The sequence below is a fragment of the Pseudomonas sp. LP_7_YM genome, assembly GCF_004364435.1.
Lineage (GTDB): Bacteria > Pseudomonadota > Gammaproteobacteria > Pseudomonadales > Pseudomonadaceae > Aquipseudomonas.
Window position 1 is genome coordinate 114,349 of record NZ_SOCT01000004.1, and the last position, 57,671, is coordinate 172,019.

The window sequence follows — 57,671 nt, forward strand, 5'->3', positions numbered from 1 at the left end:
ATCAAAAGTAATCTGACCGAGCAGCGTATTCGTCAGTCCGTCACTGAGCAGCTCGATCAGCGTGGTCTGCGCATGGCCACGGCCGGGACCAAGGCTGACGTGCAGGTTCAGGCCTGGCTGATCGTCGAAAACCGTCAGCAGATGGTCACCACCAATTATGGCGGCGCCTGGGGTAATCCATGGGGCGGATACTGGGGCGGCCCGATCGGCACCGAGACGCGCAATGTCGACTACAAGGTCTCGACCTTGCAGATCGACATGTTCGATGGCAAGGACGGCAAGCTGGTATGGCGCGGCAGCACCGAGCAAATCGCGGACGACAGCAGCGCAAACCCGGCCGCCCGCGAACTGGCGTTGCGTCAGACAGTGCAGAAAATCCTGCAGCAGTATCCTCCCCGGTAACAGCCACAGACCTTAAGTTTCAAGCGGCGAGAACGAGTGACTCGGGCCGCTTGAAGCCAGGCTTTGCGACGGTTTCTCCGCTACCCAGATGAATCCGGCGTTTGTGCCGGCGCATTCGCAAAGCCTCGACTAGACTCCGCCAATTCTGGGTGAGTGGCGACGGCTTTGTCGAAGGAGTGCTGGATGTCTGCCCTGCTATCCCCCTGTGGCCGCCCGGACCGGCAGCGCGGTGCCATAGGACTGTTTGCCGCGCTGACCATGGCGCTGGCCCTGCTATGCACCCTGGTGGTGGTCGACAGCGGCCGACTCTTTCTGGAAAAACGTACCCTGCAGCGGGTGGCCGACATGGCCGTTCTGGAGGCTGCGAGCCTGGGCGGCAACTGCGCGGGAAACAGCACTGCCAGCACGTACGCGATACAAAGCGCTACGCGCAATGGCTTCACCGTGACCGACAATACCCGCCTGCTGACGACCCTCTGCGGCGCCCTTACCACAGGGACCGACAGCCGCCGAAGCTTTACCGCCGACGCCACCCGATCCGATGCCATTCAGGTGACCGTCAGCCATACCGTCGCACGCAGCGTTGCAGCAGGCGTTGGCGCAATGTTCGACAGCACTCCGTCCCCCTCGACCATCCAGTTGACAGCCGTTGCCGTAGCCACGCCACCCTTGCCGCCGTTGGCGCAGCTGACGATCAGGAGCACATTGACCACCATCGACAGCACCAAAGGCGATCTGTTGAATGCCCTCTGGGGTGGCCTGCTGGGCGGCACATTGAATGTCTCTCTGGCAGGATGGCAAGGCCTGACCAACGTCAACATCAACATGCTCGGCTATCTGAATCAGTTAGCGATTGATGTCGGCGTCAAGGCGGGGGATTACACATCATTGCTGGGCACCGATATCACCGTTTCGCAACTGCTCAAGACGGCAGTCAAGGTGTTGCCCCAGAGCAACCCTGCGGTTCAAGCCGCGATCACCAACCTGCTGGGGGCCAGTGCCATCGCTGGCGGTACGACAATCAAACTGCAAGGCCTGATGAACGTGCAGAACGGTCTGCCACAGGCAGCGCTGGACACCAGCCTCAATCTGTTTCAACTGGTGGAAGCCTTCGTTCAGGTGGCCAACAGCAACAGCGCCGTCACCGCGACGGTTCCCGCCAGTCTGATGGGGGTGGCGGGTGCCACCGTGCAGTTGAAAATCATTGAGCCCCCGCAGCTTACGGCGTTGGGAAACCCGATTCTGGCCAAAGCCAACCCGACCGGACCGAATCAGATTTACGTGAACACGGCGCAGGTACGGATACTGATCAGCGTTGATCTGGGTCCTGGGCTCAGTGCAACACTGACCGCGCTCAACACGACGCTGTCCACCCTGGGCCTGACCCTACTGGGGGCTGACGTGAAAATGCTGCCCAACGGGTCCACTGTCGATATCAGCCTCGACGCCGCCCAGGCCAGCAGTTACGTCACCGATTTCAGCTGCGACAGCGACGCTACCAAAACCCTCACCACCAGCACGACGACTGCGGCATTGGTCACCAAGATCGGTACCATCTCCAACAAATCGGCCTGGACGTCATCGTCAACCGCGATGAGCGTGCAGGAACTGCCGATTCTCGATATCGGTACGACCAGCTGTACGGCGGTGACGCACATCTGCCAGGCACGGGTTGCCTACGGCGGTGGTGGACTGGGTTTGTATGTCGGCGGCACCGGATCTACCGACGGCAGCGTGCTGGGCGTTACACAACGCTATGTTCATCCTCAGCCTGCCGAGATACACAAGGACCCGGCCCCTTATCAGACGTTCAAGAACGACAACCTCGTCAGCAGCCTCAACGACACGTTTGGCAGCGTCCATCTGGTCTACCACAAACCCACCAGTGTCTCGTTGCTGGCACCGGTGCTGGGCACCCTGACGTCAATATTAACGACCGTACAAACGACCCTGGCAGGGGTGATCAACAGTGTGCTGGCGCCGCTGGTAGACCCCATACTCAATCAGGTGCTGACCACCTTGGGTATCAATCTGGCAGCGGTCGATGTGGGGCCTAACCTCAGCTGCCATCCGGCTCAGGGGGTGTTGGTGATCTGAATGTATGGCGCTTGCGCCTGCGCAGGCCGTTCACTCTTGCACAATGGGCAACGCAATGCGGAAACACGCGCCCTCATTGGCATTGCTGACCGTCAACCGACCGCCCATTTGCTCGACGATGCCGTAACTGACCGACAACCCCAGCCCCGTGCCCACGCCCACAGCCTTGGTGGTGAAAAAGGGTTCAAAAATACGCTCCAGCAGACGCGGATCGATACCGCCGCCGTTGTCCTCGACCACCAGCCAGACGGTCTGCTCATCCTGCTCGGTGTGCAGAGCGATCCAAGGTTCGAAATCGCGATCCTTCTCTCTTTTGGAAAGCAGGGCATCGCGCGCGTTGACCATGAGGTTGATCAGCACCTGTTCCAACTGATCGACGTGCCCACGCACCTGCACCGGCGGCCCGGGCTCACCGATGCGCAGTGCAACCCCTTTGCCCTTCATGCCTTCGGAAAGCATGCTCAAGGTGCCGTCCACCGCATCGGTCGGGCTGAATAATTGCTGTTCGACCTCCGAACGGCGGCCAAATACCCGCATGTGGTCGACCACCCTGGCTGCACGCTGCACCTGGGAATCAATACGGTTGAGTTTGTCAGTCAGGTAGTCGACGTCGACGTCACCATTGCTCAAGCGTTTGAGCACATTGACCACCGCCATGCGCATGACATTGAGCGGCTGGTTGATCTCGTGGGCCAGGCCGGTCGCCATTTCACCGAGGGTCGCCATTTTGGCGCTTTGGTTGAGTTGCATCCGGCTGCGACGGGTTTCTGTGTTATCGCGGCCCACGGCCTGAATCTCGATCAATTTGCCGCTGTCGTCGAACACTCCCCGGTCGGCCCAGATCCACCAGGCATGCTCGCGGCCGGGCAGTTCGAGGCAGATTTCCGAGGTGCTCATCGGCGCCTGCGGGGTCAGTTGGGCGATGCGCTGCAGGAAGGTCTCTTTCTGTTCGGCGGAAAACCACCCGCTCAGGTTCATGCCCGGCAGCTGCGCAGGCGTGCACTCCAGGTAGTCAGCCAGTGGCCGGTTGCCGAAGTTGAGCACCAGATCCGGGGTGTAGCGACAGATCATCGCCGGTGAGTCTTCCACCAGGATCCGGTAGCGTTCTTCGCTTTCGCGAACGCGCTCGGTGGCCTGAGTCGCTTCCGTCACATCCAGCCACAGGCCCACTGCTTCGACCGGCATGCCGAGGTCGTCACGCAGCAAACGCGCTTCATCCAGCAGCCAGTGGTACTCGCCTTTTTTGTCGCGCAGGCGATAGCGGCAACTGACCACGCCTTCGCGGAGCAACTGGCGAGTACGTTGAAACCAGATGTCGCGATCGTCCGGATGAATATAGTGCGTGAGCTGACCGTCGCTGCAATCGGCCAGAGCCCATCCCAGCAATGGCGTCAGGCTGGCGCTGAAAAAGGTGGGTTCCAGACTGCCCTGGTCGTAGCTCAGCACATAAATCACCGCAGGCGAACTGGCGATCAGGTTATCCAATCGGGCATGGGCGGCGGCGGCCTGGGTTTCCTGATTCTTGATGTCGCTGACGTCGAGCATGAAGCCCAGGACCCGTCGGCTTTGCCCGCTGACCAATATTTGTCCCTGAATTCGCAGCCAGACCGGGGGCTGGGACGGATCGTCCTGACGCAACCTGACACAGCACAGCAGGGGGGTTGAATGTTCACGCAACTGGCCGAGGCGGCTTTCCAGCTCATGACGATCAGCGGGATGAATCAACTGCTGCCATTGCGCCAGCGGCAACACATCGCTAGTGTCCGGCAGCCCTAACGTACGGGCCAGTTGCGGCGCAACCTGTACTTTTTCACTGTCGGGCATCAGCTCCCACCAGCCAGTGCCAAGCAGGTCTTGCAACACGGCAAGGCGCTCCACATGATGACGATGCGTCTGATCGGCATACCGATAGAGGATCGGCCCCGCGAGCGCCGAGCACAGGTTCATCCACTCTCGATCACCCAACTCGGGGGCTTGCTGAGCGGCGTCGTAGAACCCGAACAGCAGCCACGCCTTGACCGAGCCCTCCTTGTGGTGGGGCAGCAGAAAACCCGCTGCGTTGCCGAAAGCACTTTGCAGGCGCACCAGCACTGTCGGTTCGGCGAAGTCGATCTGCTGAGTCCGCGTGCCGTTCAGCGTGTCAAGGTCAGTACCCAAGCGCTGATGGTCCTGCCACAGCTGTGGCGCGGTGTGCGCGTTGTAATGCGCGTAGATGCGCCATCCCGCACCGCTCGCGTCAGCAAGTGCCAGGGCAAGACAGGGTACGCGGTACTTCTGGGCCAGCTCTTCCAGCTGTTCGGCGGCCACCACCGGCAGACGATCAATGTGGCAACCCCGGACCCTCTCCGCGATCTGCCCGGCCAGACGCAGGCACTGCTGACGGCTCTGCGCGATGCTGGCTTCTTGCATCAGGTCGCCGATATCCAGCAACTGCAAAATCCAGATGCCAGCCTGGGCCTGGACCCAGCCTCGGGAGTGCAGCACCTGCCCATCGGGGCGTCTGAAATCCAGGTCGAGCATATGCCCCAGCCATTCCTCGGGCGTGCCTTCAACCACCAGCGCGCTGGCTGGCATCAAATACCCCAGTAGTCGCTGCGGCGGGGTCAGGACAGCCGCCAGCCCCAATGCGCTGCACAAGGATCTGCTGATGCCGGTTACCCGCCCTTCCTGGTCCAGATGCATGTGCCAGTCGGCCCCCGTCAAAACAGGTTCGACAAGCAGAGGGCCTGGTTCGGATTGGGCGGGTGCATCCGTGCGGCCCAGCCAGCGATTGAGGATTTCGTTTTTAAGGGGCAAGTTGAAGACTCGCTTGAGCCGAAAGGTAGGTCGGCAGATTGGGGACATTGCCGATGCCGGGCAGCGTCAACACCGGCAACACCTGCGTCAGTTTGCTTGTCGGATAATTGATACCCACCGTAAGCAGCTTGCCATCGAAAGTGACCACCGCGTCCGAAGTGACATTGAAGGCGAACGCCGACGGTATCCACGACAGTTGACTGCTCAACGCCGACGTCGCCTGCGTAGTGACCAGACTGGCGTAGCCCGCAGCGCTCGCACTGGCCGTTGGGCTGATGGCAACGCTTTGACGTACCGCTTCGGCGGTCGCGTTGTTGAACGATTGCATCATCAGCAAGGGCAGGCTGTAGGTCACTACCCCGTAGAAGATCCCGAAGAAAATCATGAATACCAGGGCGAATTCGATGGCCGCCGCGCCGCGTTGCCCGGAAGAGGAAAAATTGTGGGAAATACTGCGCATGCCGACGTCTACCCTGACAGTGCTACCGTGCTTGAGCATAGATACTTTCCGGAAAACAGGACGTTTCTTACCCAATGAATTTATTTTTCCTGCTGCTGTGGTTTGCCGTCTGCGCGGATCAAGATGCGCGCTGCAGGCGGGTTTCCAATGCATGGACGCTCGGCGCAGGGCTGATTGTGCTCGGCTACCTACTGATAAACGGTAGCAGTTGGCTGGGTGCATCCACGCCGCAGGCCGGGTGGGCGCTGTTGACGACACTGGCGCTTACCCTGCCGGGTTATGCATTGCGCAGGCTCGGCGCAGGCGACGTGAAACTGTTGGTGACACTGGCGCTGGCCAGCGACCCATTGCATATGCTGGGCACGTTCGTCGGTGCTGGCGTGGCGAGTACAGGGTGGCTGCTGGTGCGTCAAAAAGTCTGGCCCCATACCGGTCAATGGTTTAGACGTCGCTACCCCCACTTGGCATCTGACGCGTCAAGCAAACAGCCATTCGTGCCGTTTCTGTTTCTGGGGTTTTTGGCCACCGCCGCAGGGATCCACTAGTCGAATTGCCATTACGGCCTATGTACATAGCCGGAAAGTGGGACTAGGTTTATTCCTACGTCCAGACCAAAAGCTGTCCTGCCGTAGGGATGTCAGAAAAGGACAGGCACGCCTCAGGACAGATTGAACTGTAGTCACAGCAGGGAGCAGCGCTTGAACAAGCAATCGGTAGTCAAGATTCTGGTGGTCGATGATCAGCAATTCATCGTCGACGAAATCAGCGAGTTTCTGGAAGGTAATGGCTACTGCTGTGTGCCCAGCTATTCGGGTCGTGAAGCACTGGAGCGATTCCGCGATGACCTCGCCATCGCCATCGTGCTGTGCGATCTGGACATGCCTGTGCTAAACGGCATCGAACTGGTGGAAGCGATGAGGCTGCTGGCGGGCAAAAAGCGGATGTTCGAAGCCATCATGCTTACCGGCCGCGCCGAAAAACAGGACGTGATCAAGGCCCTGCGGGCAGGCATCGCCGACTATTACCAAAAACCCGTCGACTTGAACGAATTGCTCGAAGGCATACAGCGCCAGGAAGAGTCGCTGGGAGAACGGGTCAGAGAAGCGCAGCACCTGGGGCACCTCGACGACAGGCTGCAATTTCTGTCGGCCTCGATCGACGATCTGCGTCAGGATCTGGACAAGTCCTCCCAGAACGCCCAGTCGACAAGGCCGGACCGCGACGGCGAGCGCGCAATACCGGCCATCTTCGAACCGCTCTCCCCTCGCCAACTGGACGTTGCCAGGCTGGTGAGCAAGGGTCAGACCAACTATCAGATCGCCTGCGAACTGGGTATCACCGAGAACACCGTGAAGCTCTACGTGTCGCAGGTCCTGCGCCTGACCCACATGAACAACCGCACACAACTGGCCCTGGCCCTGTCACCGAACAATTCCGCTGCGCGGGGGCGGGTAACGGAGCATTAAGCGTCCGGCATCGTCCTGCAGAAGCGCTTGGCCGCGACGTGGGTGGGTCTGTTACGGACTTTGTAGCTGATCCAGCGCGTTCGCTGCCCTCGTAACCTCCAGCGTCTCCTACAGCGATTGCAGCGTGGCGAGTATCTGCTGCACCCGCCGGACTGCAGGAACGCGCTTGACGGTGAAGGCGTAAGCAAATCCTGCTTTCGTCTCAATTTGCTCCTGAGCCTCCCGATACAGTTCCGCCCTTTTTCTGCTCGAAGAACTCAGGAATCGGGTGTTGATAGTTGTTGAGCCAGCGCTGCATGCTCTGGTCGCGTTCGACGGGTGCCTGGGGCTGGGGGATGGTTGAGGCAACCTTGCCACTTGCTTGAAGTTCCAGCCAGGCTTCGGTCTGTTTCTGCGTGGCCGAAGAGGCGCCGGATTCAATGGCGACGGCCGTGTCCGTCAGCGTCAGCAGGCAGAGAGCGGTAAGTAAATGAGCTTTCATCGATGCCTCCCTGCAACCGCAGCCGGATCAGCCACTGCCGCGACCTTGTCAGCCTTGATCACCGGGGTGCCAGGCGTGCTTTTGAGTTTTTCCGCGCGGGCCTGCGCTTCGTTTACCTGATCAGGCGTTAGTCCCGTGCGTGAGACCAGTTGCGCCGCCTGGGTCCAGTCGTCCTGATAGATCAGCAAGGTGACCAGGTTCAACGCAGCCAGGGTGTCCGGTTGCTTGAGTTCAAGCGCGGTGAGGAACTGGAATCGGGCCTGCTCCAGCTTGTGCTGGCTGAGGTAAACCACCCCAAGGTCGTTGCGTATTTTCTCGTCGGTGGGCGACAGCTTCACCGCCGCCTGCAAGTACATCAATGCCGAATTGTTATCCCCTCGCGCAGCAGCCAGTTGTCCGAGGCCATGCTCGCCCTCGGCAGCACGGCAGGTGCCAAGCAGGCTTTTGTACAAAGGCGCTGCCTCGTCACTGCCCAACAGCCGCAATACCCGAGCCTTGCGCAGCCGCACTTCGGCCAGATTCGGCGGCAGACTTTCCAAATGCGCAAGGCTGGCGTGAAGGCGGCCTTCGTCGGCCATGTCCTGCGCCATGTTCAGTGCCAGCTCCTGATCGGAGGTTGGCTTGCCGCAACCGCTTCCAGTGGCTTGGGCCAGCCAGGGTACGCTGCCGTCGGTGGCGCAGCCGCTGAGCAGCACCAGTCCCAATACCGCGATGACTGCTTTCATTGCATCTCCTAGTGCGGACTCAGGGCCTTGCCAATGGCAACGAAGCCTGGTCCGGCCAACACGATCAACAGGGCTGGAAATAGAAACACCATCATCACCACCGACATCTTTGCCGAAAGCTTGGAGACGTATTCCTGCAACCGCGTCAGACGCCGGTCATCGATCAGTTGCTTGAGCCCCAGCAGCGACTTCATCGCCCCGCCGCCCTGATGAATCAATTGATTGAGAATCACACAAGTGTCGCTGAACTCGTCGACGGCCAGCACGGCGGCCATTTTGTTCAGCTCATGACCCAGCTCCAGCCCCGAATCGATACGCACCAGCATGACCCGCAGTTCCTCGGATAACACCGGTAGCAGCCGTTGACCTTCGTTGCTCAGCACGCGCAACGCCTGTTCAACCGCCATGCCGGACTCGAACAGAATGCGCAGCAGCGGAATGAATGTAGAGATCTCGACCACTATCTGCTTTTGTCGTCGAGCCGCTGCTGAAGCGAGAACACGTTTGGGCGCCAGATAGCCCAGGCCAAGTCCGAATAAAGGCGCCACGATCGGATACGTCACGTCGGTAAAGAACAGGGTCTGGCCCGCCAGGACCAGGCAGACCACGACGACGGGAACTCCCACCTGACACGCCGCAAACAGCGAGCGCTGGCTGGCCCGGCGCCAGCCGATGCGGTTGAGCAGGATCTGCGCCTCGCTGTCCAGGCTCACCGAGCGCTGCCCGAAACGGCTGTCACCGAGCAGGCGCAGCAGCGTGCCGACCCGGCTATCGCGGATGACCACGCCTTGCAGACGCGCCATCACCACGCGTTCATTGCGCCGTTGTCGAGTCACGGTCAGCAACAGGAAAAAACCGGCGGCCGCGAGCATCAGAACACCGAGCAATAAAACCATCTCAAATGCTCCTCAACATGCGCCACAATGCCAGACAGCCCAGTGTCTGCATGCCGAATGCGAACATCAGCATGGTTTTCCCATTGTCGTCACCCCACATGTGCATCAGATAGCTGGGGTTCACGATCAGAAAGTAGCCCACCATGCCCACCGGCAGCAGCGCCAACACCACGGCGGTCATACGGGTTTCGCCAGTCAGTGCGCGCAACTGGCGGGCGCCCTGTTCACGTTCACGGATCAGCCGGATCAGGTTATCCAGCAATTCGCTGGCATTGCCGCCATAGCGATGGTTGACCCGCAGCCCCATGGCGAACAACTGCAGTTCGTCGCGCTCGTACAGCTCGGCAAAATCCTTGACCGCATCCGGCAAGGCTACGCCGAGCTGCACGTTACGCTTGATCCGGGACATCGCCTCGTTGAGCGGATATCCCGCCGAGTCGATACCTTGCAGCACCGCGTCGCCCAGCGTGCGACCGGATTTCAGGCTGCGCACTGCATGGTCCAGCAGTTGCGGCAGTTGCGCGATCATGCGGCTGACGCGGCGTTGATAGCGCAAGCTGACGTAAAGCCGCAGCAGGATGACCGGCAGCACCACGCCCAGTAGCAGACCGAACCAGTCATCGAGCAGATACCCCAGGAGCATCGCCATCAACCAGATGGTCACCGCCAAGGGCAAACGCTCGGTCGGGCGGCCGAGGCCGGCGCGCAGAAAGGCCCGTTCGATGCGCGCAATGCCCGGTCGCGAAGCCACAGGTTCGGGCTGGCCCAAGGACAGCCGCGCCATGATCCGCTCGTTGGCGCCCTGATTCAGGCCGCGATAGAACAGATACGCCGACAACCCCATCAGCAACATGAAGATGAGTCCGAGAGCGATCCCCCCTTTCACCTTGAACCTCCACAGTGCATGCCTAGTAGTCCATGTGCCGAAGCTTGTCGCCTGCGGGGTTGATGGCCTCGCGCAGGAAACCGAAGCCTGAGCGGCGGTCGAGCCGGAACAGCGTGTTGGTGACGTAGACGTCTTCGCGTACCCCGACCACTTCCACTACTTCGCTGACGCAACGGCGTCCATCGGGCATGCGCGTCAGCTGAATGATCACGTCGAGCGCGGCGCAGATCATCTGGCGCAGGGTTTTCTCGGCGATCTGCCGACCGGTCAGGCCCACCAGTGTCTCGAGCCGCAATAGCGCATCCTGAGCATTGTTGGCGTGCACCGTACTCATCGACCCGTCGTGACCGGTGTTCATCGCGGTCAGCACATCGACCACTTCCACCCCGCGGATCTCGCCGAGAATGATCCGGTCCGGCCGCATCCGCAAAGCGTTGCGGATCAGATCGCTGGAACGTACTTCGCCATGCCCTTCGGCATTGGGTGGACGGGTTTCCAGTCGCACCACGTGAGGGTGTCCGAGCTGCAGCTCGGCGACGTCTTCAATGGTCACCAAGCGTTGCTGGGTATGGATCATCTGGCTCAACACGTTAAGCATGGTGGTCTTGCCGGTGCCAGTGCCGCCGCTGATAAGAATGTTGCAGCGCTTGCTCACCGCGCTTTCCAGAAACTCGTAGATGGGTTGATCAATGGTCTGCATGGCCACCAGGTCGGCACTCTTGAGCATGTCCTTGCGGAATTTACGGATCGACACACAAGGCCCGTCCAGCGCAATCGGCGGGATGATCGCGTTGACCCGGCTGCCATCGGGCAAGCGCGCATCGACCATAGGCGAGGAGGCATCCAGACGTCGGCCCAACGGCGCAAGGATCCGTTGGATCACGCGCTCGACGTGGTGTGAGTCGATGAAACGCAGGTCCGAGTGGTGCAGCACCCCGTCACGCTCGATAAACACTTTGCTGGGGCCGTTGACCAGAATCTCGGTGACACTGTTATCGCGCAGGAGCACCTCCAGCGGACCGAAACCGGTGAGCTCATCCACCAGTTCCTCAGCCAGACGCTCCATCTCGTAGCGGGAAACCGCCAGACGCAGCCGCGCCACATACTCGGCCACCTTGTCGGAGACGAACTGTGCCAGCGCCGGACGTGTGCCCTCCAGCAGGTTACGCCCGCTTTCTTCAATGGCATCGATGATGTAGCGATGCAGAACCAGCTTCAGGTCCCGCCCATCGCCGCTGCCTTCCTGCGGACGGGGTGTAACGCCAAACAGCTTTTCGCCTTTCATTTACGGGCTCCCAATAAACGCCCCAACCAGCTTTTACGGGGCTTGTCCGAGGGTTGTGAACGGACGACGATTCGCTCGCCGAGGGTGCGCAATCCGGTGCTCAGCGATTCCCGGGGCGACAACTCGAACAACGACAACCCCTGGTTTTTTGCATTCAGACGCACCTCCGGGCTCAGCGGCAGCACTGCCATCGCCGGCAGGCCGAAGGTCTTCTCCAGCGCCTCGGAATTGGGCGTGACATGGCGCATGTATTTGTCCACCAGCAACCCTCCCTGCTGCAGCTGCAGGCCTTTCTCGCGCCAGAGGTTAAGAATCGCCAAGTTGCGCCTGCACTCGATGACGTTCTGATCGACGTACCACAGCAACCGGTCGCAGTGGGCGACGAAGGTTCGCAACGACTGGCTGTCCGGTTGCCCGACCAGGTTCACCACCACATTCTGGAAGTGCTGACGCAGGGCGCTGAGCAGCATGTACAGCTCCGCCGCGCTGGTGTGCTCCAGCGACATGTCGTCGTTGCCATAGGCCAGAATACGCAGCTGACTGGGGTGCACGGCGAAGGCGCTGTCGATCAAGGTCGAGTCGAGACGGCGCAGGTGACGCAGCGCATCACCGAAATTGAACGAGGACTCAAGGTTGAGGATCGCCAGACTGTCGCCACGGGGCATGCCCAGATCCAGCAACAGCGTGCGCTGCTCTTTCTGCTGCGCCACCAACGCCAGATGCGCCGAGATCAGCGCACCATCGCCATCGCATTGAGCGCCGTAAATAACCGTCAGGCCGCCCATGTTCGGGTTGGGCGCAACCGCAGGCAGGCGTTTGCTCAGGCGTCGAACCAGCCCGGCGACTTCACTGGAACGCGACCCGTAGGCGACGAAATCCCGCGCCCCGGCGCGCATGGCGTTGAGCACCAGCTGGTTGTCCATGCCGTCACCGAGGGCCACGATTGCCAGCATCGGCTTGGCTTCCAGTGCGCCTTCGATCAACGCGCTCTGGTTCACCAGGTGGTCCCGGTCCAAGCCCACGAACACCACACTGGCGAAAGTCACGTCCACCAACGCCAGCAGTTCGTCGAGGCTGCCGGTACCCGCGCTGACCACCTGACCGAGCGGCAACAGTGCACCTTGCAGCCATTCCAGGTCGGTGGTGTTGCGCGCGATGGCCAGAAAGGTCTGGCTTAGATTGGGCCCCTGGCTCATTGCGACAACCCGCTGCGGCGATCAAAGCTGCCGTTTTCGAGGAAATACATTTTGAGGAAGCTCGGGTCGTAATTGCGCAAGCCCTCACCCGGTAGTGATGGCAGCGGCGCGTTGACCGCCATGGGCTGGACCAGATGCGGCGTAACAATCATCAGCAGTTCGCGCTCTTCACGATTGATTTGCGAGCTGCGAAACAGTGCGCCAAGGATCGGGATATCGCCCAGTCCCGGAAACTTGTCCACCGCCGCGATATTGCTGGTGTTGATCAGGCCGCTGATAACGAAGCTTTCGCCGTCGGCCAGGGACACGCTGGTGTCGGTACGGCGGACATTGAGGGCCGGCACGGTGGTGCCGCCGATGGTAACGCCCGCCGTGAAGTCCAGCTCGCTGACCTCGGGCGCAACCTTCAGGGAAATACGATTGCGCCCCACCACTGTCGGGGTCAGCGTCAGACGCACGCCGTATTCCTTGTACTCGATGGAAATGCCGTTGCCTTCGCCGTTGGGCACCGGCACCGGAAACTCGCCCCCTGCCAGAAAACTTGCGCTCTGCCCGCTCAAGGCAACCAGGCTGGGCCTTGCCAGGGTGTACGCGAAACCGCTGCTCTCCATGGCGTTGAGCATACCCAGAACCTTGCTGCCGCCCCCGCCCCAGACGATGTTGAAGGTATTGTTGTTCAACGGAATGCCCGGAAGCGTGCCGCTTACCGACCCCGGCGTCACGTTCACGCCCGGCACGGTGCCGGGCGATCCGAACAGGAAGTTGTTCGAACCCCGGCCGAAGATCGACGTGCTGGCCTCTTTGAGCTTGGTACGACTGACCTCGACGAAACGAATATCGGTCTGCACCTGGCTGGGCAACAGCGGGTCTTCGGAAGGGGGCAACAGCGGGTCGGTCATCGCCGTGCTGGCGGCGCCGCGTACGAATACCATGCTTTGCCGGGGCGACGCCGAGCAGGCGGTCCAGATCATCAGACTGGTGGTGCCCGGTCCGACGCCCGTCAGCAGGAAGGCGCTGTTGTCATCGCCGTTGACGTGCACATCGGCAATTTTCGGATCACCCACCGCCAGCCGCGTGATCCCCACCGGCGAGTGAATGTCCTGCTGCACACCCTGGCCGATTTCCATGGCAGCAGGCATCGCCGATAACGCAGAACAACCGGCGGGCGCGGCCACGGCCACGCCCTGACACAACCCGGCAGACATAAAGGTCAGTACGACACGGTTCAACACCGGTTTGGAACGGCTCATCAACTGCAATCCTTGCTCGACTCAGGGGGTTTGCGGCGCAGTCTGGTTGCCACGAATGATTTCCACCGACCGCGGGCCGTGAGGGGGCCCACCGCCGGTCCGGACAGCGACGCTCGACTGCAAGCTCAGTTGGTTGAAGTGCGTAACGTTTCGATTGGCGGTGTCCAGCTGCACCGCGATGTCACTGTCGCCTGCCCAATAGCGCTGCAGGTTCTTCTCATCGGCACTGCGCACGGCCAGGCGTAAAGGACCGGCCTGTGAGGCAAGCATCAAGCGGTTGAGGAATTGTTCCGGCACGGCGACGACGACATTGCGGGCATTGATCGCAAGCTTCATCTGCTGGGCACGATCGTCACGGCTGCCGGACTGTTCATCGGGGCCCTGATTCTGCGGTCCGGTGAACGCACCGACGCTGAGCACGCGCAGCGCTGGCACGACGGTCTGGGCACTGCGGTCGGTACTGGCCTGATCGGGGGGAATATAAAGCAGCACATCAACGTAATCGCCGGGGCTCAGGTGCCCGCCCGCACCGATGATTTCATCGATGGCCAACGCCAGCGCACGCTCGCCAGGGCGAATCATCCGCGCCAGCGTGCCGCCAGCCTCGAAACTGCTGTCGGTTAGCCAGGTGCCCGCCGCAAGCGGCCGCCAGGACATGCGTCCTATGGCGTCTTCGGGTTTGCTGAAGCTGCCGACCGGAGCAACTTTGAGGTGTTCGACGAGCACGTCCTCAGACTTGATGGTTTCGTAGGGCGAGAGGTCTCGGGCCAAGACCAGCACCGGCTGGCGGGTCGGGTCTTCGGCTGGCTTTTCGGCAACAGCCGGACCGACCGGGGGCCCCGTCTGAGCCGCGGTCTCGGCAACAGGGACCTGCGGCGCGGGCGCGGGTTGACGGCTCAATACCAGTCCCCAATACCCGGCAAACAGCGCACCCAGCAAAAACAGTACAGCGAGCCCCATCGTGACGCGACTGCTCATGTCGCCCTCCCATCCCTGACTACAATCTCAAAACGTTAAGCGACCATCTGGCAGTCAGTTGGCGGTGAACATTCGTCATTTCGTTTATGAAGGTAGTCGAGGTCATTCAAAACGCCATTACTCGCCGGAAATTTCCTGAACATTCATTCGTTCGAGGGTCGCAAAGCCGAGCGCATGAGTCATTTGCCGTTATCACTTTGTGATTAATGCTTTCTTGTGATTGTGTAGTCCGGCATTGGCGGCAATGCTGTAGCTACGACAGAGTGTTTAATGTGTGTATCTGCGTAGTCGCGCCTTCAGGCGCAGGGAGAAGTCCGATGTTCCTAACGTACCTATCAGTGTTGATTCGCCGTTTCATAAAGGACGAGGAAGCTGCGTCCGCCATCGAATACGCCATTGTGGCCTCAATGGTTGCTCTGATCGCCATCCTGTTCCTCACCAACATCGGTGTAAGAATCAGGGCCATGTTCAACGCCATTCTCACCGGGCTTGGAGGCACTGCGGTATAACCCTCCAACACGGGTTTAACCTGAAATCATGTATATCCACCAGGTCCGGCAAGGGACTAAGACATGGCCGCACGCCCCGCACGCCAACAACTGTTGCTCGTTGACGATGAAGAGGACGCCAACGAGGAACTCGCCGAGTTGCTCGAAGGCGAGGGGTTTCGCTGCTTCACCGCGCCGTCCGTCAAGGAGGCGCTGAAGCAGCTGACCCTGCATCCGGATATTGCGCTGGTGATCACCGATCTGCGGATGCCGGAAGAAAGCGGTATCTCACTGATCAAGCGGCTGCGCGAGCACACCTCACGTCAGCACTTGCCAGTGATCGTCACCTCGGGGCACGCCGACATGGATGACGTCAGCGACCTGCTGCGCCTGCAGGTACTGGATCTGTTCCGCAAACCCATCTATCACGTGCGCCTGCTCGAAACCCTGAACAATCTGTTCCCCGAGCCGAAGGTTTATCAGGTAGGGCAGTAATCCACTGCTACCCATCATCCAGCTTTCATAAACGCCGGGTTGCCCATCAGAGCTGATAACTGAAGCTCAAGGTAAATCGCGGATTACGGTTGAAGCTGTCCAGGCCTGGGTCGGACATGGGTTTAGCTGCCTCCACCGCAATGTTGTAATAACGCCCATCACCCAAGCGCAAACCCAACGCCGACGATGACAGTCTCGAGTCCTTCACCTGAAGTTGGTTGAACCGGGTCCGCGCAGTATCCAATACCCCATACGGTTGCAGCACTTTCACCCAGTTGCCATCGCGCATGAAGTTGTAGTTGACCTCGTACGCCACGCCCCAGCCCTTGTCGCCCGATGCCTGGTCGGCGGGGTAACCGCGACCGAAATTCTGCCCGCCGAACTGCGCCCGCTCGCTGTCCGGCAAGGTGTCGTTGCTCCAGTACAACGCTGCCGAAAACACCCCCTGCCAATGCTCGAAGAACTTGTCGCTCTGAACCCCGGACAAACGCGCCCGAAAGAAATCAAGGTCATAGGTGTTGTCGTCGGTTTTGGCGCCCATGCCGTCAATCCCCCGGTACACGCCGCCACTGAGAATTCGCAGTTGTCGGTCCGTTGACTTGCGCCAGTCGCCCTCGATGGCCAGCGCTCGTATGTCGGTCCGACTCTGGATGCTCAAGGGAAAACCGACCACGTCATAGCGGATCTTGTCGTTGACCGCGTACACCCGCGCTCCGGCACTCACCCATTCGTTCCGGGCCGCAATCAACGGGCAGGTGAAACCTATGGAAAGGCGGTCGTTATCGCGCCGCTGGTTGAGCTCCAGGCCGTTATTCAGCGCGATGTTGGTGGCCGGCTCGCTACGGTAATGGGACGCCGACAGGTTCAACTGGGTACCCTCGGTATTGAGGAACTGACTGTAGTCGAGGCGGTAGTAGTGTTCCCTGTCATCACCCGGCGGAAACAGCGCGCTGAAGGTCAGTTGCTCGGCCGTCGACGTTTGCGCGTTGCTGCTCACGCCCAGTAGCGCCTGTAAGCCCTGGCGGTTGTCATCAGTGGTGCTAAGCGTGCTGGTGAGCGGTTTGCGCGAAGCCTGAGCAATCAGCGTGGTCGCGCCGTCCGTGGTGCCCGGTGGCGGCACCTGCGCCTGCAAGGTCACGCCCGGCACCCGGCTCATCAGCGAGGTATAACGCTCGAAGGTTTTGCGGGTCAGCGGGCGCTCCTGCTTGATCTTGTCGACCAACTTTTGCAAGTACGCCGACACATTGCCGATCTCCCCTTCCAGCCGATAATCGCGCACGTAGCCCTCTACCAATACCACTCGCACCAGCCCCTGCTCGAAACCTTGCGTCGGCAGAAAGGCGTAAGAAAGCAGATAGCCGTCGTTCTGATAACGCTGGGTGATGCCACGTGTGGCCTCGATCAATTCCGCAAGCGTCGCGTCCCGACCGATCAAGGGCTGATAGGCAGCTCCGAGTTGTTCCAAAGGATAAACGGTGCCGCCTTCGATACGGATTTTGCGCACACCTACTTTGGTGTTCATCATCAACGCGGTGGTATCGGCAGGCGGTATTGGCACTTGCGGGGCGGGCGTGGCGGGACGATAGGCATCGGCAGGAAGGTTTGGCGCCGGGAGCCTGCGCTCACGGTCATTGCTGTTGAGATAAGCGGGAAGTGCATCTGCGTTTGCGAACGACGCAGAGGTACAGATACCCAACATCAGGACAGGGATACAGGCACGCATACGGACACTCCAGTGACCACGACAGCAGTGCTCAAGCAAAAAAAGACAGGGGATCATCCAACTCCCCTGTCTGAAACAAGCGTAGGCGTAATGTGAGAAGTCGCTACCCTGGCAAGCCTGGAAAGAACACTCCATCGCGCGCAGGCAACTCGCGATAGTTCTCGCCCGCCTGGTACGGGTTACCTGCGACTGGCCACACCACCGAGGACGCCTGTCACCCCGTTGAGAATACCGCCGACTCCTCCGGTTGCTGTACTGCCATTCGGATTCACCAGGCCGCCCACCTGGGTCACCGTGTTGCCCACCGAGGAAACCGTACCCCCCAGCGCTGTCATGACCTGACCGCCATTGCCAGCCGCGACCTGATTGCCCAGATTGCTGACCGCACCACCGGTCTGCGCCAGCAGGCCGTTAACCGGAGCGCCCAGGCCCGTGGCGCTGCCAATGTTCTGTGTAACGCCAGCGACGTTGTTGACCACCGGTGCGACCGCTGCACCGACGTTGTTCGTCAATGCGCCGACCGGTGCGCCGATTGCCGTGTTGGCTACACCATTGCCGCCCAGGATCGGACCAAGAGAAGCGACCGTTGCGCCGACGCCAGTGCCGTTCAGACCGGCAGCGCCCAGTACGTTGCCAGCCGATCCGCTGGTCAATCCGTTACCCGCCGCCGCGACCACTCCGCCCACGTTTTCCAGCAGCCCTGGATTGCCACCCAGACTGGTGCCTGACCCGCCCTGCAGATAGCCTGCCGCAGTGCCGGCGACATTACCCACGCCACTGACCGATCCGCCGACACCTGAAATCACTGGGTTGCCCTGCGCGTTGCCCGTCAGGTTATCGCCGACAGTATTTAGCGTGCCCTTAACATTCTGCAGCACGCCATTGACCGGCTGACCCAGGCCCGTCGCGCTGCCAACCTGATCAGTGGTCGATTCCACCATGGCCACCACTGGCACCAGTCCATCGCCGACTGCCTGTGTTGTCGTACCCAGGGCACCGCTGGTCGTCGCGGTGCTCAGGGTGTCACCGAGCATGGTGACCTTCTGCCCGACGCCATCGACCACCTCACCCGTACCACTGACAACGGTACTCACCAACGGCACCTGCTCAACGGTCGACCGGGCAAATTTCCTGACCCCTTTGCCGACTGATGAAACGCCGTTGCCCAGGTTACCGGTGGCGCCGCCCACACTTGAAAGCGTTGTGCCCAGAGCATTGCTGTCGGTGCCCAACGTACCCAGGCCATCGACCAGGCCACTGCTGACAGCGTTGGTGGCCGTCCCCACCGACGACACAAGCCCGCCTGCGCCAGAGGTCAGATCGCTGACACCTGTGGCCGGCAGAGAAGACACGGCATCACCGACGCCCACCACGGCATCGCCCACGTGCCCGACTACCTTGCCCAACCCGACACTGGTCAGCGCGGTGGTGGTGCTGACCACCGGCGGCGTCACCACACCGCCGGTGCTGCCATCCCCTATACCATCCTCTATGCCACCACCCATTCCGACCGTCCCACCCGTGCCACCTGTACCTGCGCCTGTACCTGCGTCAACCACGGTGCCGCCGCCCGAACCGGCGGCACCGGCTGTTCCCCCCACACCACTGCCGGCGGTTTCGCCGCCGCTGCCGGTGCCGCCGCTATCGGTACTCGCGCCACTGGCGGAGTCGCCCGACGCACCCGAAGCTGAAGAGCCAGAGACGTGGCTTTTCGAGCCACCACCACCGCTGCTGCACCCTCCGAGGCTGACAGAAAGAACCAGGGCCAACGCCGATACCGCGAAAATCCTGTGAGTGTTCATCGAGAGAATCCTTCCTAACGCAATTGTCTGTTTGCTTTTCGGTACGACCCGAAAGCGCCTTTCCATGGCGTTATAACAATCCCGGGAAAAGACATGGGCAATTCTTAAATTGGTATTAACTACTTAGATAGGCGCAGAACTGAAGGCAAAACCACTGAATTTACTACCTGACGATTCAATGGGTTAAGCGCGTGATGCCGGACCTCTGGACGAAAGTCAGGTCGCTTAACCGATAGGCGCAGGGGCTAAAAATGTTCGTAATGTGGTTATCCGCCCGACGGACGCACTGCTTGCAGGCGCTGGATTGGATGGCTTTTACAACCTTCGTTGTCCGCCACGAATCCAGCGGTTGACCTGCCTCAATCCACCACGCTGAACGCCACCCGCGCGGTCTGTCCGCTTTCGTCCAGCACGCTCAATTGATAGCGGCCCAAGCGGCTGAAAGTGTGGGTGTAGCTGTCCTGATTGGCGGTATCGCCGACCGGCGCGCCGTCGATGAACCACCAGCGCCTGCCATTGCCACCCAGTGCCGACAACGTCAGGCGCAGCTGCTGCTGACTGCCGGTCGGCAATCGCAGCTGGTCACCTTCACGCACCCCAACAATCGATATCGGCGCCGCCAGGCTCAGGCCCTGAGGCGGGCAGGACGGATCGATGGCCGGCAAACGTGCTTCGCGACGTTCACCTTTCGCCAGCCAGGGCTCCAGAGGCGCGGGCCACAGCGCGATGTCGCGGGGCCGAGCCTGTGGACAACCTGCATCGACACGCAGCCCCTTGTCGTTGACCCACACTTTCTCCAGCAAGCCCAGGCCCAGCGGCTGATCGGTGGCCTGCAAGGTCGGCGGCGTGGTGCCGTCCAGTGTCCAGGCAAAGCGCTGACGCCGACAGTTGGGATCACTCTTGCTCATGGGCAGCCCCAACGGCCAACAGATCGCGGCCACGCCCACGTTCAGCGGAACGGCAGACACAGGCGCCAGGATATTGCGCTGCGCATCGCGGTTCACTAGCAGGTCATGCACCTGCAGCATCAGTGGCGCTGCCGAGGCCAGGCCGAACTGCCCCGGTACCGGGGTTCCGTCCGGCCGCCCGATCCACACGCCGATCAGGAAGCGTGGCCCCACGCCGATGGACCATGCGTCGCGAAAGCCATAACTGGTGCCGGTTTTCCACGCCAGCCGCGGGCGTTGCACCCGTTCGGCGTGAGGGTCCAGATCGGGTCGCGACTGGCCACTGAGAATGCGCCGGATGATCCAGGCGGCCCCCGGCGACATCATTGGCCGGTCACGCAACCGGTCCTGCGGTTGCAGACGAATATCGGCGCTGCGCCCGCCCCGTGCAAACGCGCTATAGCCACCGACCAGTTCCTCCAGACGACTGCCCGCGCCGCCCAGGATCAACGCCAGATTGGGCTCGGCCAGAGGCGGCAGGGTCAGCGGCACACCGCCGTTGCGTAACTCGGCAGCAAAACGCTTCGGGCCGTAAGCTTCGAGCAGTTGCACCGCCGGCAGGTTGAGCGACATCGACAGCGCCGAACTGGCCGCGACCGCGCCATTGAAGCCGGAGGAAAAGTTGCCCGGTCGATAATCGCCATAACGCCTTGGCACGTCCTGCATCATCGACTCGGAATGAATCAAGCCGGCATCCATCGCCTTGCCATAAAGAAACGGCTTGAGGGTCGAGCCCGGTGAACGCAGCGCGCTGACCATATCAACGTGGCCAAAGCGCCTGGCGTCACCGATGTCCACGGAGCCGGCGTACGCACGCACCGCCATGTTTTCGGCCTCGACCACCAGAATCGCCGCCGACGTACGCTCAGGCAATCGCGCGCGCCAGCCGAGCAAGAGGTCTTCGAGGCGGCGTTGCAACGCGGCGTCCAGCGTGGTGCGGATCAGCGGTGGGCTGTTTGGTCGATTCAGCCGTCGAGCCAGCAGCGGTGCCAGGCTCGGCTCCTGACGCGGGGCCAGCAACAGTGGTTCTTCCAACGCTTCGTCGACTGACTGCTGAGGCCACTTGCCGAATTCGGCCAGACGTCGCAGCACCTTGTCGCGGGCGGCTTGGGCGCGCTCTGGATGACGATCCGGGCGCAAGCGGCTCGGCGCCTGTGGCAGCACCGCCAGCAGCGCGGCATCGGCACGGGTCAGTTGCTGTGGGGATTTGCCCAGATACGCCCAACTGGCCGCCGCGACACCTTGCAACGTGCCACCGAAGGGGGCGCGGTTAAGGTACAGGCCGAGGATCTCCTGCTTTGACAGGTGCCACTCCAGTTGCGCGGTACGCCAGAGTTGACGCAACTTGCCAGGCAAGGTGCGTGAGTGCGGATCGAGCAACCGCGCGACCTGCATCGACAGCGTGCTGCCCCCGGACACAACATGCCCACCGCTGAGGTTTTGCCAGGTGGCGCGCAGCAGCGCCATGGGGTTCACGCCGGGATGCCGATAGAACCAGCGGTCTTCGTAGGTGAGCAGCGCATCGAGGTAATACGGCGATACCTGATCCACGCTTACCGGATAACGCCACACACCGTTGGCATCGGCAAAGCGCCAGAGCGGCGTGCCGTCTTCGGCCAGTACCACGCGAGCCAGATCATCTCTGGGCAACGGTAGCGGCCAGATGCGGTCGGCAAGCCACAGGATCAGGCACACCAGCAACAAGCTGCCCAACAACACGCGCACGATGCGCAGAGCAAGAAATCCACGCTTCATGCCAAAGAGCCTTTATCCTGCAGGGAACTCGCCCCGCCCATCGGTAGCCAAAGCGAACAGTGCCTTTTTCGGCTCAGCCCCTCCATCAGGAAGCAGACATGCAGGTAGAAAGCGTATTCGAATGGTTCGGCCAGGTAATCGGGGCCGTGATCCGCTTCGTCGTCGACGGGTTAAGCTGGTTGTTCAACCTGTTCACGCATGCCGGTGGCAATTTCGTCGACGGGTTGTCACGCACGCTGGGCATGGACACCTCACTGATCAGCATCGTGGCCCTGATCATCGGCCTGATGCTGCTGTACTCGGCGATACGCGCCTTCATGCGCGCTTCGATCATCATGGGGATCATCTGGCTGTTTCTGGGATTGTGGTTGCTGAGCTGGATTATTCATTAAGGTCGTCATTGGCTTGATCGTTCCCACACTCCGCGTGGGAACGCATACCCCGACGCTGCGCGTCGTCACAACAGCTGACGCGAAGCGTCCGTCGCTGCGTTACCACGCACAGCGTGGGAACGATCGTTGCGTTGGCTTGATCGCATTCAGCACGCACGCCGTACAGCCCCTGAGGGAGCGAATTCATTCCGGGCGGATCGGATAAGCGCCCCATCTGGGTCGCCTGTTCCATTTTTTTGATCGTTCCCACGCTCCGCGTGGGAATGCATACCCCCGACGCTGCGCGTCGTCACAACAGCTGACGCGAAGCGTCCGTCGCTGCGTTACCACGCAGAGCGTGGGAACGATCGTTGCGTTGGCTTGATCGCAACCGCGCCTTCCTTTGAAAACGCGGTTCTGCTTTCTACTTCTTCCCTTTCACCACCAACTGCGCAGGCGCATCACCCAGCGCCTGCCAGTTTGGCCGGTACATGGACTCGACCTGTGGCGGCGGCACGCGATAGGTGCCCGGCGTTACAGCCCGCGCCAGATACAACAGGTGCACCGTGTTGAAGCCTTGCAGATCCACCGCCGCGACGTAACGATCACTGCGGAACTCTTGATGCTTGAGCCCGGCGTTTTCCATCGACTCACGCCACTGCTTCACAGAAGCACTGGCATCTTCCAGACTGGCCGCGCTTTGCGCCAGGTTCTGGTTTTCGATCTCAAGACCGGCTGGCAGCAAATCCACCACCAGCGCATCGGGTACACGCTCCTTGGCTTTAAGCTCCAGATGCACCAGCACCAGTTCGCCGCTTTTCAACGCGTTGAGGTTCAGCGCCTGGCCATCCATGCCCAGATACTCACGACGAATCGCCAGGTTCTCGCCACCGGCCGCGGGCGGCTGCGAGGGGTAACCGGAAAGGGTCATCTGCTGATACAACGTGTCGCCACCGGTGTTCTGTACGGTCAGCGGCGCAGCCAGCACGGAGCTGTCGAGTTTGACGCCCGGTTGATCATTGCTCAGTTCGCGATGGTTGCTGCCGCTGTTCAAGGTTGCTGCCCACTTGCCTTGCGGCTTGCCGAGCAGATCGCGACCGGCGAGAAACAGTGAGTTTCGCTCCTGGGTCGACAGGTAGCGGCTGGCCGCAACTTGATCCGACAGGGCAAAAAGGCGCTCCTCGACCTTGTCAGGCACCAGCTTGTTTTCCTCCAGCAGCGACAGAATCAGCGCCTGATCGCGCAACGGGCTGCCATAGTCGGCCAGCCAGTCGTTGGCCTTGCGACCCGCCGCCAGCCCTGCCAGCAACGCTTGATCGGCACGGGGTTTGTCACCCATTTTTTCCAGCGCGATGGACAGTTGCACCAGCGGAAGACCTGAGCGCGCATCACTGCGACGATCGAACAGGCTGCGCAGCGCACCCAACGGCGCCTGCTGGCTGCGCGACAACACGAGACCCGCATAAGCCTGCACGGCGAAGCGGGTGTGCTCGGCGTTTTCGCTGTAGCTAACCTCGATCTGGTTGCGCTCCTGCAGGTAACGCAACAGGCGCTCGCTGGCTTTCTTCAAGGCATCCGGCGGCACCGCAAAACCCTGATCGCGGGCGCGCAGCAGGAAGTCGGTCACGTAGGCCGTCAGCCAGTATTCTTCCTCGCCATCAGCGCCCCACAGACCGAAGCTGCCGTTGTAGCGCTGCATGCCCAATAGGCGCTCGATACCGATTTCGATTTTGCGCTTGCGCTCGGCATCGGACTCACCTTCCAGTCCCAGCCGCTTGAGGACCGCAGCGTCGGCATACAAAGACGGGTACAGCCCACTGGCGGTCTGTTCCAGGCATCCGTAGGGATAAGCCTTCAGCGCCCGAATCTGCTCGCCAAGGTTCAAAGGCGGACGGCTCGACACTGACAGCAGCGCCTCACGCCCGGCAGGCTCGAACGCCTCAAGCGCACCTTCGGGCAGGCGCCACGCCTGATCCTTGAGCACTGCGCGATACTGCCTGAGCATTGCCGGGTAGGCCGGACGCACGCCGATGGTCCATTCACGACTGAACGCAGGCAGGTTCTCGCCCGGCAGATCCAGGCCATTGACCGTCACCTTGATCACGCCCTGACCAAACCCGCCCTGGGCCTTCACCGGAATCTGCAACGTGGTGCGCTGACCCTGATTGAGGCTGAACGCCTTGGTGCCATCGCCCTCAGCCAGACTCAGTTGCCCATGGGCGGTGACCTGCACATTGAGCGTCTGCGCCTTGCCGGACAGGTTCGACAGGTCCAGCGCCACGTTGGTCTGGTCGCCACCGGCAAGGAAACGCGGGGCCGACAGCTCGGCGATCAGCGGCGCGGCGATCACGGTTTTAGCTTCGGCCATGCCATAGCGCTCGTCGGTCCAGGCTTGGGCCATGATCCGCAATTGGCCATTGAAGTCGGGAATATCAACGCTAACCTCGGCATCACCCTGATCGTTCAGCGTCACGGGTGCGCTTTGCAACGCGACGATGGTGACGCTGGTTTCCGGACGCTTGCCGCCCTTGGCCAGCGCCGCATCACCGCCGAATGCCAGGCTCGCCAGACGATTGCGCCCGGCTTCGATCAACTGACCGTAGATGTCCAGTTGATCGGCGCCGTATCGCTTGCGGCCGAACAGGCCGGTAAACGGATCCGGCGTGGCGTATTCGGTAATGTTGAGAATCCCGACATCCACCGCCGCGACCAGCACATGCACATTCTTCGGGATCGAGCCGTCCGCGTTCCTGGCATTTACCTTGAGAGTCAGCGGCTGTTTGGGACGCATTTTCTCAGGCGCCGTGACTGTCAGTGCCAGTTTGCGTTGCGAGCGATCCAGCGGCAGGTGCAACACGCCGACCGCGCGTTTGGGCGTGACGTTAGCCTTGCGCTCGCCGGGCCGAATCACCAGCGCGCTGACGTACAGGTCGTGGCGTGCCCACTTCTTGTCCACCGGCACATCGAAGGTTTTGCCCTCGGCCGGCACGTCGATTTCCTGCCACCACAGCGGACCTTCGCTGGACTCCACCAACAGATAGCCCTTGCCCGCAGAAGGTGGGGTAACCGTGACCCTGGCCGTATCGCCATCGGCGTAGGCCGGTTTGTCCAGCGCCAGCTTGACCTGATCGGGACGCACGGCGCCGCCTTCGGCGTTGTCCTGCCACCGATAACCGGCCCAGAAACGTACGCTGCTGACGAGGCCGGTGGCCGGGTCTTCGACTTCGACGCGATAAGGCCCCCACTCCACCGGGAAGCTGACCTTGGCTGTGGAGTCCTTCTTCACGCTGAGGGTTTCTTCGGACAGGTTGAGGAATTTCTCGTTGTAGTGGTAACTCCAGCCATCGCTGTCGGAGTAGTTCCAGTAGTAGTCGCGACGCTCGCGAATCAACCGCACCTTCAGGTTGTCGGCGGCCAGTTGGTGGCCTTGGGCGTCGGCCATCAGCACCTCAAATTCCACCGGGCCATCGCCGTCGGTGGCTTCGCCATCGAACAGTCCGCGCAGGCCGGGCAGCGTGTCGGCAGGCCATACCGGTTGCGTCAGACGCCGGGTAATGGGGCGGCCACCGGACTCCTGCAGGCTGGCTTGCAGAACCAGCTCAAGCGGTGAACGGGCCTTGCCCCATTGGCTGTCAATGCTCAGGTCCAGTTGGCCGTTGGCGTCGAGGGTGCTGTCTTCAATCTCAAGATCCTGCTTGAGATCCTCCTCGGTCACTGAGCCAAACTGGTAGCCCGGCAGCCCCGGTACGGCTTCACGCAGCGGGCGCACATAGAGTTGACCGGTCAGCCGATTGCCCGAGGCAGGTGCGCCGTAGAGGTAACGGCCGTTGATGGAAATGTCGAACGGCGCATCAGGCGCCAGTGGCGTGTCGCTGCCCTTGAGTTCCAGCGCCATGCGCTCGGGCAGGAAATCCTCGACCTGGAACTCATACAACTGTGGCTTGCCGTCGCCCAGGTCAAACACTAACTGCCAGCGTCCGGTCGGGGCTTCGTCCGACAGTTGCAATTGATACTGGTACAGCCCCGTGGCGCCGGCGTCCCACACGAACTTGCGACTGACCTGATCATCCGGGCGGCGAACTTCCACGGTGATCGGCTGAGGTTTCACGCTCTTGCCGTCGTTGTCGCGCAGCAGGCCGTTGAGCAGCACCACTTCACCCGGGCGGTACAGATCACGCGGGCCGAAAATGAAGAACTGCAAGGGATGAGCCTGCGGGCCGGTGATGTCGAACTCGGCCAGATCCAATGCGGCGCTGTTCAGGCGCAGCATGCTGGTCTGCTCACCTTGATGGGCCAACAGCACTTGAGCCTTGGCTGGCAATGACAGTTCGGCGTGACCGGCACTGTCGGTCTTGCCCTGGCCGACCACGCGGCCCTTGTCGTCATACAGTTCAAGGCCTACGCCGTCCAGCGCCTTGCCGCCTTCGAGGGCCTGGGTGAAGACGTCCAGTCGACTGGTATAGCGGTGGGCCGACAGGCCGATGTCGCTGAGGGTAAACAGCGTCGCGGGCTGCGAATAGTTGTAGGTGCCCGAGGCGCGCATCACCGCCAGATACACGCCCGGCTGTTGCAGGGGCTTGATTCCGGAAATAGGCAACAGCACGGTTTCCCGGGTATTGCGCGCCGGGTTCAGGTCAAAACGGCCGCTGTAGACCAGATCGGCCATTGGCAGCAGTTCTTTGGCTTCATAGCTCTGCAGACTCGATGAGCCCTCCCACGAACCGAGGAACGCTGGCAGGGAGTCGGGCTTGATGCGGAAGAATTCGACATCGACTTTATCGACGTTCAACGCAATGACCGGCAGGCCTTCGGCCAGTCGTGTCGGCAGCAAACTGCCGCGACTGGCAAAACCGACCGTGGCTTGCAGGTCGGCGGTTTCCAGGCGCGCCGTGTATTCAGCGGCCAGGGTGTTGTTGTTCACCGCCACCAGACCGGGATCGACAGTCAGCACCAGTTTGCGCTTGGGCTCAAGGTGACGAAGACGCAACTCCATGAGGTTGTCCGACAGCTCCCATGCGCCATCGACCTTGCCGTTGACGCTGTCCACCAGATGCACTTGTTCGGCGAATTTCTGATCAGGGTTCAGCGGCACGGAAAAGCTCAGCGACAGCGTACTGGCACCGTCAAGCTGAACTTCCGAGACGTCGATCACGGTCAGTTCACGCCCGGCATACCGCTTGCGCAGTGCAGGTATATCAACGGCAGGCTTGGGTTTGCTCGCGTCTACAACCGCAGCTTGAGCGGCAGTTTGGGTGGGGGCAGCAGCGGGTTTGTCGGAATGGGAGGAATCACAGGCACTGAGCAGCGCCAGCGCGCAGGCCAGCAACAATCCTTTGTTAAGCATGAGTCACTCATCGACGGCAGTGGTTTGGAGAGCAGCAGTTATAGCATCGCAATCGCGATCATAAAATGCAGCGCGCACATCGACCGTGAGTTTGTGGGCGTGTTCGCAGGGCGAGCCATGCAGTGCGTACCTCTGCCCTCAGGGTGCGGAACCCTGAGTCTCACGCCCTGCGGGCAGAGTCGAAGGCCGATGGGTGTCGGTCATAAAGTTTGCATCAGGCCTGCGATCTGTTCGCTACAATGCCGCCCCTTGCGCAGGAGTCTTCATGTCTAACTTCTTCACAGACTGGCGCCAGCGCGTCGCTCATCGACAGGTGTGGGCGCTGGCCGCGCCGATGATTCTGTCGAATATTTCCGTACCCCTGGTTTCACTGGTCGACAGTTCGGTCATAGGCCATCTGCCCCATGCCCATCAGCTTGGAGCGGTCGCAGTCGGCGGCACGCTGTACAGCTTTCTGGCCTGGGCGATGAGTTTTCTACGCATGGGCACCACCGGTTTCGCGGCTCAGGCGGCGGGGCGCCAGGACGGAACGGCGCTGCGACAAGTGCTCTTGCAGGGGCTGTTACTGGCGCTGGGTTTCGCGCTGTTGCTAGGTCTGATCGGCCTGCCCTTCCAGCATCTGGCGCTGCAAATGATGCAGCCTTCGCCCGACCTCACCGACCTGACCCGCGACTTCTTCCACACGCGCCTGCTCGGCCTGCCTGCGGCCCTGGCCAGCTATGCGCTGGTGGGCTGGTTTCTGGGGCTGCAAAACGCGCGGGCACCTCTGGCGATTCTGCTGACCACCAACCTGGTCAACATCGCGCTCAACCTGTGGTTTGTGCTCGGGCTGGACTGGGGTGTGGTGGGCAGCGCCCGGGCTTCGGTCGTCGCAGAATGGATCGGCGCCTTGCTGGGCCTGGCACTGACCCGCAAAGGCCTGCGCGATTACCCCGGCCACCTGATGCTGGTCGCGCTTAAACGCTGGCACAACTGGCGGCCGTTGTTGGCGGTCAACCGCGATATCTTCATTCGCAGTCTGTTGCTGCAGTCGGTGTTCTTTCTGATCACGGTGCAAGGTGCCCGACTGGGCGATGCCACCGTGGCCGCCAACGCACTGCTGCTCAACGGGCTGCTGCTGACCGCCAACGCGCTCGATGGCCTGGCGCATGCGGTGGAGGCGCTCTGCGGTCATGCCATCGGGGCGCGGGATCGTGAGGCATTGCGTCGCTCGCTGAACGTCGCTACCGGCTGGTCACTGATCTGCAGCGTGGCATTTGCGGGGTTCTTTCTGCTTGCCGGGCATGTGTTCATCAACATGCAGACCAACATCGCCGAGGTACGTGAAATAGCCTTTGTTTATTTGCCCTATCTGGCGGTTCTGCCGTTGGTGGCGGTCTGGAGCTATCTGCTCGATGGCCTGTTCATCGGCGCCACCCGCGCCCGGGAAATGCGCAATGCCATGGTGCTGACTGCGCTCGTCACTGCGCCATTTGCCTGGTTGGCCAGCGGGCTGGGCAATCACGGGTTGTGGGTGGTGTTTCTGCTGTTTATGGCGCTACGGGCGTTGACCCTGGGGGTTATCGCCAGACGCCTGAATCGCAGTGGTGGGTGGTTCGTTTAGCCGATTGCGAACGCCCTCACAGGTTTTTCCATGTGTCATCGAACGAGCACCTGATCCTGCGCATGGATAAAATTCACCACCTCATCCAGCACCGGCGCCAACCCGCGCATCGGGCGGGAGAATGCGGCGACCAGCGTTGCATGCCCGGGCCTCGGGAAGTACAGCTCACGTACGGACACCCCTTGCTCGCGCAGGCGTCTGGCCATGCCGCCGGTATTACGCGCAGGGTTTACCACGGTGTCATCTCGGGCCGCCATCAACAACGCCGGTGGCGATTCGGCGCTGACATGGTTGATGGGCTGGGAGTCGGGAGGCGAATTCGGAAAGAAAAACACCGGCTTCACTTCTGGATTCTCAACCGGCAGGAAATCATAAGGCCCGGCCAGACCGATCCAGCCACTGATCATCGACGGTTTCATGTTCACTGCCGCCAGCCATTTCGGGTCCAGCGCGATCATTGCCGCGTTATAACCACCGGCACTGTGCCCCATCACATACAGTCGGGCCGGATCACCGCCGTATTGGTGAATGTGTTCGCGAGTCCAGCCCACCGCTCGCGCGCTGTCGTCGAGGAAACCCTGGTAATGCACCTGTGGATAAAGCCGATAGTCGGCCAGCACGGCGACGACCCCGCGCGATGCCAGCGCCTCGCCAACAAAGCTGTAGTCGCTGCGCGAACCGGTGTTCCAGCTGCCTCCATAAAAGAACACCACCACCGGTGCGTTGGCTGGCTCGCCAGTGGGGGTGTAGACATCAAGCCGGTTACGCGGGTCGTTGCCGTAGCTCAAATCCGCAGTCTTGCTGAACGTACCGCCCGGCGTTAAGGCATTGAGTACCTTCAAGGGTGAGCAGCCTATCAACAGGCCCAGCAGGCCGCCTGCAACAAGTATTCGAAAGGCAGTTCTGATCATGGTCGCTCGCTAGGGGCCGTGGCAGTCAGCTAGCCGCACTGGGAAATGGCCGTCTGGCATTACGACTGCGACCCGTCATTCGAATTCAAGGTATTTCTCTCAGCGTCGCCACTTTCCGCCTCGGCAATGGAAGAAAGCATGATCCTCAAGCCGCTGAGTGAAATGCTTTTCGAATCGATCGTCACCAGACTGGCCCCGACCCGGAAATGCATTTCATCATGCCCGGCCATGCGCACGATCATTTGATCGTCGACCGTGAATTGCTGCGAATCGTCCAGAAACAGCTCCCTGTCGATCCGAGTGGTCAGCACGCGACGAGAGAGGGCAGCAGGATCAGGCTGTGCGCGGGGGTTAACATCCGGGTCCCATAGCCGGTCGCTGATGTAGGGCGAGTCGGGATTACCGTGACGAAAACTCACCACGACCTCCATCCCGCCCCACCAGCCCTGCTCCTGCTGCTTCAATGCCGGATCGATGGGAATCCAGCAGTCGTTGAAACGCGCACCATCACCCTGATTGCTCCATTCGAAGCGCACCTTGAGCCGGCCCCTGTTGTCCACTCTGGCGGGCTCGAACAAGCCACCCACGACGCAGGCCCGCTGCATGCACATTCTTGGCGCGAGCGCAGGCGTCAAAGTTTTAAGTCTGGACACAGGCCCGGGCGCTGTCTCTTCGGCCTGCTCAACCAGCACATCATCTGGCAGGATGTCGGTGAATACCACCACATGTCGGGTCCGCGTGTGCAGGAAGTAATAGTGCATGCCCTCCTCCTCGCACAAACGCTGCACCAGTTGCAGGTCGCTTTCGCAATACTGGGCGCAGTAGTCGCGCTCCACGCAGGACTGCTTGCGGTGCCAGAAGAAGGCACCCTCGTCGATGCCGTGTTCGCTCAGGACCTGAGTGATGATCCGTTCGGCATTCATGCCCTGAAAGATGCGTTGGTTGTGCCGGTACGCCATCAGGCCGAGGCGCGGCCCCAGCGTGATCAGATAACGCATCGGCGTGTGCTGCGACAGGTCGCTCGTGGCAACCTCGGTGGTGCTGCGCACGATGCTCTGGATATGGCCGTGGATGCCGGAGGTCGATCCCATCACGTACAGAAAACCGGCGCTGAACAACAGTTCGTGAGCATCCAGAATCCCGGTCGGGCTGAGAATCTCGAGTTCAAAGGTGTACGGGCGATCAGCCGCCTCGCTGCCCTCGCAGGTCAACACCTCGAATGAGCGTTTGGGGCGATGGGTGTCAAGACGCAGGTGCAGGGCGTTATCGAAGGGATGCATGGCGCGGTGAGTCCTCGGCGAGCAGTTTCAGGCGGCCGGGATTCTGTAACAGAAGATGCACGAAGTAGAGGGGGTAAATGCAGATCAGGAAATGACCTACAGGCATGGATAGCATGCCTGCCGGGAATCTGTAGGAGAGCGCTGGATCTGTCAGAAATTCGAATGGTGTAAGCACCTGCGGGAGCGGGCTTGCTCGCGAAGACTCGGGAACATCCAATGCTTATGTATTGGTCGTGCCTTAGCTTCGCGAGCAAGCTCGCTCCCACAGGTCTTGCATTACTTCCGACAGACCTGCTGCCTCACGACGACAGGTAGGAAGACCGCGTCAGGCCCAAGCGCAATGCATCCAGGTACTGGGTGCGTTCACGCGGGCTGATGCTGGCGCTGGCGACCTTGTCGCGGTAATGGGTCATCAGTTCCTCAGGCGACAGGTGCACGTAGCGCAACATGTCTTCGATGGTGTCGTGGGTTTCGATGCCCGCCGAGTACGCGCTGCCATCCTGATTCTGGTAAATGTTCACCGAGTCGGTATCACCGAACAAGTTGTGCATGTCCCCCAGAATCTCCTGATACGCACCAACCAGGAACACGCCCAGCAGATAATCCTCACCTTCGTTGAGCGCGTGAACCGGCAAGCTGGTTTCGATGCTCTGCTCGTCGACGTACTGGTTGATCTTGCCGTCGGAGTCGCAGGTCAGGTCTTGCAGCACGGCACGACGCATCGGCTCTTCGTCCAGACGATGCAGCGGGATGATCGGCAGCACCTGATCGATCGCCCAGGTGTCCGGCAGGCTCTGGAACACCGAGAAGTTGCAGATGTACTTGTCGGCCAGCTTGTCGTTGAGCTCGTCCAGCACCTGACGGTGGGAACGCTGACGCGCCTTGAGCGAGTTGTGCAGGCGACGGCAGACCGCAAAGTAGCACTGCTCACCCAGGGCCTTTTGCGCGAGGGTGATTTTGCCATCCGAATACTGAGTGGCGATGTCACTCATGTAGTGGGTCGCACGCCAGTAGGTCTCTGTGACCATCTCGATATCGGTCGGCCCAAGCAGGTCAATCAGCCATTGCAGGGTTTCCGGCAGACCTTCCTTGTCTTCGATGACCGGCACTTCATCGTTGTGACGCTCGACGTCGGTGACCTGAATCACCAGCATTGCGTGGTGCGCAGTCAGCGAACGGCCGCTTTCCGAGAAGATGTGCGGATGCGGCAGACCTTGCGCGTCGCAGAACTCCTTGAGCATGCCGACCACGACACCGGCGTAATCGTCCATGTCGTAGTTGATGGAACTGGCATTGCGTGAATGGGTGCCGTCGTAGTCAACGCCCAGACCGCCACCGACGTCGATGTGATCCACCGGCAGGCCAAGATTGCGCAACTCACCGTAATAGCGGATCGCTTCCTTGAAGCCGTGCTGATAGTCGGCCAGGTTGGCGATTTGCGAGCCCATGTGGAAGTGCAGCAGGCGGATGCCCTGATCCAGACCGGCTTTGGTGAAGCGCTCGACCACCGAGAGCAACTGCGCGGCAGACAGACCGAATTTGGACTTCTCACCCCCGGTGTCGGCCCACTTGCTCGACGCCAGCGACGACAGGCGCACGCGCAGGCCCACTTGCGGAGCCACCTTGAGTTCGGCGGCCTCTTCGATCACCAGTTCGACTTCGGACTCTTTTTCGATGACGATGAAGACGTTGTGGCCCAGTTTCTGCCCCATCAGCGCCAGACGAATGAATTCGCGGTCCTTGTAACCGTTGCAGACGATGGTGCCGCCTTTCGGGGCCAGTGCCAGCACGGCCATAAGCTCGGGCTTGGAGCCAGCTTCCAGACCGATGGACACGTTCTGTGTAGCGATGATGTTTTCCACCACCGCTTCCTGCTGATTGACCTTGATCGGGTACAGGGCTGTGTATTTGCTCTGGTATTCCAGACGCGCGATGTTCTCGTCGAACGCACCTGTCAGCTGACGCACGCGGTTCTGCAGGATATCGGGGAAGCGCACCAGCAACGGCAGCGACAGGCCACTCTTGCGCAGCTCATCTACTTGCTCGTACAGGTCGATGGGCGAGCTGCCAGGCCCATTGGGGCGAACTTCAACGCGGCCGGCTTCATTGATTGCGAAATAACCGGCCCCCCAATGGCGAATTCCATAGACACTGCGGCTGTCTGCCACGGTCCATTGGCTGCCATCGTCTTTGCGTGTGCGTCGTACGGACATTGAAGTCCCCTATATAGAAGTCATAAAGCCCCGGTCTGACCGACCGGGTGCAGTGTATAGAGTGGAAATGACGGTTTGGCGCCAACCCGCATGGGCAGTAGACCCATGAGACGGAGCAGAGTTTGCTTGAGTAAGCAGGCGCCTGACCGACAGAGAAACCAACGCTGATTTGAAGAACGGTTCAACCGCCGGACTTTTTCGCTTTGAAACCCTGTTTGACCAGTTCCGCCAGCAGCGTCTGTACATGATCGCCCTGAATCTCGATCACGCCATCCTTGAGCGCCCCCCCGGTTCCGCAACGTCGCTTGAGCGTAGTCGCCAGGTCCTTGAGTGCCTCCTCAGGCAGAGGCACGCCGCTGATGGTCGTCACTGTCTTGCCGCCGCGGCCTTTGCTTTCGCGACGCACACGGGCAATGCCATCGCCTTCGGGGATAACGGTTTGCTTGCAGGTACAGGCATCGACGGGCTGACGGCAGTCGGGACAATGCCGGCCAGCGTCGGTCGAAAACACCAGGCCCCCAAGGGCGGCGAAGGATGCGGCTTTTTTGGCCACAGGGAATCCTCTTTTTGAGGACCAAAGTCTGGTCGACGAATACCGACCGCGAAGCCCCACTCAGGCAGGGGCAGCGCAACCGGACCGTAAAGACGGTCCGGCTTTGAAAAGCCGCGCAGTGTAACGGCAAAAAGAGCGGATGCTAAGTGCAAATACGCGCCAATTTACGGAACATTTGCGACGCTATTCAAATAGCGCTTCAAGGCCGCCAGGGAGTCCGGGCAGTAAGGCTTCTCGGCGGCATCAAGCAGGACCTTTTCGATGCTCAGGAAATGCGCCTCCAGCACTTCTTCAGGCTGCAGTTTCAACAGCCCGTCCCAGACCGCGGAAAATACCGCGCACCACAACCGGTTACCTGGCTGATCGAAGAAAAATCGTTCATGGGCCGTGAGTTCGACATCCGCCACGCCCAGTTCCTCTGCAAGCTCGCGTGCGGCAGATTCGCTATAGCTCTCGTCGGCCTGGACCATACCGCCCGCAGCGACATCCCAGAAACCGGGGTAGATCGCCTTGCTCAGCGTACGGCGGTGCACGCAAAGCTCACCTGAGGTGTTGAACAGCAAAATATAAGTGCCGCGCCCGATCAGCCCACGCTCGTGCAGTTCGGCCCTGGGCAGAGCGCCAAGCGGTTGATCCTGGCGGTCGACCCAAGCGATGAGTTCGGCGTCGGAAGCGGCGCGGTGCGCGGCTTCCTGTTCGGACACAGACACCGGTCAGCCCTGAGACAGCAACTGACGCAGATCGATAACCGCTGCGTTGGCGCGTGACAGGTAGTTGGCCATGACCAGCGAATGGTTGGCGAATATCCCGAACGGACTGCCATTGAGAATCACCGGGCTCCACATCGGCTCTTGCGACGCCTCAAGCTCGCGGATGATCTGGCGCACGCTCACCGTGGCGTTCTTCTTGGCCAGCACATCGGCGAAGTCAACTTCGATGGCGCGCAGCAGATGGGACAGCGCCCAAGCCTGACCGCGTGCCTCGTAGAACACGTTGTCGACCTGCATCCAAGGGGTTTCGACGATCTCTTCATCGACCTGTGGCACTTCGCCCGGTTTGACCGTGACGGTCGACTGCGCCTCGGTTTTCAGCGTGCTGTTGAGTTTGACTCGACCCACGCTCGCCGACAGGCGCTGGGACAGCGAACCCAGGCGAGTGCCTACGTCACCGAGCCAGTTGTTCAGGTTGTCTGCGCGGGTGTAGAACAGCGCGCCTTTCTGGTTCGGATCGGACAGACGAGCCTGATAGCGACTCAGCGCGGCGATTCCGTCGCGGTACTGCGACTCGCTGGACGGCAGAACCCAGCTCTTGTTGTCGAAGTTAAACAATGGCTCTGCACGGGCCAGATCGCCATCTTCAGCCGACTGGGATTGCGAACGGGCGAAATCCTTGCGCAGTGCACGGCTCAGATCACGCACCTGAACCAACACGCCGTATTCCCAGCTCGGCATGTTGTCCAGCCAAATACCCGGCGGCAAGCGGTCGTTGGAAATATAGCCGCCGGGCTTATCGAGCAGCGTCGAGGCGACGGTCTTGAGGGTTTCGACGGTGGTGTAGCCGATCACCATCTGCTTACCTTCACGCTCGGCCGCAGCCTGAGCCTGCTGCTGGACCGCAAACAACGGCGGCTCGCTGCTCCACCAGATGCCGAGCACCACGGTGACTACCAGATAGACGCCGACGACCGCGCCCAACGCGCGACTGAACAGCAGCCCACGCCAGGAGCCACGTGGTGCCTTGCCAACGGGCCTGTCCTCAACACGCTCCCCGCCCGCAGTGCCCGAGCGCTTTTTCCAATCCAGCATGGCCTTGTCCTTTTCAATCACGGAATTCAGTGCTTCTGACCGCAACCTTACAGCAAGGTGCGTTTGGCAGGAATGTGAAGGATGACCCGTTTGCGTAATCCACAATTCCATACGCGTCATGGAGCGCGCGTGCCTGCAGAGCATCATCCGGTTACAACAAATGCGCGAATCCCCTACATCTGTCGGATTGTGCCGCAGAACCGACGCCCGGATAATCCGCCCCGAGCCTAAGAACTCGAACAAGCGTCACCCGCCACGATAGAAATACAGCGGTACTTTTGCGCCTGCGACAAACGTCAGTTTTTCGCAGGCGCGATACACTTCTGCACGTCTGTCATGTCGGGAGTCGGCTAATACAAGACCCTTCGGGGGAATATGTCGGCACTTCTTGTTGGTGTTCTTAGCTCCCGACGCCCACCCCTTGACGCTCAAGGACAGACGCTACATGGAAGAGCATTACGAACCCCTCGTTTTCACCCGCCAAAAACTCACCCTTCACGCCCTGATCCTTGAACGCCAGGCCTGGTTTTGCGTGCGTGACCTTGGTCGTTTTCTCGGCATGTTCTTTGAGAACCGCATCACGCAGAAGCTCGCCCCAGACCAGCGCCGGCATGTTCGGTTGCGGTACTACGGTGAAATCGAGAACGTGCTGATGGTCAGCGAATCGGCCGCCTACGCCCTGCTTGTCTACCACGGGAACGCCACCCACGACCCGATCCGCAAATGGTTGACCTATCAGGTGTTGCCCGTTCTGCGCGACCGCCACGTTCCTGCCTTTAATAACGCGCCCGTTCCTGCGCTGCTGCAATCGAAGCACAGCACCCTAAGCGTGATGCGCTGGCAGAACGAGCTGTGGATACGTTTCAAAGACATGCCCTGCCTGGTTCATACACGTAAGCAGGAAGCTGGCTGGTGGGGGAAAATCAGACGCGGGTTGCCAGGGCGTTAGGTCTGCTTGCGGCAACACAGCGCAGGAGCCGTTGGGTGAATCTGATGGCGTCGACGTTCATCCCGTTGAGAGATTCGTCACAGGGTGCTGGCATGGGGCACGTCGACCTTCGGCGCGCCCTTCGCGTTACCAGATACGGTGCAGTTTGCAGTGCTCAATCAGGGGCGAGAGCCGATGACGCGCAAGTTCAGCGTCCGACAGGTACTGAGCGCCTGCAATCCGCCCGCAGCAGTTGTCCTGGCCGCAAGCGCATTGAAAGGCTTCAGCCATCGACCACTCGGTACTGGGGTAGAAAAAGCTCAAGGGCTCGTCTGGCTCGATAGCGCGCAGTGCACGCAGCACGTTGTGCTCAATGTCGAAAAAGACATTTGGGTTGCAGGAATGGTTGATGTAGCGCAGCTCCAGCGGATGCGGCTCGCCATGTAAACCCTGCGCGAAGTGAATGGTCCAGCGCGTGGCGTGCGAGCCTTGTTTCGCCCAGCCGACCTTGCACAGAGTATCGCCCTCTCTCCAGGCCCTACCGCTGGCCACGCCCAGGCCATAGGGGGTTTCCATCAGTTTATAAGGCAGTTGCGCGCCCTTGAGTTCGTGTTTAAGGAAAGCGGAAAAATGCTCCCCGTAGCGCGCTTGCAGTTCCGGCAATAAATAATCGTTTCCCGATACCACGCCCCTGCAGGCCGGGGCGTCGCAATGGCAATCGAAGGCGGCCATGGCTGAGCCGTAATAAGTCGCATAATCAAGCGTCAATTGCTCGCCCGGATTGATGTCACGACGGGCCATCACATTCAACCCGTCCAGCCATGCCGTAGGTTCACAGGAATGGTTGATCGGGCACCACTCTTGCGGATTGCTGCTCCAGATGGCGTAAACCTCCTCGTTTAGCGGCCAGGCATACTGATCGAACCAACGCCGCGCTAAAGACGGCCAATGCTGATGTACGTAATCTTGAGAGACTATCGCCTGATTACATTGCTCATGCCGCTTGATCAGACTCCCCGCCCCGATGGGCGCCACGGCAAACATTCCAAATCCATTCTCACGATCAAAGCGCGTCACCCAGCAACGTCGGCCAGCCTCGCGTCGCATTTGCGCGAGCGCAATCAGGTGCTCAACAAACCGGATGTGCCCATCCGGCGTCATCGCCAGAATTTCATCCGCACAGCCATAGGCCCCTTCGGGATAGAACACATCGCAGTTAGGGTTGATCTCCAGTAGAAAAATTTCTCCACTGGCCGACATACGGAAATCGCAGCGCGCGTAGCCTGTTCCATTCAATGCAAAAAACGTTCGCGACGCGGCATCCTGCAATTGAAGATCAAGTGCGCAGTCGTGCACGGCGCTGTGTCCGAGTGACCGGTAGTCTTTCCACTTGAGATCGAAATGCTTGAACGTCTCGCCTGTGGGAAACAGCACTTCCAAGGATGGCAGCGCCCAGGCAAGCTCCTGAGCATTGCGCCGCTCTGCGATCAATACCGTGAACTCACGACCCTCGATGAATTCTTCGATGAGCGCGCCGCCATACGCTTGAATCATTTTCAGCGCTTGGCGTTGCAATGCCTCAGCAGTGACGACTCTGGAGTCGGGCGTCAGACCAATACTGTTGTAACTGTTGGGGTGTTTGACGATAAGCGGGAATGAAAGAGAAGCAGCCGCCTGTGAAACATCCGCCAGGCATTTTGCATCCATATAGCCAGGAACACTGACGCCTGCCGACGAAGCAGCCATTTTCATGGCCACTCGGCCGGGGTCATAAAAGGCGCTGGAGGCGCCGGTAAATGCAGTGTTAAAACGCTCCAGGGTTTGCACCACCTCAACACCTGCGGTGTCACCATCGAAGCTGCCATCACATAGATTGATTATCAGATCGAATCCGCTGCCCGCGATCCTTGTCACCTGTTGAATCGCAGTCGCCTTATGAATGTCGTGATAGCTGACTTCGGCCTGGGTAAAGAAGCGTGCGACATTTGCCGCTGGATCCCACTCTTTTGTTGGCAAACTTGAATGTTCATAAGAACTCGTTAGCACCGCAATCTTTTTGATCGTCATCAGCCAACCCTCCCTGGGTCGTTGCAGATTCACGGATCCATGTAGCATTACTGCTCAGATATGCGACGATTAAACTTATCTCAATCCAAAGCGTAGTTAAGTCTGGCCCTGATTCAAGAAGGAGTGGGCAAGATAATCAATGACCTCCAAAGCGCGCCAAAAACAGCACAGCTTTGCCACAAACTGCACGCCCTGATCCTCGAACGCCAGGCATCTTTATGTGTTGGTGACCGTGGTCGTTGCCTGACATCGACAGCCACCACGTTCTTCCTCGAACGAGTAAGGGGCGATGGCCGATCCAGGCGTGGAACCGATCAGGCAGCCCTACCACTCAGCTCCATGCATTTATTGGAGTTGCCACGTTATGACCCCCATCAGGCCAGGTACGAGCCCCTTTATTCCTCCGCAGGCCAATGAGCCCATTCATGCTGCGCTAGCTAGCCACGATAGCGAGCGCGTGCTGCAAGCGCGCAAAGAAGGCCAGCGCGCGAATGCATTGGACCACTCGCGTCGCTCACCCATGGACGTGCTCGATACCATGCGCGGTATCGACGAGCGCACACGCTCGGGCTTGCGCTCGGCGTTGCTGCAATCGCTCAATCCCACCGCCCCGGCGGGCTACATGAAGCCCGAAGCCTTGCATGGTTCCCCGTGGGGCCTGGAAATACTCACCACGGGTGCGTTGAAGGGGGGCGTCAACGATGCCAAGGGGGGCGCGCAATCGTTGAATGGCCGGGTGTTCTTCTCAGACCGAACACCTGAGAGCGCCAGCGATACAACGACCCGGGAAAACCTGCGTACAAAAGCGCGAAGCTACTCGCGCGGCGCGAGCTCTTTCTCCTCCAGTGCGAACTCACGGGCCCAACAGCATCGCCTGACACAGATCATAGAGTCCTCATTGGACAAAGGCCTGGCGCTTTCACTGTCATTCAGGCCCGTGACACTGGGCATTAAAAACCCGGCCGAGATCCAGAGCGAAGGGGCGACCTGGCTGCAAGCCTTCCTTCACCACTCCATCATTGTTAAGGGGGGTGCCCGACCGCTGCTGAACAAGCCGTTCGAAGAAAGCGTCAAGGCGCTGAAACTGCCAGAAACAATGACGCTGACCTTCGAAGGCAGCCCCGACCGTACGCTGCGCGGCAAAGAGCTGGAAAGTTTTTACAAGCAGTCGGCCAGCGAGCTGCGCAACTCGCTGGAGAATGGCAAAGCACCGTATTTAAGCCTGCTCAATCAGGGGACGGTGGTGCCCATGGTCTTGGGCTTCGAGAAAGTCAGAAATCTTTCGTCTCATTCGGTTAGCGCCCCTATGGGCAACGCTTCCAAACAGTACTCCTACCAGGATAACGACCATCCACTGTCCGGCAGTGCCGAGGGGGGCAGACTCAAAGAGCTGGAAGTGCGCAGTCTGGCAGACCTTGCCACCTTGTTTCTGGGGTGTGAAGTCAAGGGCACCTCACTTGCGGATGACCTGCTGGTGCGGGTGAAAGAGGCAGGAACCAAGGCTGATTACCTGCCCCCCGCTCAGCGTAACCAGTTTCGCGAAAAAATCCTGGCTCAGGCCTCGCGCCTGTTGCCAGAAGACGCACATACAGCGCTGGCAAACCAGCCCTTGAGTACGCTGCAGCAAATCAATGCAAAACTGCGCAGCGAAGATTTGCGCGCCTATCTGGCGTAATAAAGACCGGAATTGAACACCAGACAGGTCGGACACGTTTCGGTACGACGCAGCGGCCAGAGGATGTGACTGAGGAGCAATGTGTTGCAGTGTTTGGTTACATTAATTGTGCAAACCCCCTACATCTGTCGGATTGTGCCGCAGAACCGACGCCCGGATAATCCGCCCCGAGCCTAAGAACTCAGTAAACCGTTACCCGCCACGATAGAAATACAGCGGTACTTTTGCGCCTGCGATAAACGTTAGTTTTTCGCAGGCGCGATACACTTCTGCACGTCTGTCATGTCGGGAGTCGGCTAATACAAGACCCTCCGGGGAAATATGCCGGCACTTGTTTACGGTGTTCTTAGCTCCCGACGCCCACCCCTTGGCCCTCAAGGACAGACGCTACATGGAAGAGCATTACGAACCCCTCGTTTTCACCCGCCACAACCTCAAACTGCATGCCCTCGTCCTCGAACGCCAGGCCTGGTTCTGCGCCCGTGACCTGGGCCGTTTTCTGGGCATGTTCTTCGAAGAGCGCATCACCAAAAAGCTCGGCGCCGATCAGCGTCGTCACATTCCGCTGCGTTACTACGGCGAAATCGAGACCACGTTGATGGTCAGCGAATCGGCGGTCTATGCCCTGCTCGTCTACCACGGCAACGCTACTCACCACCCTACCCGCAAGTGGCTGACCTATCAGGTGTTGCCTATGCTGCACGACCAACGCGTTCCAGCCCTGAACAATGCACCTGCACCGAACCTGCTGAAATGGGGCTCGGCTAGCTTGAGTGTCATGCACTGGCAGGATGAAGCGTGGATTCGTTTGCGAGACATGCCCCACCTGCTGCAAACGCGCTCCGGTGAGGGATGGTGGGAGAAGGTAAAGCGCGGGTGGTCTGGACGCTGAATACTCGGGTTCACCCTGATGGCTTTCAAAATACTCATCCATTCCCCTAGTATCAGCCCCCGGCATCTGTCGACTAAAGCGTGCAACAAGCGGGATAAGGCAGAAACTTGGCGCAAACATTCACGAAAAAATGCCAACAAAATGACTTGCGACTCACTTGCGCGGCGGAAGAGGTGGTAGCATAGCGCCATCATTTTTATCAGGGTTTTCCCGATAAGTAGCCAGGACATGACTGAAGCACAAGATCCGAGCCGAGACCGTCTCAAACACCATTTCGCCCAACGCGTCATCCACCAGGCCCGCCAGATCCTGGAGGTCTGGCAGCGCCTGCACCAAAGCGAATGGTCGGCTGCGGACCTGGAAGAACTCAGTGAGTCCAATCAGCGCCTGCTGCGTTTTGCCGAACGCTTCGAACAGCCCGAACACGCGCAGCTGGCTCGCGGCATCAGTCAATCGTTGCAGGAAGTGGAATCCAACCGTGGTCGCCTGAGCAGTTCGCTGATCACCGACCTGAATCGTCTGATGCAACGCTTGTCGCGCACCGGTCTGCGGCAAAGCGATCGGCTGGAGCAGACTTCCCTGCCGCCCCTGCGTAAACCCATTTACGTGATGCTGCAGGATCACGAACGGGGCGAGCGACTGGCCAAGCAGCTGGAGTTCTTTGGCCTGAGCGCGCAGTCGCTGGCTAATCCCAAGGATTTTCACGCCACACTGGCCGAGCGCCTTCCGGCAGCGGTGGTCATGGACGTGGATTTTGGCGGCCCCGGCGAAGGCTTGAAGCTCGCCGCCAAGATGCAGGAGGGTCTTGAGCAGAAACTGCCGCTGCTTTTCTTCAGCCATCAGGAAACCGATACGCCGACACGGCTGGCGGCAGTACGTGCCGGGGGTGAAGAGTTTCTAACCGGCACGCTGGAAGCGTCGAGCTTGCTTGAGAAGATCGAAATCCTGACCCGGGTCGCTCAGTACGAGCCTTATAAAGTGCTGATCATTGACGACTCGCGCGCCCAGGCCACGCACACCGAGCGGCTGCTCAATAACGCAGGGATCGTGACGCGCACCCTGTTCGACCCGATCAAGACCATGTCCGAGCTGGCTGAATTTCAACCGGATCTGATCATCCTCGACATGTACATGCCCGGCTGCACCGGGACTGAGCTGGCCAAGGTGATTCGGCACAATGACCGTTACGTCAGCGTGCCGATCATTTATCTGTCAGCCGAAGACGATCTGGATAAACAGCTCGATGCGATGAGCGAGGGCGGCGACGACTTCCTCACCAAACCGATCAAGCCACGGCACCTGATCACCACGGTACGCAACCGCGCCGCTCGCGCGCGCAGTCTCAAGGCGCGGATGGTGCGCGACAGCCTGACAGGCCTGTACAACCACACGCATATCCTGCAGCTGCTGGAAGATTGCAGCTTCCGCGCACGCCGGGAAAACAAGCCGTTGAGTTTCGTGATGCTGGACATCGATCACTTCAAGAAGGTCAACGATGGTCACGGTCATCCCATGGGCGACCGCGTGATCAAGAGTCTGGCGCTGTTCCTCAAGCAGCGTCTGCGCAAGACCGACTACATCGGTCGCTACGGGGGCGAGGAGTTCGCGGTGGTCATGCCCGACACCGATCTGAAATCAGCCTACAGCGTGCTCGACGAAATCCGCCGTCGTTTCGCCGAAATCCACTACCCAGCGCAGCCTGTGGACCTGTTCTGCACTTTCAGCGCCGGCGTGGTTGAACTGGGCGCGGGGGACGACGCCCTGATGATGGCCTCCCAGGCCGACGACGCGCTGTACCGCGCAAAAAAGGCCGGGCGCAATCAGGTGCAGACGCTGCATGACGACTTGATGCTGGCCATCAGGCAGGTGCCGGTGGATGTCGATTAGTCCACGTGGGACCTCATGCCACGTTTTAAGCCCCCAACATCCAGTGACCTGTGGGCGCGAGCGTGCTGGCGAAGATTGACGGCGGTTCTCAAGCACCGCTGAAAATCGACTGCCGCCTGCGCGAGCAATCGTGCGCCCACAGGCCATTCTGTGTCCGCGAGATTCGGTCCGCCTGCATCCCCGCAAACCCTGCGCTATCATGCGCGCACTTTTGTGATGCGAGACCGCCATGCGCCGCCTGCTTTGTCTGATATTGCTGACCCTTGCCCTGCCCGCATTCAGCGCAAGTCTGTTGGACAGTCGGCCAGGCCCCTTTCCAGGCAGCTCGACACTGGGCAACTCGGCCAGCGACAACAGCAAGGACTTCCTGCCGGTACGCCAGGCGTTTCAGCTGAACCTGATCGACGCCTCTGCCGAATCGATCAAGCTGCAGTTCATCGCTACCGAAGGCTATTACCTGTATCGCCATCGCTTTCAGTTTCGCACCGAACCCGCCGACATCGGCCTGGGCGCGGCGCAGTTGCCCGATGGCGAGAAAAAGCATGACGAGTATTTTGGCGATGTCGAGGTGTACCACGGCATTCTCGACGTTAGCCTGCCGCGAAAAGCCACCGACAACCGCCCCTTCACGTTGCTGGTGACCTATCAGGGCTGCGCCGATAAGGGCCTGTGTTACCCGCCGGAAACCGAACGCCTGAACATCGACGGCACAGGCCAGCCAGCAGCAAGTGTGGCCCCCGAAACAACAGCGAACAAAGCGCCGTTCAGCTGGAAACAATTGGCGCTGTTTTTTCTCGCAGGCGTCGGTCTGACCTTCACCCCGTGTGTACTGCCAATGCTGCCGATCCTGTCCGGTGTCGTCTTGCGCGGCCAGATTGGTGGGCTGCGTGGCTTCTCGCTTTCTCTGGCTTACGTGCTGCCGATGGCGGTCTGCTTTGCGTCACTGGGCGCACTGATGGGCCTGTTCGGCGCCAGCCTGAACCTGCAAGCGCGACTGCAATCTGCGTGGGTGCTGGTGCCGTTTTCGCTGTTCTTCGTGGTGTTCGCCATTGCCATGTTCGGCGCCTTCGAACTACGCCTGCCGCGCGCACTCAACGAGCGTCTGGACCGTATCGCTGGCAATACCCAGGGCGGATCCTTGTGGGGCGCTGCGGTATTGGGCGTGGTGTCGAGCCTGCTGGTTTCTCCTTGCGTATCCGCCCCATTGGCGGGCGCTCTGCTTTATATAAGCGCCAGCGGCGATGCGCTGGGCGGCGCGCTGAAGCTGTTCGCCCTCGGGCTGGGCATGGGCGCGCCTTTGGTGCTGGTCGCAACGGGCGGCGCGGCCTGGCTGCCGAAAAGCGGCGCCTGGCTGGTCACCGTGAAGAACGCCATCGGCGTGTTGCTGCTGGCGCTGGCGATTGGGCTGCTCAGCCGAGTGATTCCGGGCCCGATCACCTTGCTGTTGATCGGACTGCTGTGGGCGGGTGTCGCGCTGTTCCTTGGCGCACTGGAATTCACTGTGAAAACCACCCGCGGGCGGCTCGCACAACTGCTGGGCCTGTTTTTACTGGTCTACGCGCTGTCCTGCTGGTACGGCGCATTCACTGGCCAGACCGACCCGCTGCGACCGCTGGGGCGGACACCGGGCACGCAAGCTGTCAGTCCATCCGGCAACGCCTCATCGCAGCAGTGGCAGACGGTGACCCGGGTTGCGCAACTGAACCAGATCCTCGCCGACGCGAAAAACAGCGGAAAACCGGTGCTGGTGGACTGGTATGCGGACTGGTGCATCAGCTGCAAGGTGATCGAACATGAGGTGCTGCCCGATCCCAAAATTGTCAGTCAACTCGGCGGCTTTCGTCTGATCCGTTTCGACATGACCGAAAGTGATGGCGAACAACGCGCGCTGCTGGACAAGTACAAACTCTTCGGGCCGCCCGCCTTGCTTTTTTTCGGAAAAGACGGGAATGAGCTGACAACTGCGCGCGTCGTCGGCGAAATCGACGTCGAGGCCTTCGCAGAGCGTCTTTCTAGAGCAAATGACCAAATTTGATCGGTTAGTCACAAACTTTTCGCGAACATCGGTCATCGTGCCGAGTATTGTCGGTAACTGGACAGTCCAATGTGGTTTCCGGCATAGTCGCTGCGCATTACCGGCTCGCACCCGTTTGCGAGCGTCGAAAAGGCACACAACAAGGAACGCACAATGGCGACTTTTCTGGTTCTCCACGGACCTAACCTGAACCTGCTGGGCACCCGTGAACCGGGGATCTATGGCTCGATCACGTTGGCCGATATCAACCAGGATCTGGAAGCGCGTGCGCGCGAAGCCGGTCACCATCTGATGTATCTGCAGAGCAATGCCGAGTATGAATTGATCGACCGCATCCATGCTGCTCGCGATGAGGGCGTGGACTTCATCCTGATCAATCCGGCTGCTTTTACTCACACAAGTGTCGCAATACGTGACGCGTTGCTGGGAGTGAGCATCCCATTCATCGAAGTGCATCTGTCAAACGTGCACAAGCGCGAACCTTTCCGCCATCACTCCTACTTTTCAGATGTCGCTGTAGGCGTGATCTGCGGCCTTGGCGCCAGCGGTTACCGACTGGCCCTGGAGGCTGCCCTGGAACAACTGGCCACTCGTTCGAAGGCGTGAACGGCACAGTCTCGCACTGAGCCACGCGGCCTGAACGGCTACCCGAATACCCCTGACCGTCCCTTGGGAGTTGATGATTAATGGATATCCGTAAAGTCAAGAAACTGATCGAATTGCTGGAAGAGTCCGGCATCGATGAACTGGAAATCCGTGAAGGCGAAGAGTCCGTACGGATCAGCCGTCACAGCAAGACTCCAGCACAGCAGTACTACGCGCCGGCTCCGGTTGCCGCGCCTGCCGCCGCCCCTGCACCGGCCGCCGCTGGCGCAGAAGCGCCTGCCGCACCGAAACTGAACGGCACAATCGCGCGTTCGCCAATGGTCGGCACTTTCTATCGCAAGGCTTCGCCCACTTCGCCAGCGTTTGCTGAAGTTGGCCAGACCGTGAAGAAAGGCGACACCCTGTGCATCGTCGAAGCGATGAAAATGATGAACCACATCGAAGCCGAAACCAGCGGCGTGATCGAGTCCATCCTCGTCGAAGACGGCCAGCCGGTTGAGTATGACCAGCCGCTGTTCACCATCGTTTGAACTGCGGAGAGCCACGATGTTGAAACCTGCGAAGTTGGAAAAAGTTCTGATCGCCAACCGCGGTGAAATCGCCCTGCGGATCCTGCGGGCCTGCAAAGAGCAAGGCATCAAGACCGTCGCCGTGTATTCCACGGCCGACACCGAGCTGATGCACGTGAAACTGGCGGACGAGAGCATCTGCATTGGCCCGCCACTGGCCACAAGCTCGTACCTGAAAGTCTCCAATATCATCGCTGCAGCTGAAGTGACCGGCGCCGACGCTATTCACCCCGGCTACGGTTTCCTCGCGGAAAACGCCGACTTCGCCGAGCAGGTCGAGAAATCCGGTTTTGCCTTCATCGGCCCGGACGCTGAAACCATTCGCCTGATGGGTGACAAGGTTTCGGCCAAGGACGCGATGATCAAGGCGGGCGTTCCGACCGTTCCGGGTTCCGCAGGCCCGCTGCCTGAAGACGAAGTCCAAGCGCTGCGTATCGGCCGCGAGGTTGGTTATCCGGTGATCATCAAGGCCGCTGGCGGCGGCGGTGGTCGTGGCATGCGTGTCGTGCACAAGGAAGAAGACCTGATCTCTTCGGCCAAGCTGACTCGCAGCGAAGCGGGTGCAGCGTTCGGCAACCCGATGGTCTATCTGGAGAAGTTCCTGACCAACCCACGTCACGTGGAAGTTCAGGTGCTGTCCGACGGCCAGGGCAACGCGATTCACCTGGGCGATCGTGACTGCTCGCTGCAACGCCGCCACCAGAAGGTGCTTGAAGAAGCGCCGGCTCCCGGCATTGACGAAAAGGCCCGTGCTGAAGTGCTGGCCCGTTGCGTCAAGGCGTGCGTCGACATAGGTTATCGCGGTGCCGGTACGTTCGAGTTCCTGTACGAGAACGGCGCGTTCTATTTCATCGAAATGAACACCCGCGTTCAGGTCGAGCATCCGGTTTCCGAGATGGTCACCGGGATCGACATCGTCAAAGAGATGCTGAGCATCGCCGCTGGCAACAAGCTGTCGTACACCCAGGATGACGTGCAGATCCACGGCCATGCGCTGGAATGCCGGATCAACGCCGAAGACCCGCGCACCTTCATGCCGAGCCCTGGCACGGTCAAGCATTTCCACGCTCCGGGCGGCAACGGCGTTCGCGTCGACTCGCACCTGTACAGTGGCTATGCGGTTCCTCCGAACTACGACTCGCTGATCGGCAAGCTGATCACTTGGGGCAAGGATCGCGACGAAGCCATGGCTCGCATGCGCAATGCCCTGGACGAAATCGTGGTGGACGGAATCAAGACCAACATCGCCCTGCACCGCGATCTGACCCGTGATGAAGGCTTCTGCAAAGGCGGCGTCAACATCCACTACCTGGAACACAAACTGGCCGCTGAGAAACACTGATCAGCCCAGAAGTGAGACAGACCCGCAAAGCCGCTTTCGAGCGGCTTTGTTGTTTCTGGATACCCAGTACAGGCCTGCCCGGCCCCCAAAGCCGGAGTATCTGCGGCTTGTCCAGATGGGTGCATGCGCGATCCACTGGGGAGCTGGCTTGCGGGCGAAGGCGGAGTATCAGACGATTTTTGCGCAGCTGAACTATCGCACTCGCTGCCGTCGTAATCTCGGCGCCTCCAACGGGTGGGCATCCTGCTTCAGGAGCGCGGCAATCAATCACACCCTCTTTGTTGTTTCCCGGGAACGCCGTAAACTTGCCGGTCTTTCGCGGCGTTGTGCCGCTTGTCATTTTCAATTCGAAGGTAATCCGCCATGCCTTGGCTGCAAGTCCGTCTCGCCATCAGCCCAGAACAAGCCGAAACCTACGAAGACGCGTTTCTTGAAGTCGGCGCCGTGTCCGTGACCTTCATGGACGCTGAAGACCAACCCATCTTCGAGCCTGAACTGAACACCACACCGCTGTGGTCGCACACGCATTTGCTGGCCCTGTTCGAGGCTGACACCCATGCTGATCAGGTACTGGCTCACCTCACGCTGCTGACCGGCGCGGAACTGCCTGAGCACACCCACGAAGTCATCGAAGATCAGGACTGGGAACGCAGCTGGATGGACAATTTCCAGCCGATGCGTTTCGGTCAGCGCCTGTGGATCGTGCCGAGCTGGCACGCTGCGCCCGAGCCCGCCGCTGTCAATCTGCTGCTCGATCCGGGACTGGCCTTCGGAACCGGCACTCACCCGACCACCGCCCTGTGCCTGGAATGGCTGGACGGCCAGGATCTGCGCGATTGCGACGTGCTGGACTTCGGCTGCGGCTCGGGCATTCTCGCAATCGCCGCCCTGCTGCTGGGCGCCAGGCATGCGGTCGGCACCGACATCGACGTGCAGGCGCTGGAAGCCTCCCGCGACAACGCAGGTCGCAACAATGTCCCGGCCGAGAAATTCCCGCTGTACCTGCCCGAAGACCTGCCCAAAGAACCCGCCGACGTATTGGTGGCTAATATTCTGGCCGGACCGCTGGTTTCACTGGCCCCTCACCTGGCAACCCTGGTCAAGCCTGGCGGACGCCTGGCGCTGTCCGGCATTCTTGCCGAGCAGGGCGAAGAAGTGGCGGCAGCCTACGCCGAGACCTTCGAACTGGACCCCATCGCCAACCGTGACGGCTGGGTACGGATCACAGGCCGCCGTCGTTAACCAGGCGTTGATCACACATTCTTTAGGCGCTCGCTCACCCCGGATACCCGCATGACCGACAGCTTCGTCACTCAGTGCCCTCACTGCCAGACCAGTTTCCGCGTCAGCCACGCTCAACTGAGCGTCGCCCGAGGCATGGTTCGCTGCGGCTCCTGCCTGCAAGTGTTCAATGCCGCAAAACAACTGTTGGAACAAAGCGCCGCAGCCAAGGGCGCCGAGCCGATCACCACGCCAGCACCGGCACCCGCTGCGCCAGCCGTCGAGGTGATCGCACCGCAATCGGTCGTGGTCGCGCAACCGGCCCCATTACCGGTCAAACGTGAAGATCCGGCAGTCGACCTGGACAGCCTCGACCTTGACGACCTCGATGTCGAACTCGCACGGCTCGAACAGCGGGAAATCCAGCGGCCGGAATCCTTTGGCCGCGCCAGCCAGACGCCTGAGCACGATGAGGTCGAATCTTTCAGCGCTCGCCGAGACGAACCGCAGGTCGCCCCAGAGAACTGGGAACACGGCCTGAGCCACGACGACGTCAGCCAACTGCCGGAATTGCACGCCGAGGTCTTCGAAGAGCATCACGAGCACCCTGAACCCGACTTGCTGATCGAGCCTTTGACCCTTGATGAAATCGAGCCTGACCGCCATCGTACCGAGCCATCGTTTTCCATGGCGCCGAGGGATCTGGACGATGAACCACACGCCAGGGAACGCATGCACGCCAATGGCGCACCCGATGAGCAAGGCGAGCCACTCAGGCCAGGCAACAGGCGAGGCCGCAGCGAACCTGCCCTGCGCGACTCGGCATTGCTGGACCTGACAGACGATCCGCTGCAACTGGCCTGGCAGAAACCCAAACCGCGCTGGGGCCGTCGCGCACTCTGGGCAGTATTGGCGCTCTTGGCTCTGGCGGGCCTCGGGGGGCAGTACATCGCGTATCACTTCGATGAACTGGCGCGCCAGGACCAATACCGCTCTTGGTTTCAGGACATCTGCCCACACGTCGGCTGCAAAGTGCCATCGAAGGTCGACATCAAGCTGCTCAGGAGCAGCAACCTTGTGGTGCGCAGCCATCCCGACTTTCAGGGTGCACTGGTGGTGGATGCGATCATCTACAACCGCGCTTCGTTTTCCCAACCATTCCCGCTTCTGGAGCTGCGTTTTGCCGACACCACCGGTCAGCTGATTGCCAGTCGACGCTTCAAACCTGGCGAGTATCTGAGCGGAGAACTGGCCGGCAAGGATGAAATGCCGCCGCAGACGCCGATTCACATCGCCCTGGACATTCTGGACCCCGGCCCGAAGGCGGTGAATTACAGCCTGAATTTCCGCTCACCCGAGTAGCACGGTCGCGTCCCAGAGCGATCAATGCGCGCCCTTGCGACCTATGGGCGCACTGAAATACAGCAACCAGCCAGCAGAAAGCTGACGACAGTTTCATGACGATGCAGGTAGGTGGCTAACTGTTTGCGATAAGAAAGCAACTGTTCAGATTTTATCCAATTCAGCCTTTATCCAGTCATCGAGAGCGGGTATCATGCCCACCCTTTTTCATACTCTGGGTCTCGTCTGAATTGCTGCCCAAGCACATTTCGGACCAGGCTTCGTGATACGGCCCCACAACAGGTCACCCTATGTCGGCGGTACGCATCGGCCCCTATACATTGCAGAACGGCTTGATCCTCGCCCCCATGGCGGGCGTCACCGACCAGCCCTTCCGCCAGCTCTGTCGTCAACTCGGCGCAGGCCTTGTGGTGTCGGAAATGGTCACCAGTGACATGAGCCTGTGGAACAGCCGCAAATCGCGGCTTCGCATGATTCATGAAGGCGATCCCGAGCCACGCTCGGTACAGATCGCCGGTGGGGACCCGCAGATGCTTGCGGACGCGGCACGTGCCAATGTCGAACTTGGCGCGCAGATCATCGATATCAACATGGGCTGTCCGGCAAAGAAGGTCTGCAACAAGGCCGCTGGTTCTGCACTGTTGAAAGATGAGCAGTTGGTGAGCGAAATCCTCCACGCCGTGGTGGCGGCAGTGCAGGTGCCGGTCACCCTGAAGATTCGTACCGGCTGGGACCGGGCGAACAAGAACGGCCTGACAGTTGCCAGAATCGCCGAGCAAGCGGGCATTCAGGCATTGGCGGTGCATGGAAGAACCCGCGCGGATCTATACACCGGGGACGCCGAATACGACACGATCGCCGCAATAAAACAGGCGGTGTCGATTCCGGTGTTTGCCAATGGCGACATCGATTCACCGGAAAAAGCCCGGCACGTCCTCGACGCGACCGGTGCCGATGGGCTGTTGATTGGTCGGGCCGCCCAAGGGCGCCCGTGGATTTTTCGCGAGATAGAGCATTACCTGCGCACCGGGGAAAAACTTCCCGCGCTGGCGGTGGGTGAAGTGGAACGCATTCTGCTAGAGCATCTGGCGGCGCTTCACGCGTTCTATGGCGACGTGATGGGCGTGCGGATTGCCCGCAAACACGTTGGCTGGTATCTCGCAACACTGCCGGGCGCCAGGGAATTTCGCGTCCACTTCAATCGTTTGGAAGATACGGAAGCACAGTGCGCCAACGTTCGGGAGTTCTTTGCCGAGCGCGATAAAAGCCCGGACGCAGGGAACGAACAAGAGGTGGCCGCATGACGATGATGACAGAGACTTTAGTGAGTGGAACAACACCCGTGAGCGACAACGTCAATTTGAAACAGCACCTCAACACGCCAAGCGAAGAGGGTCAGACCCTGCGCGGAAGCGTCGAAAAGGCGCTGCACAATTATTTCGCTCACCTGGAGGGTGCCGCCGTCACTGATGTCTACAACCTGGTGCTCTCGGAAGTCGAGGCCCCTTTGCTCGAGTGCGTGATGAACTACGTCAAGGGTAACCAGACCAAGGCCTCCGAGATGCTGGGGCTGAACCGTGGCACGCTGCGCAAGAAACTCAAGCAGTACGATCTGCTGTAACCATCCAAAACAGAAAAGCGACCCATTTTGATGCGGTCGTTTTTTTTGCTGAATTCTTTTGCTTTGATGGAAGTTGAGATGACCGACCAGACTACCCGCCTGCCGATCCGCCGCGCCTTGATCAGCGTTTCCGACAAGACCGGGATCCTTGAATTCGCCCGTGAACTCGTAGCCTTGGGCGTCGAGATTCTCTCCACCGGTGGCACGTTCAAGCTGCTCAAGGACAACGACGTCGCAGCGGTAGAAGTTGCGGACTACACCGGATTCGCGGAAATGATGGACGGCCGGGTCAAGACCCTGCACCCGAAAATCCACGGTGGCATCCTGGGCCGTCGCGGCATCGACGACGCTATCATGACCGAGCACGGTATCAAGCCGATCGATCTGGTCGCGGTCAATCTCTACCCCTTCGAAGCCACTGTTTCCAAGCCAGGCTGCGACCTGCCGACCGCCATCGAGAACATCGACATCGGCGGCCCGACCATGGTCCGTTCGGCTGCGAAGAACCACAAAGACGTGGCCATCGTGGTCAACACCGGCGATTACAGTCAGGTGCTGGAAAGCCTCAAGGCAGGTGGTCTGACCTACGCCCAGCGTTTCGACCTGATGCTCAAGGCGTTCGAACACACCGCCGCCTACGACGGCATGATCGCCAACTACCTGGGCAGCGTCGATCAACGCGCAGAGACGCTCTCCACCGAAGGCCGCAGCCAGTTCCCGCGCACCTTCAATACGCAGTTCATCAAGGCACAGGAAATGCGCTACGGCGAGAACCCGCATCAGAGCGCGGCGTTCTACGTTGAAGCCCAACCTGCCGAGGTCGGCATCGCGACGGCGACCCAGCTGCAGGGCAAGGAACTGTCCTACAACAACGTGGCCGATACCGACGCCGCGCTGGAATGCGTAAAGAGCTTCGTCAAACCGGCCTGCGTCATCGTCAAGCATGCCAACCCCTGCGGCGTTGCGGTCAGCCCGGACGCCGAGGGCGGTATCCGTCAGGCTTACGAGCTGGCCTACGCGACCGACAGCGAGTCGGCATTCGGCGGCATCATCGCCTTCAACCGTGAACTGGATGCCGAGACCGCCAAGGCGATCGTCGAGCGTCAGTTCGTGGAAGTGATCATCGCCCCGAGCGTCAGCGCCGAGGCTCGAGCCATCGTCGCCGGCAAAGCCAACGTTCGCCTGCTGACCAGCGGCCAGTGGGCCGTGGATCGCGCCCCGGCATGGGATTACAAACGCGTCAACGGCGGCCTGCTGGTGCAGAGCCGTGACATCGGCATGATCACCGCCGATGACCTGAAAGTCGTGACTCAACGCGCCCCGAGCGAGCAGGAAATTCACGACCTGATCTTCGCCTGGAAAGTCGCCAAGTACGTCAAATCCAACGCCATCGTCTACGCCAAAAACCGGCAGACCATCGGTGTCGGTGCCGGCCAGATGAGCCGCGTGAACTCGGCGCGTATCGCCGCCATCAAGGCTGAACACGCCGGTTTGCAAGTGCAGGGCGCAGTCATGGCCTCCGACGCCTTCTTCCCGTTCCGCGACGGCATCGACAACGCAGCCAAGGTCGGCATCACTGCGGTGATCCAGCCCGGCGGTTCGATGCGCGACAACGAAGTGATTGCCGCCGCTGATGAGGCCGGTATCGCGATGGTGTTTACCGGTATGCGCCATTTCAGACATTGACGTGTCAGCGACAAGTTTCAAGCTGCAAGCGGTCAGTAAAAGCAGATTTGTGTCGCCTTGATCGTACCCACGCTCCGCGTGGTGACGCAGCCTGGGACGCTCCGCTACCCCCGGATGCGGAGCGTCCGCATAGGCAATCCCACGCGGAACGTGGGAACGATCAGTCCCTACAGAATTAGCGTCATCGAGGTTTTTGAAATGAACGTACTCATCATCGGCAGCGGTGGTCGTGAACACGCCCTGGCCTGGAAAGTCGCGCAGGACCCACGCGTACAGAAGGTCTTCGTTGCGCCGGGCAATGCCGGCACCGCTACCGAAGCCAAGTGCGAGAACGTCGCCATCGACGTGCTGGCTCTGGAGCAACTGGCCGACTTCGCCCAGAAGAACGTCTCGCTGACCATCGTCGGTCCTGAAGTGCCGCTGGTCGAAGGTGTAGTAGACCTGTTCCGCTCCCGCGGGCTGGATTGCTTCGGCCCCACCAAGGGCGCCGCGCAACTGGAAGGGTCCAAGGTTTTCACCAAGGATTTCCTGGCGCGTCACAAGATCCCGACCGCCAACTACCAAAACTTCACCGAGATCGAACCTGCGTTGGCGTATCTGCGCGAAAAAGGCGCTCCGATCGTGATCAAGGCCGACGGCCTGGCCGCCGGCAAAGGCGTGATCGTCGCCATGACCCTGCAGGATGCCGAAGACGCCGTATGCGACATGCTCGAGGGCAACACATTCGGCGATGCAGGTTCCCGGGTGGTGATCGAAGAGTTCCTGAACGGCGAAGAGGCGAGCTTCATCGTCATGGTCGACGGCAAGAACGTTCTGCCAATGGCCACCAGTCAGGATCACAAACGTGTCGGCGACGGCGACAACGGCCCGAATACCGGTGGCATGGGTGCTTACTCCCCCGCCCCGGTAGTCACCGCCGACGTGCATCAGCGCGTGATGGATAAGGTCATATGGCCGACCGTCAGAGGCATGGCAGAGGAAGGCAACGTTTACACCGGCTTCCTCTATGCTGGTCTGATGATCGACAAGGCGGGCAACCCGAAGGTGATCGAGTTCAACTGCCGTTTCGGTGACCCGGAAACCCAGCCGGTGATGTTGCGCCTGCAATCAAGCCTGGTGTTGCTGGTCGAGGCCGCTCTGGCGCAGGCGCTGGACAAAGTGGAAGCCCAGTGGGACCCGCGCCCGAGCCTCGGCATCGTGCTGGCTGCCGGTGGCTACCCTGGCGATTACGCCAAGGACGCACCCATCAGTGGCCTGGACGCCGCTGCGACGTTGTCGGGCAAGGTGTTCCACGCAGGTACTGCGTTAAAGGATGGTCAGGTGGTGACCTCCGGTGGTCGTGTTCTGTGCGCGACCGCACTGGGTGACACCGTTGGCGATGCGCAGAAACAGGCCTATGAACTGGCTGCGAAGATCGATTGGGAAGGTTGTTTCTACCGCAAGGACATTGGCTATCGCGCCATTGCCCGGGAACGCGGCGAACATCTGGAGTAAGTCTGGGCCCGGACAGTCGCCCGAACCTCAGCGACTGTCCGACTATCCAGAGCCGCACCAGAGTAACTGGCTTCATTCACGAAGGGATTTCGCCGTGCGCTGGCTCAGGATTGCCGCTTGTTTGATCGTCGCCATGATGACTCTGCTCTGTGTGCCCACGGCATCTGCCGAGGTCAGCGCGGGATGGTCGAACCTTGTCGACGATCAGGCCAACCTGCAACTGAGCGACATTCGCTCCGCACACTACGATTCCCAATTCAGCCCTGTAGAGCTCGATCAGATTCGCGCCGTCAATCGCGACTCCGCTCTGTGGCTGCACTATCGGCTGGCTCCGGCCGATCACGAACAACTGCTGCGCATCTTCGCCCCGGACCTGGCGACTGTGGACATGTACGTGATGGACGGCGAGACGCTGATCGACCACTCACGCTCAGGCAATGATGTCCCTCGCGCAGCACAGCCCTTGCCCTCCGTCGATTTCCTGTTACCCGTTCCGCACGTTCATCGGCCGCTGGATCTGTACCTGCGACTGAAATCCGAGCAGGAGTTGCGTCCGAACATTTCGCTGGAGTCAGCCGTCTCCGGCGCCGCCGATGAACGCCGTCCGCTGCTGCTAGGGCTGTTTTTCGGCTCGCTGTTCATGTTGATCGTGCAGAACATCACCCGCTACGCCCAGTCCCGCTCCGTCAGCAGCCTGTGGCTGGCAGCCTGCGAAGCTTGCCTGGGGCTCAGCACGCTATTGCTGTTGAATCTGCAGGCCCCATGGCTGCCGCGCTGGCATCTGGCACAGACACCGAGCGCACACCTGGTCCTGCTGATGGCTGCAGCGACCGGGCTGATGTACACCTATTGTTTCTTCATTCAACGAGGCGTCGAGGCACTCAATCGTCTGCTCATGAGCGCTTTGCTGGTCATCGGCTTCGGCGGTCTGCTGGTGCTGTTCGTCGATACCCTGCCGCTGAACATTCTGACCTTCCTGCTGGTCGCGCTCACTACGCTGACCATTACGCTGGTGTCGATCTACCACCTGCAAAAGGGTTACGCGCCGGCGCGGCCGTTTGTGATCGCGATGATCGTGTTCAACCTCGGCAATCTGGTGGTTCTGCCCGCGATGCTGTGGCTGACCGCCGTTCCCGCACAAACGCTGATCATCGCGGTTCTGGGCATGTTCTGCGTGTGCGGCCTGCTGATGAGCATTGCCCTGAGCGAGCGCCATCGCAGCATCACTGAAGACAACTTCAGCATCAGCCGGGAGCTGGCTGCCAGCACTGCCGAGATCAATGCCAAAGCCGAGTTTCTGGCCAAGATCAGCCACGAAATCCGCACGCCCATGAACGGTGTTCTGGGCATGACCGAACTGCTGCTGGGCACGCCGCTGTCAGTCAAGCAGCGCGACTACGTGCAAACGATTCACAGCGCGGGCAACGAGCTGCTGACCCTGATCAACGAGATCCTCGACATCACCAAGCTGGAGTCCGGCCAGATCGAACTGGATGACGTGCAGTTCGACCTGAACGCGATGATCGAGGACTGCCTGAGTATTTTCCGGGCCAAGGCCGAGCAACAGAGCGTCGAGCTGATCAGCTTCATTCAGCCTCGCGTGCCACGCGTGATCAGCGGCGATCCCACTCGACTGCGCCAAACGCTGCTGAGCCTGCTGGAAAACGCGCTGAAAAAGACCGACGAGGGCGAGATTCTGCTGGTCGTTGCTCTCGACTCGCGCGGTGGCAAGCCGCGCCTGCGGATTGCCGTGCAGGACAGTGGTACGCCTTTGACTGCCAAGGAGCGTGAAGCCCTGCTGCACGCCGAACTGCACAGTAAAAACTTCCTGGCGGCGAGCAAGGTCGGCGGTCACCTGGGGCTGGTCATCGCCCGGCAACTGATTCTGTTGATGAGTGGCGAGTTCGGTATCCAGAGCGGCACCAATCAGGGCAGTACCCTGTGGCTGAGCCTGCCGCTGGACCCGGAGCGCCTGGAGCAGCCACCGTCGGACCTCGACAGCCCGCTCAAGGGAGCGCGAGTGCTGGTGGTGGACGACAACGACACCTGCCGCAAGGTGCTGGTCCAGCAGTGCAGTG

At 60.4% G+C, this 57,671-nt stretch carries 43 protein-coding genes and 1 pseudogene (2 of these 44 only partly in view); 23 read left to right on the forward strand and 21 right to left on the reverse strand.

From position 1 onward, the window contains the following. Both EC915_RS12300 and EC915_RS12305 read left to right on the forward strand, forming a co-directional pair. Positions 1-402 carry the 3' portion of a DUF4136 domain-containing protein gene (locus tag EC915_RS12300; RefSeq protein ID WP_133750806.1) on the forward strand. Its footprint begins 159 nt before the window's first position, so only the last 402 of its 561 coding nucleotides appear in the window; its start codon lies beyond the left edge, outside the window; the stop codon is at positions 400-402. 183 nt (positions 403-585) lie between these two features. After that, the gene (locus EC915_RS12305) at positions 586-2,499 is read left to right on the forward strand and encodes a pilus assembly protein TadG-related protein (RefSeq protein ID WP_133750807.1); all 1,914 of its coding nucleotides are present in this window, start codon (positions 586-588) and stop codon (positions 2,497-2,499) included. A gap of 30 nt (positions 2,500-2,529) precedes the next feature. Here EC915_RS12305 and EC915_RS12310 read toward each other — a convergent pair whose 3' ends face one another. Together EC915_RS12310 and EC915_RS12315 are read right to left on the reverse strand one after the other, a co-directional pair. Continuing rightward, positions 2,530-5,295, reverse strand: a complete 2,766-nt coding sequence (locus EC915_RS12310; RefSeq protein WP_256658721.1) for a PAS domain-containing sensor histidine kinase — start codon at positions 5,293-5,295, stop codon at positions 2,530-2,532. Further along, a complete protein-coding gene (locus tag EC915_RS12315; RefSeq protein WP_133751105.1) occupies positions 5,285-5,755 on the reverse strand; it encodes a TadE/TadG family type IV pilus assembly protein in 471 nt (156 codons plus the stop codon). The genes EC915_RS12310 and EC915_RS12315 overlap by 11 nt, the downstream gene beginning before the upstream one ends. A 74-nt stretch (positions 5,756-5,829) precedes the next feature. On the opposite strand from EC915_RS12315, the gene EC915_RS12320 reads away from it, so the two are divergent. Together EC915_RS12320 and EC915_RS12325 are read left to right on the forward strand one after the other, a co-directional pair. Further along, complete coding sequence (locus EC915_RS12320) at positions 5,830-6,300, forward strand: prepilin peptidase (protein ID WP_133750809.1); 471 nt, start codon at positions 5,830-5,832, stop codon at positions 6,298-6,300. A 183-nt stretch (positions 6,301-6,483) separates the two neighbouring features. Further along, positions 6,484-7,110: pseudogene (locus EC915_RS12325) on the forward strand (response regulator transcription factor); the annotation flags it as partial. Between the two features lie 313 nt (positions 7,111-7,423). On the opposite strand, the gene EC915_RS12330 reads toward EC915_RS12325, so the two are convergent. The 8 genes from EC915_RS12330 to cpaB form a co-directional block, all read right to left on the reverse strand. Further along, positions 7,424-7,702 (reverse strand): DUF3613 domain-containing protein, encoded by a 279-nt coding sequence (locus EC915_RS12330; RefSeq protein ID WP_133750811.1) that lies wholly within the window; start codon positions 7,700-7,702, stop codon positions 7,424-7,426. Next, entirely contained in the window at positions 7,699-8,427 is a 729-nt protein-coding gene (locus EC915_RS12335; protein ID WP_133750812.1) for a tetratricopeptide repeat protein, read from the reverse strand. The genes EC915_RS12330 and EC915_RS12335 overlap by 4 nt, the downstream gene beginning before the upstream one ends. A gap of 8 nt (positions 8,428-8,435) precedes the next feature. Continuing rightward, positions 8,436-9,323: a type II secretion system F family protein gene (locus EC915_RS12340; RefSeq protein ID WP_133750813.1), complete on the reverse strand. Its 888-nt coding sequence runs from the start codon at positions 9,321-9,323 to the stop codon at positions 8,436-8,438. Position 9,324: 1 nt separating this feature from the next. After that, a complete protein-coding gene (locus EC915_RS12345; RefSeq protein WP_133750814.1) occupies positions 9,325-10,209 on the reverse strand; it encodes a type II secretion system F family protein in 885 nt (294 codons plus the stop codon). 22 nt (positions 10,210-10,231) lie between these two features. Further along, on the reverse strand, positions 10,232-11,494 hold the full coding sequence (locus tag EC915_RS12350; RefSeq protein ID WP_133750815.1) for a CpaF family protein: 1,263 nt from the start codon (positions 11,492-11,494) through the stop codon (positions 10,232-10,234). Further along, a complete protein-coding gene (locus tag EC915_RS12355) occupies positions 11,491-12,690 on the reverse strand; it encodes a pilus assembly protein (protein WP_133750816.1) in 1,200 nt (399 codons plus the stop codon). The genes EC915_RS12350 and EC915_RS12355 overlap by 4 nt, the downstream gene beginning before the upstream one ends. After that, entirely contained in the window at positions 12,687-13,895 is a 1,209-nt protein-coding gene (locus tag EC915_RS12360) for a type II and III secretion system protein family protein (RefSeq protein ID WP_256658732.1), read from the reverse strand. The genes EC915_RS12355 and EC915_RS12360 overlap by 4 nt, the downstream gene beginning before the upstream one ends. 66 nt (positions 13,896-13,961) lie before the next feature. Continuing rightward, positions 13,962-14,918 (reverse strand): Flp pilus assembly protein CpaB, encoded by a 957-nt coding sequence (gene cpaB / locus EC915_RS12365; protein ID WP_133750818.1) that lies wholly within the window; start codon positions 14,916-14,918, stop codon positions 13,962-13,964. A 317-nt stretch (positions 14,919-15,235) separates the two neighbouring features. On the opposite strand from cpaB, the gene EC915_RS12370 reads away from it, so the two are divergent. Both EC915_RS12370 and EC915_RS12375 read left to right on the forward strand, forming a co-directional pair. Further along, complete coding sequence (locus EC915_RS12370) at positions 15,236-15,427, forward strand: Flp family type IVb pilin (RefSeq protein ID WP_133750819.1); 192 nt, start codon at positions 15,236-15,238, stop codon at positions 15,425-15,427. 63 nt (positions 15,428-15,490) lie between these two features. After that, positions 15,491-15,901 carry a response regulator gene (locus EC915_RS12375; protein ID WP_133750820.1) on the forward strand — a complete coding sequence of 137 codons (411 nt, stop codon included), beginning with the start codon at positions 15,491-15,493 and terminating at the stop codon, positions 15,899-15,901. Between the two features lie 46 nt (positions 15,902-15,947). Here the strand turns inward: EC915_RS12375 and EC915_RS12380 are convergent, their stop codons facing one another. The 3 genes from EC915_RS12380 to pbpC form a co-directional block, all read right to left on the reverse strand. Then, a complete protein-coding gene (locus EC915_RS12380; RefSeq protein ID WP_133750821.1) occupies positions 15,948-17,624 on the reverse strand; it encodes a ShlB/FhaC/HecB family hemolysin secretion/activation protein in 1,677 nt (558 codons plus the stop codon). A 179-nt stretch (positions 17,625-17,803) separates the two neighbouring features. Then, the gene (locus EC915_RS12385) at positions 17,804-19,426 is read right to left on the reverse strand and encodes a collagen-like triple helix repeat-containing protein (RefSeq protein ID WP_133750822.1); all 1,623 of its coding nucleotides are present in this window, start codon (positions 19,424-19,426) and stop codon (positions 17,804-17,806) included. A 359-nt stretch (positions 19,427-19,785) separates the two neighbouring features. After that, positions 19,786-22,128, reverse strand: coding sequence for a peptidoglycan glycosyltransferase PbpC (gene pbpC, locus EC915_RS12390; RefSeq protein WP_133750823.1), 2,343 nt, complete (start codon positions 22,126-22,128; stop codon positions 19,786-19,788). A gap of 98 nt (positions 22,129-22,226) precedes the next feature. Between pbpC and EC915_RS12395 the strand changes: the two genes are divergently transcribed. Continuing rightward, positions 22,227-22,520, forward strand: coding sequence for a hypothetical protein (locus EC915_RS12395; RefSeq protein ID WP_133750824.1), 294 nt, complete (start codon positions 22,227-22,229; stop codon positions 22,518-22,520). A gap of 403 nt (positions 22,521-22,923) precedes the next feature. On the opposite strand, the gene EC915_RS12400 is transcribed toward EC915_RS12395, so the two are convergent. Continuing rightward, positions 22,924-27,843: an alpha-2-macroglobulin gene (locus EC915_RS12400; RefSeq protein ID WP_133750825.1), complete on the reverse strand. Its 4,920-nt coding sequence runs from the start codon at positions 27,841-27,843 to the stop codon at positions 22,924-22,926. 265 nt (positions 27,844-28,108) lie between these two features. Here EC915_RS12400 and EC915_RS12405 point away from each other — a divergent pair, with 265 nt between their 5' ends. Continuing rightward, on the forward strand, positions 28,109-29,446 hold the full coding sequence (locus EC915_RS12405) for an MATE family efflux transporter (protein ID WP_133750826.1): 1,338 nt from the start codon (positions 28,109-28,111) through the stop codon (positions 29,444-29,446). A 35-nt stretch (positions 29,447-29,481) separates the two neighbouring features. Here the strand turns inward: EC915_RS12405 and EC915_RS12410 are convergent, their stop codons facing one another. The 6 genes from EC915_RS12410 to EC915_RS12435 form a co-directional block, all read right to left on the reverse strand. Further along, positions 29,482-30,357 carry an alpha/beta hydrolase gene (locus EC915_RS12410; RefSeq protein WP_133750827.1) on the reverse strand — a complete coding sequence of 292 codons (876 nt, stop codon included), beginning with the start codon at positions 30,355-30,357 and terminating at the stop codon, positions 29,482-29,484. Between the two features lie 59 nt (positions 30,358-30,416). Next, the gene (locus EC915_RS12415; protein ID WP_133750828.1) at positions 30,417-31,637 is read right to left on the reverse strand and encodes a contractile injection system protein, VgrG/Pvc8 family; all 1,221 of its coding nucleotides are present in this window, start codon (positions 31,635-31,637) and stop codon (positions 30,417-30,419) included. Between the two features lie 299 nt (positions 31,638-31,936). Beyond that, positions 31,937-33,850, reverse strand: coding sequence for an arginine decarboxylase (gene speA, locus EC915_RS12420; RefSeq protein ID WP_133750829.1), 1,914 nt, complete (start codon positions 33,848-33,850; stop codon positions 31,937-31,939). A 181-nt stretch (positions 33,851-34,031) separates the two neighbouring features. Further along, positions 34,032-34,403 (reverse strand): translation initiation factor Sui1, encoded by a 372-nt coding sequence (locus EC915_RS12425; RefSeq protein ID WP_133750830.1) that lies wholly within the window; start codon positions 34,401-34,403, stop codon positions 34,032-34,034. Between the two features lie 164 nt (positions 34,404-34,567). After that, on the reverse strand, positions 34,568-35,113 hold the full coding sequence (locus EC915_RS12430; RefSeq protein ID WP_133750831.1) for an NUDIX hydrolase: 546 nt from the start codon (positions 35,111-35,113) through the stop codon (positions 34,568-34,570). Positions 35,114-35,116: 3 nt separating this feature from the next. Beyond that, on the reverse strand, positions 35,117-36,208 hold the full coding sequence (locus EC915_RS12435) for a DUF2333 family protein (protein WP_133750832.1): 1,092 nt from the start codon (positions 36,206-36,208) through the stop codon (positions 35,117-35,119). A 445-nt stretch (positions 36,209-36,653) separates the two neighbouring features. On the opposite strand from EC915_RS12435, the gene EC915_RS12440 reads away from it, so the two are divergent. Beyond that, positions 36,654-37,157, forward strand: coding sequence for a BRO family protein (locus EC915_RS12440; RefSeq protein ID WP_133750833.1), 504 nt, complete (start codon positions 36,654-36,656; stop codon positions 37,155-37,157). A 126-nt stretch (positions 37,158-37,283) separates the two neighbouring features. On the opposite strand, the gene EC915_RS12445 is transcribed toward EC915_RS12440, so the two are convergent. Continuing rightward, entirely contained in the window at positions 37,284-39,203 is a 1,920-nt protein-coding gene (locus EC915_RS12445; protein WP_166650975.1) for an SET domain-containing protein-lysine N-methyltransferase, read from the reverse strand. A gap of 364 nt (positions 39,204-39,567) precedes the next feature. On the opposite strand from EC915_RS12445, the gene EC915_RS12450 reads away from it, so the two are divergent. The 14 genes from EC915_RS12450 to EC915_RS12515 all read left to right on the forward strand — a co-directional run. Continuing rightward, a complete protein-coding gene (locus EC915_RS12450; protein ID WP_133750835.1) occupies positions 39,568-40,878 on the forward strand; it encodes an ankyrin repeat domain-containing protein in 1,311 nt (436 codons plus the stop codon). Between the two features lie 391 nt (positions 40,879-41,269). Then, a complete protein-coding gene (locus EC915_RS12455) occupies positions 41,270-41,770 on the forward strand; it encodes a Bro-N domain-containing protein (protein ID WP_133750836.1) in 501 nt (166 codons plus the stop codon). A 228-nt stretch (positions 41,771-41,998) separates the two neighbouring features. Continuing rightward, on the forward strand, positions 41,999-43,657 hold the full coding sequence (locus EC915_RS12460) for a diguanylate cyclase (protein ID WP_133750837.1): 1,659 nt from the start codon (positions 41,999-42,001) through the stop codon (positions 43,655-43,657). Between the two features lie 229 nt (positions 43,658-43,886). Continuing rightward, positions 43,887-45,692 carry a protein-disulfide reductase DsbD gene (locus EC915_RS12465; protein ID WP_133750838.1) on the forward strand — a complete coding sequence of 602 codons (1,806 nt, stop codon included), beginning with the start codon at positions 43,887-43,889 and terminating at the stop codon, positions 45,690-45,692. Positions 45,693-45,845: 153 nt separating this feature from the next. Beyond that, a complete protein-coding gene (aroQ, locus tag EC915_RS12470) occupies positions 45,846-46,298 on the forward strand; it encodes a type II 3-dehydroquinate dehydratase (RefSeq protein WP_133750839.1) in 453 nt (150 codons plus the stop codon). 80 nt (positions 46,299-46,378) lie between these two features. After that, positions 46,379-46,828 carry an acetyl-CoA carboxylase biotin carboxyl carrier protein gene (gene accB / locus EC915_RS12475; protein ID WP_133750840.1) on the forward strand — a complete coding sequence of 150 codons (450 nt, stop codon included), beginning with the start codon at positions 46,379-46,381 and terminating at the stop codon, positions 46,826-46,828. Positions 46,829-46,844: 16 nt separating this feature from the next. Further along, positions 46,845-48,209: an acetyl-CoA carboxylase biotin carboxylase subunit gene (gene accC / locus EC915_RS12480; RefSeq protein WP_133750841.1), complete on the forward strand. Its 1,365-nt coding sequence runs from the start codon at positions 46,845-46,847 to the stop codon at positions 48,207-48,209. A 363-nt stretch (positions 48,210-48,572) separates the two neighbouring features. Continuing rightward, a complete protein-coding gene (prmA, locus tag EC915_RS12485) occupies positions 48,573-49,451 on the forward strand; it encodes a 50S ribosomal protein L11 methyltransferase (RefSeq protein ID WP_133750842.1) in 879 nt (292 codons plus the stop codon). A gap of 51 nt (positions 49,452-49,502) precedes the next feature. Beyond that, positions 49,503-50,792, forward strand: coding sequence for a DUF3426 domain-containing protein (locus EC915_RS12490; RefSeq protein WP_133750843.1), 1,290 nt, complete (start codon positions 49,503-49,505; stop codon positions 50,790-50,792). Between the two features lie 290 nt (positions 50,793-51,082). Continuing rightward, positions 51,083-52,096 (forward strand): tRNA dihydrouridine synthase DusB, encoded by a 1,014-nt coding sequence (gene dusB, locus EC915_RS12495; RefSeq protein WP_133750844.1) that lies wholly within the window; start codon positions 51,083-51,085, stop codon positions 52,094-52,096. Continuing rightward, positions 52,093-52,413, forward strand: a complete 321-nt coding sequence (fis, locus tag EC915_RS12500) for a DNA-binding transcriptional regulator Fis (protein WP_015093301.1) — start codon at positions 52,093-52,095, stop codon at positions 52,411-52,413. Before dusB ends, fis begins: the two co-directional genes overlap by 4 nt. 78 nt (positions 52,414-52,491) lie before the next feature. Beyond that, positions 52,492-54,099 (forward strand): bifunctional phosphoribosylaminoimidazolecarboxamide formyltransferase/IMP cyclohydrolase, encoded by a 1,608-nt coding sequence (gene purH, locus EC915_RS12505; RefSeq protein WP_133750845.1) that lies wholly within the window; start codon positions 52,492-52,494, stop codon positions 54,097-54,099. A gap of 198 nt (positions 54,100-54,297) precedes the next feature. Beyond that, a complete protein-coding gene (gene purD / locus EC915_RS12510; RefSeq protein ID WP_133750846.1) occupies positions 54,298-55,593 on the forward strand; it encodes a phosphoribosylamine--glycine ligase in 1,296 nt (431 codons plus the stop codon). Between the two features lie 94 nt (positions 55,594-55,687). Beyond that, positions 55,688-57,671: the 5' portion of a hybrid sensor histidine kinase/response regulator gene (locus tag EC915_RS12515; protein WP_133750847.1), read on the forward strand. It continues 812 nt past the right edge of the window; only the first 1,984 of its 2,796 coding nucleotides appear in the window; it begins with the start codon at positions 55,688-55,690; its stop codon lies off the right edge, out of view.

Coding starts and splice junctions, on each gene's coding strand:
- EC915_RS12410 (WP_133750827.1), bottom strand. CDS start 30,357: ATGATCAGAACTGCCTTTCGAATACTTGTTGCAGGCGGCCTGCTGGGC.
- EC915_RS12335 (WP_133750812.1), bottom strand. CDS start 8,427: ATGAAAGCAGTCATCGCGGTATTGGGACTGGTGCTGCTCAGCGGCTGC.
- purD (WP_133750846.1), top strand. CDS start 54,298: ATGAACGTACTCATCATCGGCAGCGGTGGTCGTGAACACGCCCTGGCC.
- EC915_RS12350 (WP_133750815.1), bottom strand. CDS start 11,494: ATGAAAGGCGAAAAGCTGTTTGGCGTTACACCCCGTCCGCAGGAAGGC.
- EC915_RS12320 (WP_133750809.1), top strand. CDS start 5,830: ATGAATTTATTTTTCCTGCTGCTGTGGTTTGCCGTCTGCGCGGATCAA.
- EC915_RS12375 (WP_133750820.1), top strand. CDS start 15,491: ATGGCCGCACGCCCCGCACGCCAACAACTGTTGCTCGTTGACGATGAA.
- EC915_RS12455 (WP_133750836.1), top strand. CDS start 41,270: ATGGAAGAGCATTACGAACCCCTCGTTTTCACCCGCCACAACCTCAAA.
- aroQ (WP_133750839.1), top strand. CDS start 45,846: ATGGCGACTTTTCTGGTTCTCCACGGACCTAACCTGAACCTGCTGGGC.
- speA (WP_133750829.1), bottom strand. CDS start 33,850: ATGTCCGTACGACGCACACGCAAAGACGATGGCAGCCAATGGACCGTG.
- EC915_RS12340 (WP_133750813.1), bottom strand. CDS start 9,323: ATGGTTTTATTGCTCGGTGTTCTGATGCTCGCGGCCGCCGGTTTTTTC.
- dusB (WP_133750844.1), top strand. CDS start 51,083: ATGTCGGCGGTACGCATCGGCCCCTATACATTGCAGAACGGCTTGATC.
- pbpC (WP_133750823.1), bottom strand. CDS start 22,128: ATGAAGCGTGGATTTCTTGCTCTGCGCATCGTGCGCGTGTTGTTGGGC.
- EC915_RS12465 (WP_133750838.1), top strand. CDS start 43,887: ATGCGCCGCCTGCTTTGTCTGATATTGCTGACCCTTGCCCTGCCCGCA.
- EC915_RS12400 (WP_133750825.1), bottom strand. CDS start 27,843: ATGCTTAACAAAGGATTGTTGCTGGCCTGCGCGCTGGCGCTGCTCAGT.
- EC915_RS12385 (WP_133750822.1), bottom strand. CDS start 19,426: ATGAACACTCACAGGATTTTCGCGGTATCGGCGTTGGCCCTGGTTCTT.
- EC915_RS12395 (WP_133750824.1), top strand. CDS start 22,227: ATGCAGGTAGAAAGCGTATTCGAATGGTTCGGCCAGGTAATCGGGGCC.
- accB (WP_133750840.1), top strand. CDS start 46,379: ATGGATATCCGTAAAGTCAAGAAACTGATCGAATTGCTGGAAGAGTCC.
- EC915_RS12305 (WP_133750807.1), top strand. CDS start 586: ATGTCTGCCCTGCTATCCCCCTGTGGCCGCCCGGACCGGCAGCGCGGT.
- EC915_RS12380 (WP_133750821.1), bottom strand. CDS start 17,624: ATGCGTGCCTGTATCCCTGTCCTGATGTTGGGTATCTGTACCTCTGCG.
- EC915_RS12405 (WP_133750826.1), top strand. CDS start 28,109: ATGTCTAACTTCTTCACAGACTGGCGCCAGCGCGTCGCTCATCGACAG.
- accC (WP_133750841.1), top strand. CDS start 46,845: ATGTTGAAACCTGCGAAGTTGGAAAAAGTTCTGATCGCCAACCGCGGT.
- EC915_RS12435 (WP_133750832.1), bottom strand. CDS start 36,208: ATGCTGGATTGGAAAAAGCGCTCGGGCACTGCGGGCGGGGAGCGTGTT.
- EC915_RS12445 (WP_166650975.1), bottom strand. CDS start 39,203: ATGACGATCAAAAAGATTGCGGTGCTAACGAGTTCTTATGAACATTCA.
- EC915_RS12460 (WP_133750837.1), top strand. CDS start 41,999: ATGACTGAAGCACAAGATCCGAGCCGAGACCGTCTCAAACACCATTTC.
- EC915_RS12450 (WP_133750835.1), top strand. CDS start 39,568: ATGACCCCCATCAGGCCAGGTACGAGCCCCTTTATTCCTCCGCAGGCC.
- fis (WP_015093301.1), top strand. CDS start 52,093: ATGACGATGATGACAGAGACTTTAGTGAGTGGAACAACACCCGTGAGC.
- EC915_RS12415 (WP_133750828.1), bottom strand. CDS start 31,637: ATGCATCCCTTCGATAACGCCCTGCACCTGCGTCTTGACACCCATCGC.
- EC915_RS12490 (WP_133750843.1), top strand. CDS start 49,503: ATGACCGACAGCTTCGTCACTCAGTGCCCTCACTGCCAGACCAGTTTC.
- prmA (WP_133750842.1), top strand. CDS start 48,573: ATGCCTTGGCTGCAAGTCCGTCTCGCCATCAGCCCAGAACAAGCCGAA.
- EC915_RS12315 (WP_133751105.1), bottom strand. CDS start 5,755: ATGCGCAGTATTTCCCACAATTTTTCCTCTTCCGGGCAACGCGGCGCG.
- cpaB (WP_133750818.1), bottom strand. CDS start 14,918: ATGAGCAGTCGCGTCACGATGGGGCTCGCTGTACTGTTTTTGCTGGGT.
- purH (WP_133750845.1), top strand. CDS start 52,492: ATGACCGACCAGACTACCCGCCTGCCGATCCGCCGCGCCTTGATCAGC.
- EC915_RS12360 (WP_256658732.1), bottom strand. CDS start 13,895: ATGTCTGCCGGGTTGTGTCAGGGCGTGGCCGTGGCCGCGCCCGCCGGT.
- EC915_RS12330 (WP_133750811.1), bottom strand. CDS start 7,702: ATGAAAGCTCATTTACTTACCGCTCTCTGCCTGCTGACGCTGACGGAC.
- EC915_RS12355 (WP_133750816.1), bottom strand. CDS start 12,690: ATGAGCCAGGGGCCCAATCTAAGCCAGACCTTTCTGGCCATCGCGCGC.
- EC915_RS12440 (WP_133750833.1), top strand. CDS start 36,654: ATGGAAGAGCATTACGAACCCCTCGTTTTCACCCGCCAAAAACTCACC.
- EC915_RS12370 (WP_133750819.1), top strand. CDS start 15,236: ATGTTCCTAACGTACCTATCAGTGTTGATTCGCCGTTTCATAAAGGAC.